Origin of the sequence: Pseudomonas marvdashtae (assembly GCF_014268655.2) — a bacterium.
In the GTDB taxonomy this organism is placed as follows: Bacteria; Pseudomonadota; Gammaproteobacteria; order Pseudomonadales; family Pseudomonadaceae; genus Aquipseudomonas; species Aquipseudomonas marvdashtae.
The window spans coordinates 3,789,585-3,847,255 of record NZ_JABWQX020000001.1; the positions used below are offsets into that span (position 1 = coordinate 3,789,585).

The window sequence follows — 57,671 nt, forward strand, 5'->3', positions numbered from 1 at the left end:
TGGCCTGGGCACCGTCGTCGTGATGGTGGCTTTTATCGGCCTGGCCCTGTGGGTGTTCAGCCCCAAGCGCAAGTCGGAGTTTGAAGACGCGACCTTGCTGCCGTTCGCGGATGATCCCGAAGCCATCAAGCACGTCGAGCAAGCTTCTAGGAGTAACAAAGAATGACAACATTCTGGAGTCTGTACGTCACAGTCCTCAGCCTGGGAACGATCTTCGCCCTGACCTGGCTGTTGCTGTCGACCCGCAAGGGCCAGCGCAGCGAAGCCACCGAGGAGACGGTCGGCCACTCCTTCGACGGGATCGAGGAGTACGACAACCCACTGCCAAAGTGGTGGTTCATGCTGTTCGTGGGCACCATCATTTTCGCCCTCGGTTACCTGGTGCTCTACCCTGGCCTGGGCAACTGGAAAGGCCTGCTGCCAGGCTACAACTACCTGGACAATGAAAAGCAGACCGCTTTCGCCAACGGCCAGACTGGCTGGACTGGGGTGCACGAATGGGAAAAGGAAATGGCCCGCTCGGACGCCAAGTTCGGTCCGATCTTCGCCAAGTTCGCTTCCATGCCGATCGAAGAAGTCGCCAAGGACCCGCAAGCCCTGAAGATGGGTGGCCGCCTGTTCGCCTCCAACTGCTCGGTCTGCCATGGTTCCGACGCCAAGGGCGCCTACGGTTTCCCTAACCTGACCGACGCCGACTGGCGCTGGGGCGGCGAGCCGGAAACCATCAAGACCACCATCATGGGCGGTCGTCATGCCGTCATGCCGGGATGGGCTGCCGTGGTTGGCGAGCAAGGTGTTGCCGACGTAGCCGCTTACCTGGTGACCGGCTTGCATAGCCGCAAACTGCCGGAAGGCGCCAAGGCCGACCCGGCCAACGGCCAGAAACTGTTCGCAGCCAACTGCGTAGCCTGCCATGGCCCTGCCGGCAAGGGCACGCCCGCCATGGGCGCTCCTGACCTGACGCACCCGGCCGGCTTCATCTACGGTTCGAGCTTCGCTCAGTTGCAGCAGACCATCCGTTACGGTCGCCAGGGCCAGATGCCGGCCCAGGCCGATCTGCAAGGCAACGACAAGGTTCACCTGTTGGCCGCTTACGTCTACAGCCTGTCGCACGGCGAAAAGGCTCCGGCCGCTGACGCCCAATAAGGCAAACGCTTGAGACATCAAAGGCCCCGCCAATCAGATTGGCGGGGCCTTTTGTTTACCGGCTCGAAACAGGGGTAAAACTGTTCCACTTGCCGGCTCTTGATCCTGGTAGTAACGTGCCTACATTCAAGCGTTAAAGAGGGGCACTTCCATGTCCATCACCACCATCTCCAGCCGCGAATTCAACCACGACACAAGTGGTGCCAAAAAAGCCACCCGCGAGGGGCCGGTTATCATCACCGACCGTGGCAAGCCGGCTCATGTGCTGCTAAGCATTGAGGAGTACCAGAAACTGTCCGGCATTGGCGCGAGCATTGTCGAGTTGCTGGTCATGTCCGATACGCCGGATATCGACTTCGATACCGAGCGTGCGGTCATCACGCCCCGCTCGGTGGACTTGTCCTGAATGTTTCTACTCGATACCAACGTCATATCGGAACTGCGCAAGCCCCAAGCAGACAGAAACGTCCAGGCCTGGGCCCGCAGCGTTCCGGCACCCAGCCTGTATGTCTCGGCCATTACCGTACTGGAACTGGAAACCGGTGTGCTGCGCTTCGAACGCAAGGACCCGACGCAAGGCAGTCGCCTGCGGGCGTGGCTGGATAATCATGTGCTGCCTGCCTTTGCCGGCAGGATCCTGGCTGTGGACCGCGCAGTCGCATTGCGCTGCGCTCGCCTGCACGTGCCCGACCGCAGCAATGAGTGCGACGCACTGATTGCCGCCACCGCCCTTGTCCATGGGCTGACTGTGGTCACGCGTAACGTGACTGATTTCCAGGCCAGCGGCGTGGCATTGCTCAATCCGTGGGCTGGCTGATGCCCATTCGACAGTCTTCAAGGCACCCCCTTCGTTTCGCCAACGCCATGCACTGTCTATAGTCAATTGATCTGGGTCATGACTTGTTACATCCGCTACACCATTCGGCCCTCACTCCCAACGCGACCAAAGGTCGCACCCTTGCACTAGAGCGACAGGCGTATCATTGCGCCACTGCAATGCCCTTTCTGACCGTGGTCGGCACGTACTGGCCTCGGCACTTTTCCACTGCCGTGGGATGCAATTGATGAGCAACCAGATTCCGGTACATGACGTTACCCCGCCTGCCAAGGACGCCAACAAAAGCGTCGACCTGTATGCCTCTCGGGAAAAAATCTACACCCGCGCCTTCACGGGCCTGTTCCGTAACCTGCGAATGGTTGGCGGGGCCTTATTGTTCCTGCTGTATTTCGGTACGGTCTGGTTGAGCTGGGGTGGCCACCAGGCCGTCTGGTGGAACCTGCCGGAACGCAAATTCTTTATTTTTGGCGCCACCTTCTGGCCCCAGGATTTCATCCTGCTGTCCGGGCTGCTGATCATCGCCGCCTTCGGCCTGTTTTTCATCACCGTGTATGCCGGACGAGTCTGGTGCGGCTATACCTGCCCGCAGAGCGTATGGACCTGGATCTTCATGTGGTGCGAAAAAGTCACCGAAGGCGACCGCAACCAGCGCATCAAGCTCGACAAGGCGCCCATGAGCGCCAACAAAATCGCACGCAAGTTCGCCAAGCACAGCCTGTGGCTGCTGATCGGTTTCGTCACCGGCATGACGTTCGTCGGTTACTTCACCCCCATCCGCGAACTGGTGTTCCAGTTCTTTACCGGCGAGGCCGATGGTTGGTCGTACTTCTGGGTCGGCTTCTTCACCCTCGCCACTTATGGCAATGCCGGCTGGCTGCGCGAACAAGTGTGCATCTACATGTGTCCCTACGCCCGCTTCCAAAGCGTGATGTTCGACAAGGACACCCTGATCGTTTCCTATGACCCGCGTCGCGGCGAAAGCCGCGGCCCGCGCAAAAAAGGCATCGACTACAAGGCGCTGGGCCTGGGGGATTGCATCGATTGCACCATGTGCGTCCAGGTCTGCCCCACCGGTATCGACATTCGCGACGGCCTGCAGGTCGAGTGCATCGGCTGCGCGGCCTGTATCGATGCCTGCGACAACATCATGGACAAGATGGATTATCCTCGCGGCCTGATCAGCTACACCACCGAACACAACCTTTCGGGCCAGAAAACCAATAAACTTCGCCCGCGCCTGATCGGTTATGCCTTGGTGCTGCTGGCCATGATCAGCCTGCTGGTGACGGCGTTCTTCATGCGCTCGCTGGTGGGTTTCGACGTCAGCAAGGACCGCGTGCTGTATCGCGAAAACGCCGAAGGCCGGATCGAGAACGTCTACAGCCTGAAAATCATGAACAAGGACCAACGCGACCATACGTACATTCTGGAAGCCGCCGGCCTGCCCGATCTCAAGCTGCAAGGGCGCCGGGAAATCAAGGTGGCCGCCGGCGAGATCCTCAGCCAGCCGGTTGAATTATCCAGCGCACCGGAACAGCTGCCATCGAGTACCAACGAGGTGACATTCATCCTCAAAGATGCCGATGACGACAGCGTCCATGTTGAAGCCAAGAGCCGGTTCATCGGCCCACAGACTCGTTGAGAGAAATGAACATGCCTGCAGCAACCGCCACCAGCCCTTGGTACAAGCACCTCTGGCCGTGGATCATCATTGCGATCCTGACCTGTTCAGTGACACTGAGCCTGACCATGGTGACCATCGCCGTGAAGAACCCGGACAACTTGGTCAACGACAACTATTACGAAGCCGGCAAGGGCATCAACCGCTCGCTGGAGCGAGAGTTACTGGCCCAGACACTGCAACTGCACGCCAACGTGCAACTGGACGATGTGACCGGCGAAGTGGACCTGCGCCTGAACGGCAACAGTCGCCCCCAGACCCTGGAACTGAGCCTGATCTCGCCAACCCAGCCGGAGAAGGATCGCAAGGTCGTCCTGACCCGCAACGACAGCGAGCCGGGGCGCTACGTCGGCCAGTTGACGGACAAGATCGAAGGCCGGCGTTTTGTCGAATTGCTAGGCGTGGAGAGCGACCAGACCTGGCGCCTGTTCGAAGAAGAACAGATCAGCCACGACCAGGCCATCCTGCTTGGCGATGAGCCATTGCAAGGCGCTGAAGACCTGAAGAAGTAAGCCGATCCATCTGATCGTTCCCACGCTCCGCGTGGGAACGCAGCCCGGGACGCTCTGCGTCCCTTCTAAGCGTGACGCGGAGCGTCACAGGATGCATTCCCACGCAAAGCGTGGGAACGATCATTGGACAACGTTCTGTGAACACGCAATGACCACTCCACAGCCCTGCTATCACTGCGCCCTGCCAGTTCCCCCTGGCAGTCGCTTCACCGCGACTGTCCTGGGCGAGACTCGCGAGCTGTGCTGCCCAGGCTGCCAGGCCGTGGCCGAGGCGATCGTCGCCGGCGGCCTGGAAGGTTATTACCAGCATCGCAGCGAAGCGTCGGCCAATCCCCAGACCCTGCCGGTGCAGCTGACTGAAGAACTGGCGCTGTACGATCGCGCGGACGTTCAGCAATCGTTCGTTCGCCATGACGGCGAGCTGGCCGAGACCACCCTGCTCATGGAAGGCATCAGCTGCGCCGCCTGCGGCTGGTTGATCGAAAAACAACTGCGCAGCCTGCCGGCCGTGGCCGAGGCGCGATTGAACCTGTCCAACCACCGCTTGCACGTCCGCTGGGCCGACGGGCAACTGCCGCTGAGCACGCTGCTCGCCGAGCTGCGCCAGATCGGCTACGCCGCCCATCCGTACCAGGCCGACCAAGCCTGCGAACAGCTCGCCGCGCAGAATCGCCTGGCCCTGCGCCAGTTGGGCGTGGCCGGATTGCTGTGGTTCCAAGCCATGATGGCGACCATGGCCACCTGGCCGGAATTCAACATCGACCTGAGCCCGGAGATGCACACCATCCTGCGCTGGGTTGCGCTGTTCCTCACCACCCCCATCGTCTTCTACAGCTGCGCGCCGTTTTTCAAAGGTGCCATGCGCGACCTGCGCACCCGGCACCTGACCATGGACGTTTCAGTGTCCCTGGCCATTGGCGGCGCCTATATAGCCGGCATCTGGACCGCCATCACCGGGACCGGCGAGCTGTATTTCGATGCCGTCGGCATGTTCGCCTTGTTCCTGCTCGCCGGCCGCTACCTGGAGCGCCGCGCCCGCGAACGCACCGCCGCCGCCACCGCACAGCTGGTCAATCTGCTGCCGGCTTCGTGCCTGCGTCTGGAGGACAGCGGCCAGAGTGAACGCATCCTGCTCAGCGAATTGCGCACCGGCGACCGGGTATTGGTGCATCCTGGCGCGGTGCTGCCGGCCGATGGCAGGATCCTCGACGGCCAGTCCAGCATCGACGAATCGCTGCTGACCGGCGAATACCTGCCTCAACCTCGCCGGGTGGGCGACACAGTCACCGCTGGCACGCTGAATGTCGAAGGTGCCTTGACGGTAGAGGTGCTGGCCCTTGGGCAGGACACCCGGTTATCGGCCATCGTGCGGTTGCTGGACCGGGCCCAGGCCGAGAAGCCACGACTGGCCCAAGTCGCCGACCGTGCCGCCCAGTGGTTCTTGCTGTTCTCTCTGGTCGCCGCTGCCGTCATCGGATTGGTGTGGTGGCAACTGGATGCCGCTCGCGCATTCTGGATTGTCCTCGCGATGCTGGTCGCGACCTGCCCTTGCGCGCTGTCCCTGGCGACGCCGACCGCCCTGACCGCCGCTACCGGCACCCTGCACAAACTCGGCCTGCTACTGACGCGCGGTCATGTGTTGGAAGGCCTGAACCAGATCGACACGGTGATTTTCGACAAGACCGGCACCCTCACCGAAGGTCGCCTGGCGTTGCGCGCGATCCGAACACTCGGGGCACTCGACAGCGACCAATGCCTGGCCCTGGCCGCCGCCTTGGAAAACCGCTCCGAACACCCTATCGCCAGGGCTTTCGGCCGTGCGCCATTGGCCGCCGAGCATGTTCAAAGCACTCCCGGGTTGGGACTCGAAGGCGTGGTGGGCGAACAATCCCTGCGTATCGGCCATCCCAGCTTTGTCTGCGAACTGAGCGGCGCCGCAGTGCCGGTGATGCCAGACGAACCTGGGCAATGGCTGTTGCTGGGCGATGAGTTCGGCCCGCTGGCCTGGTTTGTCCTCGATGATCGCTTGCGTGCGGACGCGCCGGCCCTGCTGGCGGCGTGCAAGGCCCGGGGCTGGCGAACCTTGCTGTTGTCGGGCGACAGCTCGCCAATGGTTGCCAGCGTCGCCGCCGAACTGGGCATCGATGAAGCCCGCGGCGGCCTACGCCCGGACGACAAGCTGGCGGTGCTCCAGCAATTGCACCAGCAAGGCCATAAAGTGCTGATGCTTGGCGACGGCGTGAACGACGTCCCGGTGCTGGCGGCCGCGGACATCAGCGTCGCGATGGGCTCGGCCACCGACCTGGCCAAGACCAGCGCTGACGCGGTCCTGTTGTCCAACCGCCTCGGCGCCCTGATTCACGCCTTCAGCCTGGCCCGGCGCACCCGTCGGGTGATCATCGAGAACCTGCTCTGGGCCGGGTTGTACAATGGCCTCATGTTGCCGTTCGCCGCCCTCGGTTGGATTACGCCGGTGTGGGCCGCGGTCGGCATGTCCATCAGCTCGTTGACGGTGGTGTTGAATGCGCTGAGGCTGACCCGCCAACCCAAGGCGCAGGTGTTCGACGCCACGCCCGATACCCGTCCGCTGCCGGCCTGAGCCGCGCGGGCATGGAGTTCCGACATGCCAGCTCTCTACGTGATGATCCCGGCCGCGCTGCTGATCGTAGCCATCGCCGTCTACATCTTCTTCTGGGCCGTGGACAGCGGCCAATACGATGACCTCGACGGTCCGGCCCATAGCATTCTGTTCGACGACCAGGACCCGAACCACAAGGCCGCCGTGGACGAGGCCAGCGGCGACGAGCGCAAACCGGACGACAAGGTCCCGCCCCATGCTTGATCTGGCGCCCTTGCTGGTTTCGGCTGTTATCCTTGGTCTTTTGGGTGGTGGACATTGCCTGGGCATGTGCGGCGGGCTGATGGGCGCCCTGACCCTGGCGATTCCCAAGGAACAGCGCAGCCGGCGCTTTCGATTGTTGCTGGCCTACAACCTCGGACGAATCCTCAGTTACGCCACGGCCGGCTTGCTGATCGGCCTGGCCGGCTGGGCCGTGGCAAACAGCCCGGCGGCAATGGCCATGCGGGTGCTGGCCGGTCTGTTGCTGATCGCCATGGGCCTGTATCTGGCAGGTTGGTGGAGTGGCCTGACACGGATCGAAAGCGTTGGACGTGGCCTGTGGCGGCATATCCAACCCGTCGCCAATCGCCTGCTGCCGGTGTCGAGCCTGCCCCGGGCCCTGCTGCTCGGCGCGCTGTGGGGTTGGTTGCCGTGCGGGTTGGTCTACAGCACCCTGCTGTGGTCCGCCAGCCAAGGCAATGCGCTGGACAGCGCGTTACTGATGCTCGCCTTTGGCCTGGGCACTTGGCCGGTGCTGCTCGCCACCGGCCTCGCCGCCGAACGCGTCACGGCATTGCTACGCAAACGCAGCGTGCGCATGGCTGGCGGCTTGTTGGTGATTGTCTTCGGAATCTGGACGTTGCCAGGGCCGCATCAGCATTGGCTCATGGGGCATTGATCCGGTTACACATCGATACGTTGGAAGCGCGCTTGCCCTGTTGACGCAAATCAACACGCTCCGTCCGCCGCCCCCATAAACTTTCAAGCATGCCAGCCTACCCGGGGAACGCCCGCATGCTCGACGCCATTCGTTGGGACTCAGACCTGATCCGCCGCTATGACCTGGCGGGCCCGCGCTACACCTCGTACCCGACCGCGGCGCAGTTTGCCGGCCAAGTGGGCAGTTTCGATTTGCTCCACGCCCTGCGCGATAGCCGCAAAACGCTCAAGCCGCTGTCGCTGTACGTGCACGTGCCGTTCTGCGCCAATATTTGCTACTACTGCGCCTGCAACAAAGTCATCACCAAGGATCGCGGCCGGGCCCATGTCTATCTGCAACGCCTGGAGCAGGAAATCCAACTGATCGGTTGCCACCTGGACCCGGCCCAGCGCGTCGAACAGCTGCACTTGGGCGGCGGCACGCCAACCTTTCTCAGCCATGCCGAGTTGCGTCAGCTAATGGCCAAGCTGCGCAAACACCTGAACCTGATGGACGACGATTCCGGCGACTACGGCATTGAAATAGACCCTCGGGAAGCCGACTGGTCGACCATGGGACTGCTGCGAGAGCTGGGCTTCAACCGGGTCAGCATCGGCTTGCAGGACCTTGACCCAACCGTGCAGCGCGCCGTCAATCGCCTGCAAAGCCTGGAAGAAACCCGCGCCGTGGTCGAAGCCGCCCGGACCCTGCAGTTTCGTTCGATCAACATCGATTTGATTTACGGCTTGCCCAAGCAGACCCCGGACAACTTTGCTCGCACCGTCGAGGAAGTCATCAGCCTGCAACCCGACCGCCTGTCGGTGTTCAACTACGCCCACCTGCCGGAACGCTTCATGCCCCAGCGGCGCATCAACAGCCAGGACCTGCCGAACCCGCCCCAGAAACTGGCGATGCTGCAAGGCACCATCGAACAGCTGACCGCCGCCGGTTACCGTTACATCGGCATGGACCACTTCGCCCTGCCCGACGACGAGCTTGCAATTGCCCAGGAAGAAGCCACCTTGCAGCGCAACTTCCAGGGCTATACCACCCACGGTCATTGCGACCTGATCGGTCTCGGCGTGTCAGCCATCAGCCAGATCGGCGACCTCTACTGCCAGAACAGCAGCGATTTGAACCATTACCAGAATACCCTGGCCGACGGGCAACTGGCGACCAGCCGCGGGCTGGTGTGCAACGCTGACGACCGGCTGCGACGGGCGGTGATCCAACAGCTGATCTGCCATTTCACGCTGGCGTTCGCCGAAATCGAGCATGCCTTCGACATCGATTTTTGCGAGTATTTCGCCTCGATATGGCCGCAACTAGGAGCAATGGCCGACGACGGGCTGATCGAATTGACGGATACGCACATCAAGGTATTACCCGCCGGGCGCTTGCTGGTGCGCTCGGTCTGCATGGTATTCGACGTGTACCTGGAGCATCAGAATCGACAGCGTTTTTCCCGCGTCATCTGAGCGCGACAATTTGACGGTGATACCGCGCTGGCCGGAGTTTGTGTGCTGAGTTACCCTTACGGCTTATGTGTGTTTTCCCACAAGGATTTAAGAAATGTCCGAGCCAGTCAAATCGCGCGCTCATAACCAGGCACACTGCAAGGACTGCAGCCTGGCCCCCCTGTGCCTGCCACTTTCGTTGAACTTGGAGGACATGGACGCGCTGGACGACATCGTCAAACGCGGACGTCCATTGAAGAAAGGCGAGTTCCTGTTTCGCCAGGGTGATGTTTTCAGTTCGGTCTATGCCGTACGCTCGGGCGCCTTGAAGACCTTCAACCTGAGCGACGGTGGCGAAGAGCAGCTCACGGGTTTCCACTTGCCCAGCGAACTGGTGGGCCTGTCGGGCATGGACACCGAGACCCACCCGGTCTCGGCCCAGGCGCTGGAAACCACCTCGGTCTGCGAAATTCCTTTTGACCGTCTCGACGAATTGTCCGTGCAACTGCCGCAACTGCGCCGTCAACTGATGCGAGTGATGAGCAGGGAGATCCGCGACGACCAGCAGATGATGCTGTTGCTCTCGAAGAAAACCGCCGACGAGCGCATCGCCACGTTTCTGGTCAACCTCTCGGCCCGCTTTCGTGCCCGCGGGTTCTCAGCCAATCAATTTCGCCTGAGCATGTCGCGCAACGAAATCGGCAACTACCTGGGCCTGGCGGTGGAAACCGTGTCTCGGGTGTTCACCCGTTTCCAGCAGAATGAATTGATCGCCGCCGAAGGCAAGGAAATCCATATTCTCGATCCGATCCAGCTTTGCGCCCTGGCGGGCGGCTCGGTAGAAGGCTGATACACCTGGGCGGCTGAGGCTTTCGCCCCGCCGCGCTATACTGCGGCGTTTGCAGCCAGCCAGGACACTTCGACGATGGTCTTCGACTCCTTCGACATCAAATCCCTGATACGCCCCGTTATCGACTTCCCCAAGCCCGGCGTGATCTTTCGCGACATTACTCCGTTGTTCCAGTCGCCCACCGCGCTGCGGCTGGTGATGGACAGCTTCGCCCATCGCTATGTCGAGGCCGGGTTCACGCATATCGGCGCGATGGATGCACGAGGCTTCCTGATTGGCTCGATCCTGGCCTATCAGTTGAACAAGCCGCTGGTGCTGTTCCGCAAGCAAGGCAAGCTGCCGGCCGACGTATTGGCCGAGGGTTACCAGACCGAATACGGAGAGGCCTTCCTGGAAGTTCACGCCGACAGCCTGTGCGAGGGTGATTCGGTGGTGATGTTTGATGACCTGATCGCCACGGGCGGCACGCTGATCGCCGCCGCCAACCTGATCCACCGCATGGGCGCGAAGGTCCATGAAGCGGCGGCGATAATCGATTTGCCAGAACTGCTCGGTTCCCAGCGCCTGGAAGACATGGGGATACCGACGTTCTGCCTGACGCAGTTTTCGCTCAGCGAACGATAATCGACGCCCCACGGTAGAACGTGTGGAAGCGAGCCTGCTCGCTCCGCACGTTACAACGCGATCGGCTTGCGCCCGGCAAATGAATGCGCCAATGTCCCGCCATCCACCAACTCCAACTCACCGCCCAGGGGCACGCCGTGGGCGATGCGGGAGGCGACCAGGCCTTTGTTGCTCAGCAGTTGGGCGATGTAGTGGGCAGTGGCTTCGCCTTCGACCGTCGGGTTCGTGGCAAGGATGACTTCGGTAAACGTACCCGCCTCCTCGACCCGCGCCATCAGTTGCGGAATGCCAATGGCCTCCGGCCCTAGCCCATCGAGCGGCGATAAATGGCCCTTGAGCACGAAGTAGCGACCACGGAAACCGGTCTGCTCCACCGCGTACACGTCCATCGGCCCCTCCACCACGCAGAGCAGGCTGTCGTCCCGACGCGGGTCGGCGCATTGCGGACAAAGGTCGTCTTCCGTCAGGGTGCGGCACAAGCGGCAATGCCCTACCCCTTCCATCGCCTGGCTCAAGGCCTGGGCCAGACGTGAGCCGCCACTGCGATCACGCTCAAGCAACTGCAACGCCATACGCTGGGCGGTTTTCTGACCGACACCCGGCAAAGTTCGCAGGGCATCGATCAGTTGACGGATCAAAGGGCTGAAGCTCATGGAGGAAACGTCCGACATAACAACGAGACGCGGTTTATACCCGCGCCTCCGATTAGCGTCAAATACTCAATCGCGCGCGACCCGCACGACCAACTTGCCGAAGTTGCGCCCTTCCAGCAGACCGATAAATGCCTGTGGCGCATTCTCGAGACCGTCGACAAGGTCTTCGCGGAACTTGACCCTGCCGTCCCGCACCCAGGGCGCCATGGCGCTGATGAATTCCGGCTGGCGGTCACCGTAGTCATCAAACACGATGAAGCCTTGGATACGCACGCGCTTGGTCAGCAGCGTGCGCTGCAACTGCGGCAGACGATCCGGGCCACCCGGCGGCTGATGATCGTTGTAGGACGCGATCAATCCGCAGAGCGGGATGCGGGCCTTGGCGTTGAGCAGCGGCACCACCGCGTCGAAGACTTTGCCACCGACGTTTTCGTAATAGATGTCGATGCCCTGGTCGCAGGCCCGGGCCAATTCTTGCGCGAAATTCTCGCTTCGATGGTCGACGCAGGCGTCGAACCCCAGCTCGTCGACCACGTATTTGCACTTCTCGCTTCCGCCGGCCACGCCCACCACGCGCAGGCCTTTGATCTTCGCCACCTGGCCGACCACTGAACCTACCGCGCCCGACGCCGCGGCAACCACCAGGGTTTCCCCCGGCTTGGGTTGGCCGATGTCCATCAGCCCCATGTAGGCGGTCATGCCCGGCATCCCCAAAACCCCCAGGGCCATTGAAGGGCTAGGCAATCCCGAGGGGATGGGAATGACATTGCGGCCATCACTGATGCAGTGGCTTTGCCAACCCGTTGCACCCACCACCAGATCGCCCTCCTGGAACTTCGGATGCATCGAGCGCTCCACGCGACTGACGGCGCCACCGGTCATCACCTCGTCGATTTGCACCGGCGCGGCGTAGGAAGGTGCGTCGCTCATGCGTCCGCGCATGTAGGGATCCAGCGATAGGAACAGCGTCTTGAGCAGGATCTGTCCCTCCGCCAGGTCCGGCAGCGTGACGTGTTCAAGACGAAAGTTATCAGGGATGGGCGCACCTTCCGGGCGGGAAGCCAGGACGATGCGCTGGTTGGAAATCGACATGCAAGCGTCTCCTTGTTCGTTACGGGCACGTATAGGGAGCAGACCATTGTCGAAGGGGCGGCGTTCGATGTTTGTTCAGCCGAACGGGCCCAGTGATTTCGGCTGCATGGCGCAAACAAAAATGCCAGGCGCGATGCCTGGCATTGTGTGTAGCCCATCCCGATCGGGATGGCGAATCAGAACGGCAGTTTCATGCCCGGCGGCAGCTGCATGCCAGCGGTCATGCCGGACATCTTGTCCTGGCTGTTGGCTTCGATCTTGCGAACCGCGTCGTTGACGGCGGCGGCGAACAGGGCTTCGAGCATTTCCTTGTCATCTTCGCTCAGGCCTTCAACGACGCTTGGGTCGATGCTGACGCGCTTGATGTCGTGGCGCCCGGTCATGACCACGGTCACCATGTCGCCGCCGGACTTGCCGGTGACTTCAGCGTTGGCCAGCTCTTCCTGCATCTTGGCCATTTTTTCCTGCATCTGCTGCGCCTGCTTCATCAGGCCGGCCATGCCACCTTTCATCATGGGAATCACCTCGAAAGTACGTGAATAAACACAGCGCCCGGCGTTCGGCCCGGCGCTTTCAGTTATGAGCCCTGGGTGACCGGGGCCTCGACAGGTTCGATAGTATCGTGACGGACCACGGCGCCGAACTGTTGCATCATCTGCTGGATGAACGGATCGCCGTGGATCGACTCTTCCGCCTCGCGCTGACGGTCGGCACGGCGGCGGGACGCAGCCTGTGCCGGGGTTTCCTGCTCGGGCTTGATCAGCTCGATGGTCAGCGTCAACGGGCGCTGGTGGTATTGGTTCAGCGCATCGTTGAGACGACGCTGTTGGGTCGCGTTGAACAGCGCGCTGTGGGCCGGGTCCAGGTGCAACAGCCAGTGGTCGCCTTCGACGGCAATCAACGTGCAGTTGGCGGCGATGCTGCCGGTCATGCCGCTGATCGGCAGTTTCGGGAACAGCTCCAGCCATTGCAAGGCCAGCCCTGTGGCTGGCATCGCCGCGGGTTCCGGCTCGGGCTCAGGGGCTGGCTCGGCGGCGTGCTCGCTGGCCAGGTCGTCCAGGTAGCTGTAGGCCGAGTCCATGTCCGGCTCGATGTAATCCTCGTCCAACGGCGGCTCGTCATCCAGGTCGCTGCCCGGCGTGGCGACATCGACGTCGGCCACCGTCGGCTCGGGCACCGGCGCGGCGACCCACTCAGGCGCGTCGGGCACCACACTGTCCGGCGTCGGCATGGGCATGGGCGGCAATTCGGGCTGCTCGGCGACCGTTTCCAGCACCGGCTCGACAGCAGGCTGCAGGACAACCTCCGGCTCGACCGGGTCGTTCCAGGGCAGATCGATGACTTCTTCGGCGACAGGCTCGGGCAACGCCTCAACGACCGGCTCCGGTTCGGGCTGCGGTTCAGGCGTGGTAACGACAGGCATCGGGGCCGGCTGGGCGGCAGGCGCCACGGCGGCCGGAGCAGAAGCCGCTGCCGACGCGACATTGGGCGTGGCAGCCACTGGCTTGGCGGAATCAGCTGTGGCCGGGCTGATCCCCACTGGCTTTAGCACCTGTCTCGGCGCATCCGGCGTATCGGCGGGCCGGAACGCGAGCATGCGCAGCAGCACCATTTCGAAGCCGCCTCGCGGGTCCGGCGCCAAAGGCAGGTCGCGGCGGCCGATCAAACCCATCTGGTAATAGAACTGCACGTCTTCGGCCGGCAACACCTGGGCCAGGGCCAATACGCGATCGCGGTCGCCATGACCGTTGTCGACGCCGTCCGGCAACGCCTGGGCGATGGCGACACGGTGCAACACATTGAGGATTTCCGAGAGCACGCCATTCCAGTCCGGCCCCTGCTCGGCCAGGTGACGCACCGCTTCGAGGAGCGCCTTCGCGTCGCCTTCGATCAGCGCATGCAACACATCGTAGACCTGGCCGTGATCGAGAGTACCGAGCATGGCGCGCACATCGGCGGACATGACCTTGCCTTCACCGAAGGCGATGGCCTGGTCGGTCAAGCTCATGGCGTCGCGCATCGAACCGTCGGCGGCGCGCCCCAGCAGCCACAGCGCATCGTCTTCGAACGGCACGTTCTCGACGCCCAGGACGTGGGTCAAATGCTCGACCACCCGTTCCGGCGTCATGTTCTTCAGCGAGAACTGCAGGCACCGCGACAGAATCGTTGCAGGAAGTTTCTGCGGGTCGGTGGTCGCCAGGATGAACTTGACGTAGGGCGGTGGTTCTTCGAGGGTCTTGAGCAGCGCATTGAAGGAATGGCTGGAGAGCATGTGCACTTCGTCGATCAGGTAGACCTTGAAGCGCCCACGGCTCGGCGCGTACTGGACGTTGTCGAGCAACTCACGGGTGTCTTCGACCTTGGTGCGGCTGGCGGCGTCGATCTCGATCAGGTCGACGAAACGACCTTCGTCGATTTCCCGGCAGACCGAGCATTCGCCGCAGGGCGTCGAAGTGATACCGGTTTCACAGTTCAGGCACTTGGCGATGATCCGCGCAATGGTGGTCTTGCCCACGCCCCGGGTGCCGGTGAACAGGTAGGCATGGTGCAGCCGCTGGCTGTCCAAGGCATTGATCAGAGCCTTGAGCACATGGGTCTGGCCGACCATTTCGCGGAACGAGCGCGGGCGCCATTTACGTGCAAGAACCTGATAACTCATCGAAAACCGTCGCAACGAAGGAACATAAGCGGCTAATGCTAGCGGAGCAGGGGCGAAATTGCATCCGGTGTGCTCGTCTAATGTGGCTAAGCTTGGACCTGAAAGCTCGGTTGTCGACACGGTTGGGCACTGTCAGGAGAGTTTATGCGTTCGGCCATGGGGGCTTTGCTGCTGTTGACTACGGGATGTTTCGCCGACGAGGTCCCCTTGCGTTTCGCCATTACCGACGGCTGGGCCATGCCCATGGTGCAGATCGAGCGAGGCCGCCCGACCCAAGGCATCCTGCCGGACATCATGACCAGCCTGGCAACCCGGGTGGGCATGCCCGCGCAATTTCATGTCCTGGCTCGCGCACGACTGGACAGCGCCATGGAACATGGCGAAATAGATATGCGCTGTTACGTCTCGCCTGATTGGGTGAAGAACAAAGGCCCCGATCACCTTTGGAGCGTTCCGCTGTTTTTTCAGCGCGACGTGCTCGTCAGCGCGACCGGCACCGGCGTAAAAATCGCCCCGGCGGCGCTGGCGCAACAATCGATCGGCACCGTGCTCAGCTACCGCTACCCGACCTTGCAACCTTTGTTCGACAGCGGCCATCTGCGGCGCGACGATGCGCGCAGCCAGGACCAGGTGCTGGCGAAACTGTTGGCCGGGCGCTACCGTTATGCGGTCAGCAATCAATGGGCACTTGATTGGTTCAACCAACGGCATGGCGCCGACCGACAGCTGCATGAGGTTGCGGTCCTCCAGGAACAGCAACTGAGCTGCTATGTGCGCAATGACCCGGAAATTCCAGCGCAACGCATTCTGCGCACCTTGCAGAAAATGAAAATGTCCGGGGAAATCGACGCGATCATCCAGCTCTACACCGGTCGCAGCGAGGGGTCTCAGAGCGGCGCCGTATCGCCCTGACCACCCGGCCGACTCTGCCACTGCGGCGGCGGGACGAAGCTTCTTACCCAGCCCGGCACCCGTTTGGCGGGCATGGGCCGGGCGATAAAGTAACCTTGCGCCACTTCGCATCCCAAGCGCAGCAGGAGCTGTCCGTGCTCAAGACTGTCGAGGCCCTCCGCGACCACCTGCCGGCCAAACGCCCGAGCCAGACCGATCACGGCTTTGGTCAGCGCCAGATCGTCCCGGTCATCCAGCATATCGCGCACGAAGGTCTTGTCGATCTTGATGGTTTGCGTATGTAGGTGCTTGAGGTCATTGAGCGAACAATAGCCCGTACCGAAACCGCCCAATGAAAACCCCACGCCCAAGGCCTGGCACGCCTGTAGACAGGCGCTGACGTGCGCGAGGTTTTCCACGGCGACCGACTCCACGATCTGCAGGTCGAGCATGCGCGGCAACACCGCCGGATGCAGCTCCAGCATCCGCCGCAGCCGCTCGACGAAATCCGCCCGCTGGAAGTGCCGCGCCGATATGTTGATACTCACCGGCCACCCCTGCCCCGCCTGTTGCCATTGCTGCAGCTGGGTCAGCACTTGTCCCATGACCCATTCGCCGATCTCGACAATCAGGTCCGTCTCTTCTACCAGCGGCAGGAATTCGCGCGGCGGCACCAGGCCACGCTGCGGATGCTTCCAGCGCAACAAAGCTTCCAGACCGACCACGGTGCCATCGCGCATGTTGACCTTGGGCTGGAAATGCAATCGCAATTCATTGCTGGCCAAGGCCTGTCGGACCCGCTCGACGGTCTGGTAAGTTGCACGCACCTCTTTATCCCGGGACACGTCGAACAGGTGAAAACGATTGCGGCCGCTCTGCTTGGCCACGTACATCGCCTGGTCGGCGTGGCGCAGCAACGTGTCGGCGTCTTCGTTATCCCAGGGAGACAGCGTCACACCGATGCTGGCAAAAACCTTGATGCTCTTGCCATCAATGGCGTAGGGCATGGACACGGCGATCAACACCCGATTCAACGCGGCATGCAATTCGTCCATGCCACACACATGTCGCAGCACCAGCACGAACTCATCCCCAGCCAGGCGCGCCACGACGTCGTCGCCGCGCACAATGCTGCGCAACCGCCTGGCGACCTCCACGAGCAAGCGATCACCGCTGGCGTGGCCATAGCCGTCGTTGACTGCCTTGAAGCCATCCAGATCGAGCATGCAAACCGCCAGGGGTAGATTCTCTCCCCGGGAAAATTCCAAGGCCTGGTCCAGCAGTTCGGACAAGTAGGTACGATTGGGCAGTCCAGTCAGCACATCGTGCCCGACCCGCCATTGCAGGGAATGCAGCAGCCGGCGCTTTTCGCTGACATCGAAGCGGATCGCCAGGTATCGCTCGACGAGCCCTGTCGCTTCGTCAGTTACCGGTACCAGGGTGGTGTCGACCCAGTGCAGCGTACCGTCCTTGGATCGATTGCAGATTTCGCCCTTCCATATCTCCCCCAACGCGATAGTGCGCCACATCGCGCTGAAGAATTCGCTGGGGTGCTGGCCGGAGTTGAGCAACCTGTGGTTCGCCCCCAGCAGCTCATCGCGCCGGAAGCCAAACAGATCGCAGAACTGATCGTTGACGTAAGTGATGCGCCCGCTCAAATCGGTTTCGGAAAAGATCGCGGCGGCGTCAACGGCCCTGCGGTACTTCTTATCCATCGAAGCAGTCATCCATGAGTCAGGCTCGTTTGGCGCGCGCGGTTGCACCGCCCCCGGACGGGCGAAAATCAACTAGGCTCAAATACCTTGATAAAGCTGGAGCACGGACGCTGGCGGTGCGACCTGAATGCTCCAGGCCCCGCCTTGTGTCGCTGCAAAGAAGCGCGAGCCCCGGTCTTTTTATTCGCCCGGCTTCAGAAGCAGATCACCAAATCCCCCATGCCAAAGGCCGATTCTACGAAACGCATCACATTTTGCAAAGCAAGGTGATGGAACAAGCGGTTGCCTAATGCGAAAATCTATCGTTAAGTTCTTGATTCTGAATGGGAATTAAGCGATGCAAATTTCAAGTCTGGGTTCAGCCATCAGACGCTACCGCAAAGTAGCGGGGCTTACTCAGGCTGAACTTGGCGAAAAAACCGGTTTTGACCCGAAAACCATCAGCCGCTTCGAAACCGGCACCTACACCCCCAGCGTCGAAGCGTTGCTCCTGCTTGCCAACGTATTGGACGTCCAGCCTAAAGCGTTTTTTGCCGACATGGCCGATGAAGACGAGCAGCGGGCCTACTTGTTCAACGTCATTCACAAAGCTACTTCGAAGGACCTTGGGAAGTTGATTGCGGCGGTTGACCAGGCACTGGGCGAGTCTTGATGCATAAAAAAGAGGAGCCGGGCCTGTCGCTTGCGACAGACCCGGCTCCTCTTTTGACGTTTCGATAGCACCACCGTCCAGATGGTGGCACATTGACAACCCGACGCAAGCTATCGGACCAGCATCTTGACGATGCCCTCTCGCCTCATCAATGCGAATCGAAAATCAAAGGGAACACAGTGCATAAACTTTCGATCATTCTTATTTCGCTACTTGCGACAGGCTGTACAGCTAAATATGCACAACAGGATGTATCCACCAGCGAGGCAAAACTTGATCGGCAACTGCCCATCACAATTGCCACGCCCGCCGACGGACGCTACGAAACGACGTCTTACTCCGCGTCCGGTGACATGACCGCTGCTGCCGTCAAGAAAGCCTTCTCTCTTTATTCCAACCGCGTGACAGTTGTGAACTCATGTCGTGAACTGGAGTGTCTGAGACAAGGCAACCCGTTGGGTTACTACGTCGTCCCGCAAATCCTGCACTGGGAAGAACGCGCGACGGAATGGTCAGGTATCCCCGACAGAATTGAAGTGAAGCTGGCCATTTACGGACCGACAGGAGAGCAACCGCTGGAATCAACCGTCCTGTCTGGTAAAAGCAAATGGGCGACCTTTGGCGGGGATCATCCGCAGGATTTGCTGGATGAGCCGATTTCCGGGTATGTGAAAGCGCAATACTGATCGACGAAAACAAGGGTCGGCCCTATTCGGCCCTGTTCCTTTGGCTGCGGAGCTTGAATTCATGTCGACCGCTGTCATCCGGCATAAAGTGCAGACACGACAATTTTGAAATCGTTGATGACGGCGCAGATGTCGAGGGTAGGAGGGTCGAAACTGGACAAACCTTGCGAACGAAGGCCTGGGCGTTATGGAGGCAACCCCACCAGCCACACCCCGGCACACAATGTTCCCGCTGTGGCTGCTTCCTTCCGGATCTGACCAGGTTCACGGGTAATCGTTGCGGGGGGACCGATGGGGTCACCATAACGACGCCCGCCTGACGGCGAGCCGCGCCATTGTACCTATCTGGCGGGAAGTTACAACCGTTGGCACGGGATTAAAAACTCATGGCCTTCAAGCACTTGTAGGTGCGCACTGCTACAACAGCACCGCATCCGCCCGACCACCCTCCTCTTGGATCACCAGATGGATGAAATGCAGCTTGGTGATGACTGCCGCCGGTACGACGAACGGGTAGAAATCCGGCTGGCCCATGCTGCGCGAGAGCTCGTTGAGCATCCCAGCCAACTCGATCCAGGCGTTGACGAATGACAGGAACGCCGCGCCGCCCGCGTGTTCCGGGTCGAACAGGGTTTCGGGTGGGAATGGTTGGTAGTCGAAATCCATTTCCCGGGCGCTCATGCCGAAGCCCAGCGCCGTGTCGACCGCGTCCATCATGTGCAGGTAATGAGCCCAGGTTTCTGCCCAGTCTTCCCAAGGGTGCATGGTAGCGTAGGCGCTGACGTACCGGGTTTGCCAATCCAGCGGCGCGCCTTGCTGGTAGTGGCGCTCCAGGGCTTCGGAATAGCTGGCGCGCTCATCGCCGAACAATGCGCGAAATGGCTCCAGCCAATGACTGTCGGCGACCAATCGATCCCAATAATAGTGCCCCACCTCATGGCGAAAATGTCCAAGCAAGGTGCGATACGGCTCGCGCATTTGCTGGCGCACGTGCTCGCGATGGGCATCGTCGGCCTCTTTGATATCAAGGGTGATCAACCCGCTGGCGTGCCCAGTGGTCGGCGGCTTGCCGTCGAGGTCGACACCGATGAAGTCGAAGGCCAGGCCGATGTTTTCATCGGCAGTCTTGGGAATCACCGGCAAGCCGAGGGTAATCAGCTGGGCCACCAGGCGCCGCTTGGCGGTTTCAACCTTGCGCCAGCGCTCAGGATTTTCCGCAACCGACAGGTCTGGAATGGTGCGATTCAAGCTGCAGGCGACGCATAAGGTGTCATGCCCGTTCGCCGGCAACAGCCAGTTGCAGGCCGCTGGTGTATCAAGATTGGCGCAACGCCTGAACAGCCCGGCCCGTGGATCGACATCCAGGGTCCAGGTGCCCGGTTGCTCGCCGGGTTGCAGAGACGACAGGCGGCTCTGCTCCGGCTGATAGCCCAGCGCCGCCAGGCACGCCAGGCATTGGCTGTTGCGAAAGAACAAGGACTGGCCGCAGCGACACGGCCAGATCTTGCTGTTACGTGAGCGATCGCCCAGGAACGGCGCGGCAATGCGTGAGCTCAGTTGTTCGAAGAAGCGGTACATGGCGATCTCTCCCTTGAGCCTGCAAGACTAGATTACCCTTCGTCCATGATCGTTCCCACGTTCTGCACCATGGACCACAACCCGTGGCGAGGGAGCTTGCTCCCGCTCGGCGGAGCAGCCGTCGTAAACCGGCTGATGTGGTCCATCTGGAGGGTTGCGTCGTTCCGGTTGGGGCGGCTGCGCCACCCAGCGGGAGCAAGCTCCCTCGCCACAAGAGCGACTGCCTCTCAGACCGTGATGCCGTGCCCCTTCAGGAAATCGACAAACGCTTGTTCATCGAGCACCTTGAGCCCCAGCTCATTGGCCTTGGTCAACTTCGAGCCCGCCCCAGGCCCTGCCACGACGCAGTGGGTTTTCGCCGAGACGGAACCGGCCACCTTGGCCCCCAGGCTTTCCAATTTGTCCTTGGCAATGTCGCGACTCATCAACTCCAGCGAACCGGTCAGTACCCAGGTATGGCCCGCCTCGGGCAGACCTTCGACGACCTTTTTCTCACTCTGCCAGTGCATGCCGAAGTCGCGCAGCTGCTGCTCAGCGGCCATGGCCTGCTCGCGGTTGGCGGCGATGGAGAAGAATTCGCGCACGGCGTTGGCCTGCTTTTCCGGCAGCGCCTGGCGCATGTCCAGCCAGTCGGCATCCATGACAGCTTCGAGTGAGCCGAACTTGTCCGCGAGTTTTTGTGCTCCGCCCGGCCCTACCGAAGGAATGTGCAACTTGTCCAGGAAGCCGCCAAGGGTGGTGCTGGCGGAAAACTCGGCGCCCAGCTCGCCCTGGTCCTGGATCTCAAGGCCATGGCGCAGCAGATCCTTGATGACCTGGCGATTGTGTGGGTCTTCAAAGAAGCTGTGAATCTCGTGGGCGACTTCCAGGCCAACGTCCGGCAAGTACGTGAGCACTTGGGGCAACGCGGCTTGCACGCGCTCCAGCGAACCGAGGGAGCGGGCCAGGACCTTGGCGGTTTCCTCGCCCACGTCCGGTATACCTAGCGCATAGATGAATCGCGCCAGGCTCGGCTTCTTGCTGTCGACGATGGCCGCCAGCAGGTTCTTGCTCGACAGCTCGGCAAAACCTTCCAGGTCGACCACTTGCTCGAACGTCAGCGCGTACAGGTCGGCGGGTGAGCCCACCAAGCCTTCATCCACCAATTGTTCGACACTCTTTTCGCCCAGGCCCTCGATGTCCATGGCCCGGCGCGAGACAAAGTGGATGATCGCCTGCTTGAGCTGCGCGCCACACGCCAGGCGACCGACGCAGCGATACACCGCGCCTTCGCTGACGGTCTCGCGGCCCTTGCTGCGCTTGATCAGTTGCGTGCGCTCGACGTGAGAGCCGCAGACCGGACATTGCCGGGGCACCTCCACCGCACGGGCGTTGTCCGGACGGCGCTCGGTGACGACTTGCACCACTTGCGGGATCACGTCGCCGGCGCGGCGGATGATCACCGTGTCACCGATCATCAGGCCCAGGCGCGCCACTTCGTCCATGTTATGCAGCGTGGCATTGGCCACGGTCACGCCGGCGACCTTGACCGGCTTGAGCCGGGCCACAGGCGTGACGGCGCCAGTGCGACCGACTTGGAATTCCACGTCCAGCAACTCGGTGAGTTCTTCGCTGGCGGGGAATTTATGGGCGATGGCCCAGCGCGGCTCCCGGGCGCGGAAGCCCAGTTCGCGCTGCGAGGCGATGCTGTTGACCTTGAACACGACGCCGTCGATTTCGTAGGGCAGCGCATTACGCCGCGCGCCGATATCATGGTAGTAGTCCAGGCATTCGTCGATGCCGTGGGCCAACTTCAATTCGCGACTGATGGGCATGCCCCAGGCTTTCAGTTGCTTGAGATTGCCAATGTGGGTGTCGGCGATGTCCGAGGACACCTGGCCGATGCCATAGCAACAGAACTCCAGCGGACGGTTGGCGGTGATCTTGGAATCCAACTGGCGCAAGCTGCCCGCCGCCGCGTTGCGCGGATTGGCGAAGGTCTTGCCGCCCACCTCCAGTTGCGTGGCATTGAGCCGCTCGAAACCGGCCTTGGACATGTAGACCTCGCCACGCACTTCCAACACCGGCGGCCAGCCAGTGCCCTGCAGCTTGAGTGGAATATTTCGTACGGTACGGACGTTGACGCTGATGTCCTCGCCCGTGGTCCCGTCACCACGCGTCGCCCCGCGTACCAGCATGCCGTCCTGATACAACAGGCTGACCGCCAGGCCATCGAGTTTCGGCTCGCAGCTATATTCCACCGCCGCGCCACCGCCCAGCAGATCGCCCATGGGCAGGTCGAGGCCTTCGGTTACCCGGCGGTCGAATTCGCGCATGGTGGTTTCGTCGAAGGCGTTGCCCAGGCTGAGCATCGGGATTTCATGGCGCACCTGACTGAACGCCGACAGCGCCACACTGCCGACCCGCTGGGTTGGAGAGTCGCTGGTCACAAGCTCCGGGTGCTGCTCTTCAAGGGCCTTGAGCTCGTGGAACAGGCGGTCGTACTCGGCGTCCGGGATGCTTGGTTCATCGAGGACGTGGTAGCGATAATTATGCTGGTCCAGCTCGGTACGCAGCTGTTGGATACGGGTTTCGACGGCGTTCATGGTGTTCTCTCATAAAGCAAAAGAGCAGCCGAGGCTGCTCATTTTTTCAAGACTTTTTTGGGAGGGCTTCGCCTGGAGCGCCAGCCCGGCCCAGCGGGAGCAAGCTCCCTCGCCACAAAAAGCCCTAGCCACAACGACTCTGGCGACTTCAGCGCTTTTGGGTCAGCGCCCGGCGCTCGAATTCAACGATGCGCTGGCGGTAATGCTCGATGGTCTGGGCGGTCAGCACGCTGCGCTGGTCATCCTTCAGTTCGCCGTTGAGCTCCTGGGACAGCTTGCGAGCCGCGGCCACCATTACGTCAAAAGCCTGCTTGGGATGGCGCGGACCTGGCAGCCCCAGGAAGAAGCTCACCGCAGGGGTGCTGAAATGGTCGATGTCGTCCAGGTCGAAGACGCCAGGCTTGACGGCGTTGGCCATGGAGAACAGCACCTCGCCATTGCCGGCCATGCTTTCGTGACGGTGGAAAATATCCATCTCGCCGAAACGCAGGCCACTTTCCAGAATGTTCTGCAGCAGTGCCGGGCCCTTGAAGCCGGCCGGATCGCGGCAGATCACGCTGATCACCAGCACTTCTTCGGCCTGGGCCTGTTCCTTGTCGCTGCTCGATGGCTTGCTCTCGTCCGGGAAGTCGCCGTCGCGGCTGCTGAAGCTCGGGCCGCCATCGAGGTCGAGATTGAGGTTCAAATCCCCCTGGGACGGCTCGCTGTTGCGCTTGCCACGCTTGGAACCCGACTCCTTCGGCTCACGCGCAGGCGCGCTCATCGACGGCAGGTCGTGCTCATCCAGCTGCGGCTCCTTGTGGGTGTCCAGCACCCGAGGCGGGCCCAGTAGTTCGGCGCTATCATCCTCATCGGGCAGGTTCGACAGGCTGCGGTCCAGGCGAAACTTGAGTTTCCCCTTGCCGCCGCGCATGCGACGCCAGCCGTCGAAAAGAATACCGGCAATGACTATGATGCCGATGACGATCAGCCACTCGCGCAGACCGATTTCCATGTAATCCCGTGCCTCTATAAAAATGCTGAAAAATAAGGGGCTTAGCTATTTGCAAACCGCTTTAAAACGTGGCGCCAACTCTATGTTCTGAATGGCGTTTTGCCCACGCATACGAAAAATTGACATTAAACTAGCACGACCAAAGATAACTTTACACCGTCTGTCGCGTAGGCTTGCGCCAATCTGTGAATTGAACGACACGCCTCCCAGTAAAAACACCTGGCTCCGCCGACAAATCTCTTGCAACCATGGTCATGCATCCACCATCGCCATGGCTTCTTCCACGTCCACCGCCACCAGCCGCGAACAACCCGGCTCGTGCATCGTCACGCCCATCAACTGGTCGGCCATTTCCATGGCGATTTTGTTGTGAGTGATGTAGATGAACTGCACGGTCTCGGACATTTCCTTCACCAGTCGTGCGTAACGGCCGACGTTGGCGTCGTCCAGCGGTGCATCGACCTCGTCGAGCATGCAGAACGGCGCCGGGTTCAATTTGAAGATGGCAAATACCAAGGCCAATGCCGTCAGGGCTTTTTCACCGCCAGAGAGCAAATGAATGGTGCTGTTCTTCTTGCCGGGGGGACGCGCCATGATTGTCACCCCAGTATCGAGTAGATCTTCGCCCGTCAGTTCCAAATAGGCGCTGCCGCCACCGAAAACTTTTGGGAAAAGCGCCTGTAGACCGCCATTGATCTGATCAAAGGTATCCTTGAAACGATTGCGGGTTTCCTTGTCGATCTTGCGGATGACGTTTTCCAGGGTTTCCAGCGCTTCCACCAAGTCGTCATTCTGGGCATCCAGGTAACGCTTGCGCTCGGACTGCTGCTGGTACTCGTCGATGGCGGCCAGGTTGATCGCGCCCAGGCGCTGGATGCGCTGGGCAATGCGCTCGAGCTCTTCCTCGGCGTCTTTCTCGTTGGCGCCCGCGACCAAGGTGGCGAGCACGCCGTTGAGGTCGTAGCCGTCCTCCAGCAACTGATCCTGCAAAGCCTTGCGGCGCACGGTCAGGGCTTGCCATTCCATGCGCTGCTGTTCCATCTGGCCGCGGATAAGCTGGGATTGCTGCTCGGCCTGGCTGCGGCGCTTCTCGGCATCGCGCAGTTCGCGGTCGGCATCCTCCAGGGCGATCTGCGCTGTCTTGAGCTCTTCGTCGACGCTCATGCGCTTGTCGAGCAGTTCTTCGAGCTTGAGGCGCAGTTCCTCCAGCGGCGCCTCGCCCTCCTCCAGATTGAGACTCAACTGCTCGCGTTTTTCCGTCAGGCGCTCGGACTGCATTTCCAGGCGTTCCAAGGCCTGGCGCGTGGAATCGTATTGCGCCCTCAGCGAGCCAAGACGGACCGCCAATTGATGGGCATGGTCCTTGTGCTGACGCGCTTCCTGGCGCACCCGATCAAGGCGCTCGCGCAGGCTGTCGCGCTGGGCCAACAGCAATTCGCGCTGCTCGGTGTCCAGCGCCATCGCATCGAGGGCATCTTGCAGTTGCAAGCGCGCTTCGCCGATCTGCTCGTGTTCCAACGCCCGTTGCTCGCCCAGCTCGGCGATTTCTTCGTCGAGGCGGGTGCGACGCAGGGCCAATTGCTCGACCTTGGCCTTGCCGGCGGACAACTGCGCCTTGAGCTCGCCTTGCTGGCGCGCTTCGTCCTGCAACAACCGACGCAAGTGTTCACGGCCATTCTCCTGCTGACGCTGTTGTGCGCGCAGGTTTTGCAATTCGGTTTCCAGGGCTTCGACGCTGGCTTCGCGCTCTTCACGCTCGGCGCCCAGTCGCTGGATTTCCTGGCCGCGGGCGAGCATGCCGCTCTCGGCTTCGCCGGCCCGGCGCACCCGGAGGAAATGCCGGCCCACCCAATATCCGTCACGGCTGATCAGGCTTTCGCCGGGAGCCAGTTGCCCGCGCAGGACCAGCGCCTGATCAAGGCTGTCCACCGGCTTGACCTGCCCCAGCCAGGGCGACAGGTCGACGTCGGCCTCGACCTTGTCCAGCAGACTGCCGGGCATCCGCACGCCGTCGCCGGCCGGGCTGAGCAGGCGCAGATCGCCCTGGGTGAAGCCCGACAGATCAAAGCCGCCAAAGTCTTCCACCAGCACCGCTTGCAGGTCGGCGCCCAACACGGTTTCCACCGCCAGCTCCCAGCCAGCGTCGACTTTCAGTCCTTCGGCCAAGCGCGGGCGTTCGGCCAAGTGCTGGTCGCGCAGCCATTCCGCCGTCCCGGTGCCAGGATCGAGCGCGGCTTGCTGCAAGGCTTCAAGCGAGGCGAGGCGCCCGTTGAGCCGCTGCAATTCGCCCTGGGCTTGCTGCTGATTCTGCAAGGCCAGTTGCAAGGCCTGGCGCAGTTGCTCAAGGCGTTCGACCTGGGCGTCTTCGCTCGCTTGCAAATCTTCGAGAGTGGCTTCGCTGGTGGCCAGTTGTTCGCCCAGGTCCAGAATCGCTGCGTCTTCCGGGTCAGCAGCGAGCAATGTCCGCTCTTCAGTCAGGCGGCGCTGCCGTTCGGCCAGGCGCTCCATGCTGGTTTCCAACTGCTGGATGCGCGACTGCTGCACCTCGGCCTGGCGCCGTGGTTCGGCGGAGGTGAGGTTGAAAGTGTCCCACTGCTCTTGCCAGCCGTGCATGGTCAGCTCGGCTTCCTCCAGGGCAGCGGCGGCTTCTTCGGCGGCGGCGCTGGTGATTTCCTGCTCCGGGGTGAGCCGGTCCAGTTCCTCGCCGAGGGTCAGCAACAGGGTGCGGTCATGCCCGAGGTGGGATTCGGTTTCCAGGCGCGCGCGCTCGGCCTCCTTCAAATCGTCCTGCAACTGACGCAGGCGTTGCTGGCCATGCTGGATGCTCTGTTCGACCCGGGCGATGTCGCCACCCACCGAATAGAAGCGTCCTTGCACCAGATTGAAGCGCTCGGAGAGTTCGTGGTGCCCGTCGCGCAGGCGTTCGATGGCGGCGTCGGCGTTGCGCTGTTCGGCCACCAACGCTTCGAAGCTGACTTCCTGGTTGCCGATGGTCGCCTCGCGCTGGCCGACCTGTTCGTTCAACGCCTGCCAGCGCAGGGCTGACAGCTGGGCCTTGAGCTGGCGCTCTTCGCCCTTGTATTCCTGGTACTTCTTCGCGGCTTCGGCCTGACGGTGCAGCCGTTCCAGCTGGCGCTCGAGTTCTTCACGCAAATCGGTCAGGCGCGCCAGGTTTTCGTGGGTCCGTCGGATACGGTTTTCGGTCTCGCGACGGCGTTCCTTGTACTTGGAAATGCCGGCGGCTTCTTCGATGAAATTACGCAAATCTTCCGGCTTGGCCTCGATCAGCTTGGAGATCATGCCCTGCTCGATGATCGAATAGCTGCGTGGCCCGAGACCGGTGCCGAGGAAGATGTCGGTGATGTCGCGGCGACGGCATTTAGTGCCGTTGAGGAAATAACTGTTCTGGCTGTCGCGGGTCACTTTGCGGCGGATGGAGATCTCTGCGTAGGCAGCGTATTCGCCAATCAGGGTACCGTCCGAGTTATCGAACACCAGTTCGATACTGGCCTGGCTCACCGGTTTACGGCTGGTGGAGCCGTTGAAGATGACGTCGGTCATCGACTCGCCGCGCAAATTCTTGGCCGAGCTCTCGCCCATCACCCAGCGCACGGCGTCGATGATGTTCGATTTGCCGCAACCATTGGGTCCGACCACCGCCGCCATGTTGCTGGGGAAGTTCACCGTGGTCGGGTCGACGAAAGACTTGAACCCGGCCAGCTTGATGCACTTGAGCCGCACGTCAGGCCGCCGTCAGGGCAGAAACCACCAGATCGCAACTGCGCTGGGCGTAGGCCGTCAGCACGATGCGGATCTGCGGCAAATCACGGGCCAGCACGGCGGCGAGCAGGCGCTGGAACAGGTCGAGGAATTCACTCATCTCCGCCTTGCGCTGTTCAAGGGCGAGGAAATAGGCGCGGCTCATCGCCGGCTGCAGGTTTTCGACGGTTTCCTGCAAATACGGGTTGTTGGCGAACGGATAAGCGGCGCGCATCACGCTGAAGCTTTCGTCGACAAAGGTGCGAATGTCCTGGCGCTCGAAAGCCTCCTGGAGGCGCTGTTGGATCGCGACGAACGGCGCCATGTCGGCCTGTACCTTCCAGCCATGGGCCACGGCGTTGCCGAGCAGGATATACAGCTCGCTCATCAACGCACAAAGGCTGCGTACCTTGTGCTCGGTGAGTTCGGTCACGTGGGCGCCACGGCGCGGCAGGATGGCGATCAGATGACGCCTCTCCAGAATCAGCAAGGCCTCGCGGACCGAGCCGCGGCTGACATTGAGCGCCAGCGTGACCTTCTGTTCCTGGATGCGCTCCCCCGGCTTCATTTCGCCGCGAATGATCCGCTCGGCGAGGTGATGGGCGATTTGCTCGGCGAGGCTGTCCGGGGCCTTGAACGTCATGGTTGTCCTTCAAACTCTTCGATTTGCACAAGCGGCGCAGTGTAGCGCACTCGATACGTCATGGCGCAGGGCCTGCACCGGGTTTTTGGCACGATATAAGCAAAAAAGCAGAGGAGGAACCCAGGGTCAATACTGAACTCATCCGTTGCTTATCGACAAAACGGATTTTCTTGACCTTTAAGTCAGAAAATCATTGACCGAAAAGTCAGACCTGCTAAATTCGGCCCACGTCGATACAACAATAATGAATCTGCGAGGCCTTCCGTGATCCAGTTTTTACTCAACCAGGAACTCCGTAGCGAGCATGCCCTGGACCCGAACCTGACCGTGCTCAACTATCTGCGTGAGCACGTCGGCAAATCCGGCACCAAGGAAGGCTGCGCCAGCGGCGACTGCGGTGCCTGCACGGTGGTAGTGGGCGAATTGGACACGGACCAAAGCGGTCGCGAACGCATTCGCTACCGCAGCCTCAATTCATGCCTGACCTTTGTCTCGTCGCTGCACGGCAAGCAACTGATCAGCGTCGAGGATCTCAAGCACAAGGGCCAACTGCACAGCGTCCAACAGGCGATGGTCGATTGCCACGGATCGCAGTGCGGTTTCTGCACGCCGGGCTTCGTCATGTCGTTGTTCGCCCTGCAGAAAAACAGCGAGCAACCCGACGCCCACAAAGCCCATGAAGCCCTCGCCGGCAACCTGTGCCGCTGCACGGGCTATCGGCCGATCCTGGCCGCCGCCGACCAAGCCTGCTGCGCTAAACAGCCAGACCAGTTCGACGCCGGCGAGGCCGAGACCATTTCGCGCCTCAAAGCCATCGCGCCCACCGAAACCGGCGAGCTCAATAGTGGCGACAAGCGCTGCCTGGTGCCGCTGACCGTGGCCGACCTCGCCGATCTCTACGACGCCTATCCACAGGCACGCCTGCTGGCCGGCGGCACTGACCTGGCGCTGGAAGTCACCCAGTTCCACCGCACCCTGCCGGTGATGATCTATGTCGGCAACGTCGCCGAGCTCAAGCGCATCGAGCATTTCGATGATCGCCTGGAGATCGGCGCCGCGACCGCGCTCTCCGATTGCTACGAGGCGCTGAACGCCGAATACCCGGACTTCGGCGAATTGCTGCAACGCTTCGCCTCGTTGCAGATCCGCAACCAGGGCACCCTGGGTGGCAACATCGGCAACGCCTCGCCCATCGGCGACTCGCCGCCCCTGCTGATCGCCCTCGGTGCGCAGATCGTGCTGTGCAAGGGCCAGGTCCGCCGCACCCTGGCCCTGGAGGATTACTTCATCGATTACCGGGTCACTGCGCGCCAGGAAAGTGAATTCATCGAGAAGATCATCGTGCCGCGGGCCAGCGCCGAACAGGCATTTCGCGCCTACAAGGTTTCCAAGCGCCTGGACGATGATATTTCAGCCGTGTGCGCGGCATTCAACCTGCGCATCGACAACGGCGTGGTCCGTGACGCCCGCGTCGCCTTTGGTGGCATGGCCGCAACGCCCAAGCGCGCCAAGCATTGCGAAGCCGCCTTGGTTGGCGCGCCGTGGAACGATAGCACCGTCGAACGCGCCTGCGTCGCCCTGGCCGAAGATTTCACGCCGCTGTCGGATTTCCGTGCCAGCAAGGAATACCGCCTGCTCAGCGCGCAAAACCTGTTGCGCAAATACTTCATCGAACTGCAAACGCCGCACATCGAGACTCGGGTGACCGCTTATGTCTAACCATCACGCCGTAGAGAAGACCCAAGCCGAACTGGCCGAACTGTTCGCCCGTGACCTCACCACCGGCGTGGGTCGCAGCGTCAAGCATGACAGCGCCGCCAAGCACGTTTCCGGCGAAGCCCAGTACATCGATGATCGCCTGGAATTTCCCAACCAACTGCACGTGTATGCCCGGCTGTCGGACCGCGCCCACGCCCGGATCATCCGCATCGACACCGCGCCTTGCTACGCCTTCGAGGGCGTGCGCATCGCCATCACCCATGCAGACATTCCAGGCCTGAAGGACATCGGCCCGCTGCTGCCCGGTGACCCGCTGCTGGCGATCGATGATGTGCAGTTCGTCGGTCAACCGGTGCTGGCCGTGGCCGCCAAGGATCTTGAGACGGCACGCAAGGCCGCCATGGCCGCGATCATCGAATACGAAGACTTGGAGCCAGTGCTCGATGTCGTCGCAGCCCTGCGCAAACGGCATTTTGTACTCGACAGTCACACCCACCAGCGCGGCGATTCGGCCACCGCGCTGGCGAGCGCCGAGCACCGCATCCAGGGCTCGCTGCACATCGGCGGCCAGGAGCACTTTTACCTGGAAACCCAGATCTCCTCGGTAATGCCCACTGAAGACGGCGGGATGATCGTCTACTGCTCGACCCAGAACCCCACCGAAGTACAGAAACTGGTGGCCGAGGTGCTCGGTGTATCGATGAACAAAGTCGTGGTGGACATGCGTCGCATGGGCGGTGGCTTCGGCGGCAAGGAAACCCAGGCCGCCAGCCCGGCGTGCCTGTGCGCCGTCGTCGCGCACCTCACTGGCCAGCCGGCCAAGATGCGCCTGCCCCGGGTGGAAGACATGCTGATGACCGGCAAGCGTCACCCCTTCTATATCGAATATAACGTGGGTTTCGACAGCACCGGCCGCCTGCACGGCATCGCCTTGGAACTCGCCGGCAACTGCGGTTGCTCGCCGGACCTGTCGGCGTCGATTGTCGACCGGGCGATGTTCCACGCCGACAACGCCTACTACCTGGGCGATGCGACCATCAACGGCCATCGCTGCAAGACCAACACCGCGTCGAACACCGCCTACCGGGGTTTCGGCGGACCGCAAGGCATGGTCGCCATCGAAGAGGTAATGGATGCGATTGCGCGGCACCTGGGGCTCGATCCGCTGGACGTGCGCAAGGCCAACTACTACGGCAAGACCGAGCGCAACGTCACGCATTACTACCAGACCGTCGAGCACAACATGCTCGAGGAAATGACCGCCGAGCTTGAGCAGAGCAGCCAGTACGCCGAGCGCCGCGAAGCGATCCGCCGCTACAACGCAGGCAGCCCGATCCTGAAAAAAGGCCTGGCGCTGACCCCGGTGAAATTCGGCATATCCTTCACCGCCAGCTTCCTCAACCAGGCCGGCGCGTTGATCCACGTCTACACCGACGGCAGCATCCACCTGAACCATGGCGGCACGGAGATGGGCCAAGGCTTGAACACCAAGGTCGCCCAAGTGGTGGCCGAAGTGTTCCAGGTGGAAATGGACCGCGTGCAGATCACTGCGACCAATACCGACAAAGTGCCGAACACCTCGCCCACCGCCGCCTCCAGCGGGGCCGACCTGAACGGCAAGGCCGCGCAAAACGCTGCTGAAACCATCAAGCAACGCCTGGTGGAATTCGCCGCGCGGCAGTACAAGGTCAGCGAAGAAGATGTCGAATTCCACAACGGCCATGTGCGGGTTCGCGATCACATCCTGAGCTTCGAGGCGCTGGTGCAGCAGGCGTATTTCGCCCAGGTCTCGCTGTCGAGCACCGGTTTCTACAAGACCCCGAAAATCTACTACGACCGCAGCCAGGCCCGTGGCCGGCCGTTCTACTACTACGCCTATGGCGCGGCGTGTGCCGAGGTCATCGTCGACACGCTCACGGGTGAGTACAAGATGCTGCGCACCGACATCCTCCACGACGTCGGCGCCTCGCTGAACCCGGCCATCGACATCGGCCAGGTCGAAGGCGGCTTCATCCAAGGCATGGGCTGGCTGACCATGGAAGAGCTGGTGTGGAACGACAAGGGCAAGCTGATGACCAATGGCCCGGCCAGCTACAAGATCCCGGCAGTGGCCGACATGCCGCTGGACCTGCGGGTCAAGTTGGTGGAAAACCGCAAGAACCCTGAAGACACAGTGTTCCACTCCAAAGCCGTGGGCGAGCCGCCGTTCATGCTCGGCATCGCCGCGTGGTGCGCCATCAAGGACGCCGTGGCGAGCCTGGGCGACTACAGGCATCAGCCGAAAATCGACGCCCCGGCGACACCGGAGCGGGTGTTGTGGGGGTGTGAGCAGATGCGCGGGTTGAAGGTTGTCAGTGCTGAGAAAGTTGAAGTCGAAGTGGCTTCGCTTTGAAGAGCGGACGCAGAGCGTCCAAAGATGCATTCCCGCGCAGGGCGTGGGAACGAGCAGTCGAGGTGAACATGTACAACTGGATCAGCGCCCTCGCCGACCTGCAAGATCGCGGCGAACCCTGCGTGCTGGTGACGATCATCGAAGAGCTCGGCTCCACGCCGCGCAACGCTGGCTCGAAGATGGTCATCAGCGCCAACCAGGCATTCGACACCATTGGCGGTGGGCACTTGGAATACAAGGCCATGGAACTCGCCAGGCAGATGCTTGCCAGTGGGCAACAAAACACCCATCTGGAGCGCTTCAGCCTCGGTGCCAGCCTGGGCCAATGCTGCGGCGGCGTCACCGTGCTGCTGTTTGAACCAATGGGCCAGGTACAGGCGCAGATCGCCGTGTTCGGCGCCGGCCACGTCGGTCGTGCGCTGGTACCGTTGCTGGCGAGCCTGCCATGCCGAGTGCGCTGGATCGACTCACGGGAAGCGGAGTTCCCCGAGCACCTGCCCCACGGCGTGCGCAAGATCGTCACCGACGAGCCGCTGGATGAAGTCGACGAGTTGCCCGCCGGCAGCTACTGCATCGTCATGACCCACAATCATCAGCTCGACCTGGAACTGAGCGCCGCGATCCTCAAGCGCAACGACTTCGCCTACTTCGGACTGATCGGTTCGAAGACCAAGCGGGTCAAGTTCGAGCATCGCCTGCGCGACCGCGGCTTCGACAGCAGCACCCTGCAACGCATGCGTTGCCCGATGGGGATCGGCGAAGTCAAAGGCAAGTTGCCTGTGGAAATTGCCATCTCCATCGCCGGCGAAATCATCGCCACCTATAACGCGGATTTCGGTCAGCACACTTCGCGCGCCGAACCCATTGCCAAGTTGCTGCCGGTTTCACGCCGCAGCCAGCGTTGATTCATTATCGAGAAACTTCCATGCCCCTGACACGCAAAGCCTACCGTGCCGCCCTGCTCCACAGCCTCGCCGACCCGGCCGAAGTGGGAATCGAGGCGTCTTATGAATATTTCGAAGACGGTCTGTTGGTGGTAGAAAACGGCCAGATCAGCGCCATCGGTCACGCCCGCGACCTGCTGCCGACCCTGGCGGCGGATATCGAGATCACGCATTACCAAGACGCACTGATTACACCCGGTTTCATCGACACCCATATCCATCTTCCGCAGACCGGCATGGTGGGCGCCTATGGCGAGCAACTGCTGGACTGGCTCAACACCTACACCTTCCCGTGTGAAAGCCAGTTCGCCGACCAGGCCCACGCCGACGCCGTGGCGGATATTTTCGTCAAGGAACTGCTGCGCAACGGCACCACCACCGCCCTGGTATTCGGCAGTGTGCACCCGCAATCGGTGAACGCGTTTTTCGAGGTCGCCGAGAAGCTCGACCTGCGGATGATCGCCGGCAAGGTCATGATGGACCGCAACGCCCCGGACTATCTCGTCGATACCGCCGAGTCCAGCTACAACGAGAGCAAGGCGCTGATCGAACGCTGGCACGGCAAGGGCCGCCTGCATTACGCCGTGACCCCGCGTTTCGCGCCGACCAGCACGCCCGAGCAGTTGACCCTCGCCGGCCAATTGCTCGGCGAGTACCCCGATTTGTATATGCAGACTCACATCAGTGAAAACCTGCAGGAAGTGCAATGGGTCAAGGAGCTGTTTCCCGAGCGCAAGGGCTACCTGGACGTCTACGACCACTACCAATTGCTCGGCGAGCGTTCGGTGTTCGCCCACGGCGTGCACCTGTGCGATGACGAATGCGCGCGACTGGCGCAGACCGGTTCGGCCATCGCGTTCTGCCCGACCTCGAACCTGTTCCTGGGCAGCGGCCTGTTCAACCTGCCAATGGCCGAGAAGCACAAGGTGAATGTCGGCTTGGGCACAGACGTGGGCGGCGGCACCAGTTTTTCACTGCTGCAAACCCTGAACGAAGCCTACAAAGTGATGCAGCTGCAAGGCGCGCGACTGAGCCCATTCAAGTCGTTGTACCTGGCCACGCTCGGCGGCGCCCGGGCCTTGCGCCTGGAAAACAATATCGGCACCTTGCAACCGGGCACCGATGCGGATTTCCTGGTGTTGGACTACAACGCCACGCCATTGTCGAGCTATCGCCTGAAGCAGGCCAAGGACATTGCCGAGCGGTTGTTTGTCTTGATGACGCTGGGGGATGACCGGACGGTGGCGCAGACTTATGCGGCCGGCAAATTGGTGCATCAGCGCTAGTTTTGACGATCGTTCCCATGCTCTGCGTGGGAACGCAGCCCGGGACGCTCCGCGTCCCAAGAGCCGAACGCGGAGCGTCCGTTGAGGCGTTCCCACGCAGAGCGTGGGAACGATCCGAGTCGGGGTTACAGCTTGGCCGTCGAACGCCCGGGCTTCTTGCTCTGCAACAGGTGCGAGAACACCGCATGCAAGTCATCCGAAGCGCTTTCTTCGTCGAGGTTGAGCTTGCTGTCGATGTGGTCCATGTGATGCATCATCAAGTTCACCGCCAAGGCGGCGTCGCGGGCTTCGATGGCGTCTATCAACTGGGTATGTTCGTCATAGGAACAGTGGGAACGGTTGCCGCTCTCGTACTGGGCAATGATCAATGAAGTCTGGGAAACCAGGCTGCGCTGGAAGCTGATCAACGGCGCATTTTTTGCCGCCTCGGCCAGCTTGAGGTGGAATTCGCCCGACAAGCGGATGCCGGCGCCGCGGTCACCGCGGGAAAAGCTGTCGCGCTCGTCGCTGACCATCTGCCGCAGCTCGGCAAGCTGCTCGGCAGTGGCGTGCTGCACCGCCAGTTCAGTGATCGCCTTCTCCACCATGCGCCGGGCAAAGAACACCTGGCGCGCCTCTTCGACACTCGGGCTGGCCACCACCGCGCCGCGGTTGGGTCGCAACAACACCACGCCTTCGTGGGCCAGGCGTGACAGTGCACGGCGAATGATGGTGCGGCTGACTCCGAAAATTTCCCCCAGCGCCTCTTCGCTCAATTTTGTACCGGGCGCCAGGCGCTGTTCGAGGATGGCCTCGAAAATATGCGCATAGACAATATCGTCCTGGGTTCCGCTGCGGCCGGCTTTGCCTGCTCGCGGTTGTTTCTTGAGGGGCTGCAACTGTTCGTTCATGGGCACTCGAGTCGGGAGAACTGCGGCGATTTAACCGTGACTGTAATACGGCACAGCGGGTCGCTGGCAAGTATTGCGTAAAAAACACGGCGATTGTACACAACCTCTGATGGCAACACGACTGTACGGCTGTTTGCGGGCATGGCTGTATCGCAATCGGCAACTGTCTTGAGTTTAGGCTTAAACCCGAAACCCGGGGCCCTCAAGGCCAGTCAATCTACAACAAGGACCACCGCCCACCATGACCGAAGTCACGACCACGCCACTTCGTCCATTGGCCGATACGTCGCCCTCGGCCATCGTTGCCGGGTTCATCGCCATGATGACCGGCTATACCAGTTCCCTGGTGCTGATGTTCCAGGCCGGCCAGGCGGCAGGGCTGACCAACGGGCAGATTTCCTCGTGGATCTGGGCAATTTCCATCGGCATGGCGGTGTGCTCCATTGGACTGTCGCTGCGCTATCGCACGCCGATTACCATCGCCTGGTCGACGCCGGGCGCGGCACTGCTGATTACCAGTCTGGGCGGGGTGAGTTATGGCGAGGCCATCGGTGCCTATATCACCTGCGCGATCCTGGTGACGATCTGTGGCCTGACCGGCAGCTTCGAGCGCCTGGTCAAGCGCATTCCGGCCTCGCTGGCGGCGGCGTTACTGGCCGGCATCCTGTTCAAGATCGGCAGCGAAATCTTCGTCGCCGCCCAGCATCGCACCGGCCTGGTGCTGGGCATGTTTTTCACCTACCTGATCGTCAAGCGCCTGTCTCCACGCTATGCGGTGCTCGCGGCGTTGCTGGTCGGCACTGCGCTGTCGGGTTTCCTGGGACTGTTGGATTTCAGCAGCTTCGCCCTTGAAGTCGCCACGCCTGTCTGGACCACGCCGCAGTTTTCCCTGGCAGCGACCATCAGCATCGGCATTCCGCTGTTTGTGGTGGCGATGACCTCGCAGAACATGCCCGGCATCGCCGTGCTGCGCGCCGACGGCTACAACGTGCCAGCATCGCCATTGATCACCAGCACCGGCATCGCCTCGCTGCTGCTGGCACCGTTCGGTTCCCACGGGATTAACCTGGCGGCCATCAGCGCAGCGATCTGCACCGGGCCACACGCCCACGAAGATCGCGACAAGCGCTACACGGCGGCGGTCTGGTGCGGGATTTTCTACGGGATCGCCGGGGTGTTCGGCGCGACACTGGCGGCGCTGTTCGCCGCGCTGCCCAAGGAACTGGTGCTTTCGATCGCGGCCTTGGCACTGTTCGGATCGATCATCAATGGCCTGAGCATCGCCATGAGCGAAGCGAAAGAGCGGGAGGCAGCGTTAATTACCTTCATGGTCACGGCGTCGGGGCTGACGCTGTTTTCCATCGGTTCGGCGTTCTGGGGGATTGTGGCGGGGGTGTTGACCTTGCTGATCCTGAACTGGCGTAGCGCCTAAAAAAGATGGGTATGCAGCCGTGACGCTCCGCGTCACTGGACGCGGAGCGTCCCTAGAGGCATTCCCACGCGGAGCGTGGGAACGATCACCCCAACAGACAGGCACAAAAAAACCGGCGCCCAGACGGGCTGCCGGTTTCGGAACATCATCGGAAAATCAAGCGACCGGATTGATCGGCTTTTCCGGGTACCAGACGTCCAGCAACGCGCTGACTTCAACGCTGGTCAGCTCAGGACGTGCCTTGAGCCAGGCTTCAACAGCAGCGCGCTGCTCTTCGGTCACCGAGCCACGCTTCTGCAAGCAAACCAGACCGTAGTCGTCGCCGCCGACGTAGCCCAGGCCGTTGGCTTCCATGGCCTCTTTCAGGAAAGCGTCGAGGAAAGCGTCAATAGCCTCATCGGCCAGATCTTCTTTGAAATCCAGGTTCAGTTCGAAACCCAGCTCTTGAAATTCATCCACGCACAGTTTTTTGCGCAGACGCTGGGAACGGTTAGTCGCCATTGGAACAATCCTCATAAGTAATAACGGCCGGCACTTTACCAGTTTGATGCGTCGTTTGCCCGACTCATCGGGCATGTCCGTCTACCGTCGGTAAAAAAATACCGCTTCGATGGGCTTGGGCACGGCACAAGCCGTTGCGCCTTGGGGCATAATGCCGACACTTTCATGACCGTTGAGGGCGTTCATTTCCATGTCCTCGTCTTTTTCCCCTCGCCTGTAGGGTTTTATTTCAAATGATCAAATCTTTGCGCCCACTGCTTCTGGCCAGTCTTCTTTTTCCTTTGGCCCTTCCCGTCAATATCCACGCTGCCACCATCAACACCGCCCTTTCGCCCAATGTGCAAAAGGCCCTCAAGAACAGCAAACTGCAAGACAACGCCCTGTCACTGGTGCTGGTGCCGCTCAACGGCCCGGGCACCCCGACGTTGTACAACGCCGATGTCTCGGTGAATCCGGCGTCCACCATGAAACTGGTGACGACTTACGCAGCCCTGGAGATGCTCGGCCCCAATCATCAATGGAAGACCGAGTTCTATACCGACGGCACCCTCAGCGGCGGGATCCTCAACGGCAACCTGTACCTCAAGGGCGGCGGCGATCCCAAGCTGAACATGGAAAAGCTCTGGCTGCTGATGCGCGACCTGCGGGCCAACGGCGTGCAGCAAATTACCGGCGACCTGGTGCTGGACCGCAGCTTTTTCATCCAACCGCAGTTGCCCGAGTTCAACGACGACGGCAATGACGAAAACAAACCCTTCCTGGTCAAGCCCGATTCGCTGCTGGTCAACCTCAAGGCGCTGCGCTTCGTCGCCCGCAACGACGGTGGCCGGGTGCTGGTCTCGGTCGAGCCGCCAATCGCCAGTATTCGTATCGAAAACGTGGTCAAGGCCGCCAATTCCAAACAATGCACCGGCGGCGTGCGCTACAACCCGGTGCCCCAGGCGGACGGCAGCATGACGGTGACCGTCAGCGGTCAACTCGGCGAGGGCTGCAGCTCCCAGACCTACCTCTCGTTGCTCGACCATGCCACCTACACCGCTGGCGCCGTGCGGGCGATCTGGAAAGAGTTGGGCGGCAGCATCCAAGGCAAGGACCGCCTGGCCGCGACCCCGAATAGCGCCAAGCTGCTGGCCCGGGCATTTTCGCCGGACCTGGCGGAGATCATCCGCGACATCAACAAATACAGTAACAACACCATGGCCCAGCAACTGTTCCTGAGCCTGGGCGCGCAGTATCGCAACGAGGCCGACGGTGACGACGCCAAGGCCGCGCAACGGGTGGTGCGCCAGTGGCTGGCGAAGAAAGGCATCACCGCGCCGCACCTGGTGATGGAAAACGGCTCGGGCCTGTCCCGTGCCGAACGGGTCAGCGCCCGGGAAATGGCGGCGATGCTGCAAGCCGCCTGGCGCAGTCCGTATTCGGCGGAGTTCATCAGTTCGATGCCGATTGCCGGCACCGACGGCACCATGCGCAAACGCCTGAAGACCACCGCCATGGCCGGCGAAGCCCACGTCAAGACCGGCACGCTGAACACCGTCCGCGCCATCGCCGGCTACAGCCGCGACATCAACGGCAATACCTGGGCAGTGGTTGCGATCCTCAACGATCCGAAACCCTGGGGCGCTTCATCGGTTTTGGACCAGGTGCTGCTGGACCTGTACCGCCAGCCGAAACTGCCGCAGACGGCTTCGGTGCTCTGATCGCATAAAATCAAGCCGGGAGTGGGCTTGCTCACTCCCACCGTAATCGACTTTATCCAGGCTAATGGCTACCCCAGCTGCGCCTCGACTCGATCCCGTCCAGCCTGCTTCGCCGCGTACACTCCGGAGTCGGCCCGCAACAGCAGCGCATCGGCGCCTTCGCCGGCGCGCCAGCTGGCAATGCCGAAACTGGCGGTGATCACCCCCACGCCGTCGATCGGCGCCCCGCGAAGGCCGTCCCATAATCCCAGCGCCAGGGTGTAGGCGTCTTCGGCGTCCGTGTCGGGGCACAGCACCACGAACTCTTCCCCACCCAAGCGACAGAACACATCGGTGCGGCGCAGTCGCTGGATGATTCGCTGGCAGACCGCTTGCAGCACCCGATCGCCCACCGCATGGCCATACTGATCATTGACGCGCTTGAAGTGATCGATGTCGAGCATGATGACCGTGAGTTCTCCGGAACCGCGTTCAACCCGGACCATCTCCGAGGTCAGGCGCTCCTGGAAATAACGCCGGTTGCGAATACCGGTCAAGGCATCGGTCACGGACAGCGCCCGCAGCTCCTCCTCCACGCGCTTGAGGTCGGAAATATCCGAAACATAGCCGTGCCACAACACCCCGCCGCCGGGCAACTGTTCGGGTGTTGCCTCGCCGCGCACCCAGCGCAAGCCGCGCTGTGGCAGTTGCACCCGGTACTCTTCACGCCAAGGGCTCAGGGTGTCAGCCGAGATGCGGATGGAAGCGCGCACCCGTGCGCTGTCCAACGAATGGATTCGCGAGAAAATCGCTTCGGCGTTTCGCACCAGCACGTCAGGTTCCAGTTCATAGATGTCGCGAATGCCATCGCTGGCGTAGATCACGCTGAATCCGCCGTTGAAATCCATTTTGAATTGGTAGATGCCGCCGGGAACGTGGGCGCTGAGCTTCTTCAGCAAGATATCCCGCGCGGCCAATGCCTCATGGACACGCTTGCGTTCGGTGACGTCGATGCAGATCGCCAGGTGCCCGACCCAAAGCCCTTGGTCGTCGAGCACTGGCGTGGCCAGCATGTTGACCGTCAAGTGGCTGCCGTCGCGGCGCACCAGAGTCCATTCCCGCGCCTGTTGGCCGCCCTGCTCGCCGCCCTCGAGCAGCATCGCATGGCACGTGGGGATCGGTTTGCCGAAGCGGGCCGCCAACTGTGCGGACCGCTCCTGCAATTCGCGGGGAACGTGGAGGCTTTCCAGGGTCATGCTTTGCAAAACGTCGCAGCCCTGGTAACCGAGCATCTGCTCGGCGCCGGCGTTGAACGTGGTGATGATGCCCCGCAGGTCGGTGGCGATGATCGCGACTTGGGTCGCGGCATCGAGCACGCCCTTCAATTGGCCGTGAGTGCCACGTAATTCCGATTCCCGGGCATGCAGTTCCCGGGTGCGTTGGTCCACCAACGCCAGGGCCCGCTGCCGCTGGCTGACCAACGTGTAGAGCAAGGCGCTGAGCATCAGGCTGAGCAGTCCGCCCAGCACCGTCAGGCTCACCACGCTGGAGTGATTGCTTGACAGGAACAGACGACTGGGCCGCAGCTCTACGCGAAAGTCATGGTCGCCGAGGCGCAACGGCCGTGCTGCCGACAAATCGCTTTTGCCCGGACGGTTCGAGGTTTCGAACAGGACTTCTGGAAGTTCGCCGTGGGCGGCGTCAAGCACACGCATCGACAGGTTGTCATCGCCAGCCTCCGGCAGGCCATCGGCGACCAACTGGCGCATGCTGATGGCCGCCACCACATAACCGAACGGTTCGCTGGCCGATGGGCCGAGGACGGGCGCTGCCAGCATGACACCCCGGGAAAAGGCCGGATCGACGCCTATCAGGTCGATAGGCTCGGAAACCACCAAGGCGTTACGCTGGCGGGCCCGCTCGAGCGTGACACGGCGCAGTGGATGCGACAGCAAATCCAAGCCCAGCGGCGCGCCATAGGATGGCTGGCTCTGGACGTACAGCACCGGCACGTATTCGTCCCGTTCGGCGGACTCGCGCAGGATCCCGGCCTCGTCCCGCTCACGAACGGTAAAGGTGCTCGACACTTCGGCCCGCGCTCGTTGTTCAAACGCTTGGCGCTCCTCCCGCGCCACCCGAGGCGCCCAGGCGAAGGCCCGGGTGCGCCGCAGCAACGCTTCGGTGTAGCCGTGGAACTCCGTGCTGGAAACCCCGGCGGAGTTGGCGAAGAAGCGCCTCAGACTGTCGAGGCGTTGTTCCTGATCCTGGAAACGTTCTTCGAGGCGGCTATAGCGCTCCTCGACCAACAGTTCAAAGCGCTGGCGCAACTGGCGATTGAACTGGCTCAGCGTGCCCCAGGCCAGCAGTCCGGTCAGCAGCGAGCCCACCATCAGGACCACTGCAGCCACGAGCCATGCTGAAACATCTTCGCTGATAAAGCCCAGGATCCTGGGACGCACCTGATGTAATGCCATACACATAACTCAGAAAGGACCGGCCTTGTGTACAGCCCCGGTCACGCTCTCAGTTATAGCTATTTGCCACCACTTTAGCCAGCCCCAGACGATCCAAGAGCCTTGAGTTTCAAGGCCTGCCTGGATCCAATCAGCCGAACATCAGCGCGCCATGATCTTCCATGCGCGGTGAATCTTGCTGTTGCGGGCAAAATCCGGATCGATGGTCTTGGCGGTGATTTCCTCAACCGCGTAACGCTCACCCAGGTTGTCCTCGAGCTGGAACTTACGGAAGTTGTTGGAGAAATACAGCACGCCGCCCGGCGCCAGGCGCGCCATGGCGAGGTCAAGCAGCTGGACGTGGTCGCGCTGCACGTCGAACACGCCTTCCATGCGCTTGGAGTTGGAGAAGGTCGGCGGGTCGATGAAGATCAGGTCGTACTCGTCGCGACTGGCTTCCAGCCACGCCATGACATCACCCTGTTCCAGGCGGTTCTTGTCGGAAAAACCATTGAGCGACAGGTTGCGTCGAGCCCAGTCCAGGTAGGTTTTCGACAGGTCGACACTGGTGGTGCTCCGGGCACCGCCCTTGGCGGCGTGGACGCTGGCGGTCGCGGTGTAGCAGAACAAGTTCAGGAAGCGCTTGCCGGCCGCCTCTTTCTGGATCCGCAGGCGCATCGGCCGATGGTCGAGAAACAGCCCGGTGTCCAGGTAGTCGGTGAGGTTGACCAACAGCTTTACGCCGCCTTCGTTGACCTCGGTGAATTTGCCCTGGGCACTCTGGCGCTCGTACTGCTTGGTGCCGCTCTGACGCTCGCGGCGCTTGATGACGACACGGCTCTTGTCGACGTTCAAGGCTTGGGGAATGGCCGCCAGGGCATCGAACAATCGGGCCGAGGCCTTTTCCGGATCGATGGACTTCGGCGCGACGTACTCCTGGACGTGCACCCAATCGTGGTACAGGTCGATCGCCATGGAGTATTCCGGCATATCCGCATCGTAGACCCGGTAGCAGTCGACGCCTTCACGCTTGGCCCACTTGCTCAGCAGCTTGAGATTTTTCTGCAGGCGATTGGCGAACATCTGCCCGCCTTCGCTCAACCGCGCCAACTCGACCACAGGGGCCGGCGCCGGAGCGGGTTTGATCGGGTTGCCGTTCTTGTTGTACTGGCGCTCTTGCGGTACTTCCGGGGTTTGATCGTAGGCGGCCTGCTCACGCTCGGCCTGACGCTGTTCCGGCGTGCGCCGCTCGCCGGTGACGAACTGGTCCGGCAGGACCTTGATCAGCAGCAGTTTGCACGGCAAGGCGCCGTTCCAGAACGAATACTGCTTGTGGCTGCGAATGCCCATGCGCTTGCCCAGGTCGGGGGCGCCGGTGAACACCGCCGCCTCCCAGTTCAGACAGGCTTGGCGCAGGCGCTCGCCAAGGTTCTGGTAGAGGTAAAGCAGGCTGGCTTCGTCGCCCAGGCGCTCGCCGTAGGGTGGGTTGCAGATCACCAGGCCTTTCTGGTTCTGGTCCGGACGCGGCTCGAAGGTGGCGACTTCGCCCTGATAGATCTTGATCCACTCGCTCAGGCCTGCACGCTCGACGTTGTTGCGGCCCGGCTGGATCAGCCGTGGGTCGGCTTCGTAGCCGCGAATCCACAGCGGTGGCTTGGCCAGCCCGGCGGCAGCGCGTTCGGTGGCCTCTTCATGAAGCTTCTTCCACAGCGCCGGCACGTGGCCGAGCCAGGCGGTAAAGCCCCACTGCTGGCGACGCAGGTTCGGCGCCATGTCGGCGGCGATCATGCCAGCTTCCACCAGGAAGGTGCCGACACCGCACATCGGGTCGGCCAGCGCCCCGCCTTCGGCGGCAATGCGCGGCCAACCGGAGCGAATCAGAATCGCGGCGGCGAGGTTTTCCTTCAGCGGCGCGGCACCTTGCTGCAAGCGATAACCACGCTGGTGCAGGCTGTGGCCGGAAAGGTCGAGGGAGAGGATCGCTTCGCCACGGTCCAGGCGCAGGTGGATGCGCAGGTCCGGGTTGAGCTTGTCGATGGACGGCCGCTCGCCCGATGGCGTACGCAGCTTGTCGACGATGGCGTCCTTGACCTTCAAGGCGCCGAAATGGGTGTTGTCGATGCCCGAGCCGTGTCCGCTGAACTCTACCGCCAGGGTGCCATCGGCCAGCATATGATCTTGCCAATCGACGTCCAGCACGCCGTGGTACAGGTCTTCGGCGTCCTTCATCGGGAAGCGCTTGAGGACCAGCAACACGCGGTTGGCCAGGCGCGACCACAGGCACAGGCGATAGGCCGCTTCCATGTCGGCCATGCCGCGCACGGCCGAGGTGTGCTCGCGCGCCTCTTCAAGGCCAAGCCCGACGGCTTCCTCGATCAGCAGGCCTTCGAGGCCCTTGGGGCAGGTGAGGAAGAGTTCGAAACGATCGGACATGGGGATTTCCAGAGCCTTTGGCTAAGTGGACCGGGCAACGCATTGCCGGGCCGGGTTCAATCAGGTGCTTTTCTCAAGAGCACCCGCGTGGCACGAACGTGTGCCGTTCCGCCCCCGCCGCTCAGGTTTAAAAAGCTTAGATGCGAAGGCAGATAAAAAATTCTGTGCAACAAATTGTGAAAACGCGTCCCTTTCGTCGAATAGTACCTGAGTGCAACAGGGGGACATTCTCATTCGAACGCGGGGACCGCCCTTCGGCGCAGGGCTGATCATACAGGGGTCTTGCGCAAAAGCGGGTGCTGAACATCATGTTACTTATCGCACTAGCATCTTTATTGTTACGTGCTTATGACAAAACGATCATTCCATCCGTGTGACGCTTTGGTTAGAACTCACCACAGGTTGGCGTCGCAACGGCGCCGACACCTTGGCTCGTCACGCCGGCAACGAGCCACCAACGGCAGAATGATTCTGCCCCGACCTCGATTGAGGTCGACGCTAAGCAACAGTCAACAAGTGAGGGCAACACCCTATGAGAAGACTTAAGCGTGATCCGTTGGAAAGAGCATTTTTACGCGGTTACCAATATGGCGTTGGTGGTAAATCCCGTGAGCTTTGCCCCTTTACTCTACCGTCAGTACGTCAAGCCTGGATCAATGGCTGGCGAGAAGGACGCGGCGACAACTGGGACGGTATGACCGGCACTGCGGGTATCCACAGACTCAACGAACTTCACGCCGTCGGCTGACACAGGGCTCAATACTCAAGAACTCGACAATTTGAAACCCATATCGATTTAACCACGCACGTCCCATCCGGGCGGCGGGCTACGGCCCAAGGGGCTCCTTCGAGGAGCCCTTTTTAATGCCTTGGGGTTGGTGAACTCGGGCTGTAAACACTGATGTGGCGAGGGGATTTAGCGAAACGTCGCACCGCCCCGCTGGGCTGCGAAGCAGCCCCAAGACGGCTCTACCCAATAAACCTGACACACCGAGACGCTGGTAATAAGGGCCGCTTCGCGCCCCAGCGGGGCGGTGCGACGTTTCGCTAAATCCCCTCGCCACAAATGGCCCTCACCAACCTAAGGAATCACCTCAACGCCGCAATCGCATCCACCGATTCACGAATCAACGCCGGCCCTTTGTAGATAAAGCCCGAATAGATCTGCACCAGCCTCGCTCCGGCGGTGATCTTCTCGGCGGCATGCTTGCCTTCGGTAATCCCCCCCGCCGCGATGATTGGCAAGCGCCCCGCCAATTCAGCCGCCAGCACCTTCACGGTGTGGGTGCTCTTGTCACGCACGGGCGCGCCAGATAAGCCGCCCGCCTCGTCACCGTGGTCCAGCCCTTCGACGCCTTCGCGTCCCAGGGTCGTGTTGGTGGCGATCACCGCGTCCATGCCCGTCTCGATCAGGGCCTGGGCCACCTGGGTGGTCTCCTCGTCGGTCATGTCCGGGGCGATCTTGATCGCCAGTGGCACATGCCGGCCGTGGGTCAAGGCCAGTTCCGCACGACGCCGGGCCAAGTCGGCCAGCAGCTGCTTGAGGGAATCACCGAATTGCAGGCTGCGCAGCCCCGGTGTGTTGGGCGAACTGACGTTGACGGTCACGTAGCTGGCGTGGGCGTAGACCTTGTCCAGGCAGATCAGGTAGTCGTCGACGGCGCGCTCCACCGGCGTGTCGAAGTTCTTGCCGATGTTGATGCCCAGCACGCCGTTGTATTTGGCCGCGGCCACACGGGCCAGCAGATGATCGACGCCCAGGTTGTTGAAGCCCATGCGGTTGATGATCGCCTCGGCTTGCGGCAGACGGAAGATCCGTGGCTTGGGGTTGCCCGGCTGTGGTCGCGGCGTGACGGTGCCGATTTCCACAAAACCGAACCCCAACTGGGCGAAGCCGTCGATGGCCGCGCCGTTCTTGTCCAGGCCCGCCGCCAATCCGACCGGGTTGGGGAATTCCAGGCCCATGACCGTCACCGGCAATTTTGCCGGGGCTTTGCACAGCAGCCCATTGAGGCCCAGGCGTCCGCCCGCGCCGATCAAGTCCAGGGACAGGTCGTGGGAAGTTTCCGGGGAGAGTTTGAACAGCAGTTCACGGGCCAGGGTGTACATGGGCGGCTTTGACTCGGGCGACGAAATGAGGCGGCGATTATAGCCGGGCAACGGCGGCGCAAGCGAGGCGTGCGCACAATCCGACGGCACTGGCATATGCCTTGCACCCTTTTGGTCATCAGCGCCCCATGCCAACGACGGAATGAGTGTCGCACTGTTTCAAAGGACAGCAGCGTCGTCGTTCGGCCTTCTTGGCCAGGACACGGCGCTTTTTTGATGTGGAAGGTGATACCGATGAATGAAATTCCAGCCACGCCCCTGGCTTGGGTCAACGGCAGCGATGCCCCGGAAAAGAGCGCGGTCAATCTCGGGTTCATGGCCTTGAGCGACTGTGCCCCGCTGGTCGTCGCCGCGACCCAGGGTTTCGCCCAGCCCTACGGCCTGACCCTGAACCTCAAGCGCCAGGCGTCCTGGGCCAACCTGCGGGACAAGCTGGTCAGTGGCGAAATCGATGCCGCCCACAGCCTTTACGGCCTGATCTACGCCGTGCACCTGGGCATCGGCGGCGTCGCACCAACGGACATGGCCGTGCTGATGGGACTCAACCAGAATGGCCAGAGCATCAACCTCTCCCATGGCCTCCAGGCCCAAGGCGTGACCAGTCCTGAGGCACTGGAACAGCACGTGCACCAAACTCGCCCGAAACTGACCTTCGCCCAGACCTTTCCCACCGGCACCCATGCCATGTGGCTCTACTATTGGCTCGCCGCCCAGGGCATTCATCCACTGTCGGATGTCGACAGCGTGGTCGTACCGCCTCCGCAGATGATCGCGCACCTGCAAGCCGGGCGTATCGACGGATTTTGTGTCGGCGAGCCCTGGTGCGCCAGCGCGGTGAAGCAGAACCTCGGGTTTACCCTGGCGACCACCCAGACCATCTGGCCCGACCATCCGGAAAAAGTCCTCGGCTGCACCCGTGCGTTCGTCGAGCAATACCCCAATACCGCCCGGGCGCTGGTGATGGCGATCCTCGAAGCCAGCCGTTTCATCGAACAAAGCACTGAAAACCGCCGCAGCACCGCGCAATTGTTGAGCGCCCCCGAATACCTCGACGCGCCACTGGACTGCATCGAGCCGCGCCTGCTGGGCATCTACGCCGACGGCCTGGGCAATAGTTGGCAAGATCCTCACGCCATGCGTTTTCATGGCGGCGGCGAGGTCAACCTGCCGTACCTGTCCGATGGCATGTGGTTCATTACCCAGTTCCGCCGCTGGGGCCTGTTGCGCGAAGACCCGGACTACCTGGCCGTGGCCCGGCAAGTCCAGCAGCTCGGGTTGTATCGGGAGGCCGCCGAGGCGCTGGGCGTTTCATCGCCGCGCCAGGACATGCGCAGCAGTCAACTGATCGACGGCACCACCTGGGACGGTTCCGACCCGGCCGGGTATGCCCGCGGCTTCAAACTGCACGCCCTGAGCGATGCGGCTCCCCTTCTCGCCAGCCGCTGACAGGAGCCACGACCATGCTGCGTATCCTGCTGATCAACGACACTGCGAAAAAAGTCGGCCGCCTAAAGGCTGCCTTGATTGAAGCCGGGTTCGAAGTGATCGACGAATCCGGATTGACCATCGACCTGCCCGCGCGCGTCGAAACAGTGCGTCCGGACGTCATCCTGATCGATACCGAGTCACCCGGCCGCGATGTGATGGAACAAGTGGTGCTGGTCAGTCGCGACCAGCCACGACCGATCGTCATGTTTACCGACGAGCACGACCCGGATGTGATGCGTCAGGCGATCAAGTCGGGTGTTAGCGCCTACATTGTCGAAGGCATCCATGCCGCGCGGCTGCAACCGATCCTCGACGTCGCCATGGCCCGCTTCGAAAGCGACCAGGCCCTGCGCGCCCAGCTCCTGGCCCGGGACCAGCAACTGGCCGAACGCAAACGCATCGAACTGGCCAAGGGCATGCTGATGAAGATGAAGGACTGCAACGAGGAACAGGCCTACACCCTGATGCGCCGCCAAGCCATGAGCCGCCAGCAGAAGCTGATCCAGGTGGCGGAGCAGATCATCGCAATGAATGAGTTGCTGGGCTGAAAGCCCCCTTCCATGGATGATCGTCCCCACGCTCCGTGGCAACGATCATGACTAGGTTGGCACAGATCTCGCTTAAGCAACTCCACAGGTAACCAACGGCGGTTGCCCCACCTACGACAAAGACGTCGCACATCCTCTTCGCCTCCGGGTGCTCAGGGTTGCGGCGTTTTTTTGTTTTGGTCCTCCGGGACCGGTGGTGCGACCACAGGCGGCGCACTGCTCAAAGCACTGACTCATTTCTCGAGACTTTTACAGCTGAGGTGCGCGATGAATTCAAGCTTCTGGAAATCCGGCCACACCCCGACATTGTTCGCGGCCTTCCTCTATTTCGACCTGAGCTTCATGGTCTGGTACCTGCTCGGTCCACTGGCGGTACAGATCTCCGCCGACCTGCACTTGACCACCCAACAGCGCGGCCTGATGGTGGCGACACCGATCCTGGCCGGCGCCGTGCTGCGACTGTTCATGGGCCTGCTGGCCGACCGGATTTCACCCAAGACCGCCGGCATGGTCGGCCAGGTGATTGTGATCGGTGCGCTGTTCTGCGCCTGGAAACTGGGCATCCACAGCTACGAACAAGCACTGCTGCTGGGCCTGTTCCTGGGTGTCGCCGGCGCTTCGTTCGCCGTCGCCCTGCCGTTGGCGTCCCAGTGGTATCCGCCGCAGCATCAGGGCAAGGCCATGGGCATCGCCGGTGCGGGTAACTCAGGCACCGTGCTCGCCGCGTTGATCGCACCGGTCATGGCCGTGGCCTTCGGCTGGACCAACGTGTTCGGCTTCGCGGTGATCCCACTGGTGATCACCCTGGTGCTCTTTGCCTGGCTGGCCAAGAACGCTCCGGAGCGGCCGAAAGCCAAATCCATGGCCGACTACCTCAAGGCCTTGGGCGACCGTGACAGCTGGTGGTTCATGTTCTTCTACAGTGTGACCTTTGGCGGGTTCATCGGCCTGGCCAGCGCCCTGCCCGGCTACTTCAACGACCAATATGGCCTGAGCCCGGTCACCGCCGGCTACTACACCGCGGCCTGCGTGTTCGGTGGCAGCCTGATGCGTCCATTGGGCGGCGCGCTGGCGGACCGTTTCGGCGGCATCCGCACCTTGCTGGGCATGTACACCGTGGCGGCTGTCTGCATCGCCGCGGTCGGCTTCAACCTGCCGAGCTCCTATGCGGCGCTGGCCCTGTTCGTCTGCACCATGCTCGGCTTGGGTGCGGGCAACGGCGCAGTGTTCCAACTGGTGCCACAACGCTTCCGCCGCGAGATCGGCGTGATGACCGGCTTGATCGGCATGGCCGGCGGCATCGGCGGCTTCGCCCTCGCGGCGGGCATGGGCGCGATCAAGCAGAGCACCGGCAGCTATCAACTGGCGCTGTGGTTGTTCGCCAGCCTCGGTGTGCTGGCCTGGTTCGGCCTGTATGGCGTGAAACGTCGCTGGAGAACCACCTGGGGTTCGGCAGCGGTCACCGCGGCTCGGGTATAACCGGTCACCATGAGCCTGCAACTGAGTTTCGCCGAAGCCAGCGCTATCGGCCCACGGGAGGAAAACCAGGACGCCCTGCGCCTGGTCACCCCGGCCCCGGCGCTGGCCGCCAGCAAAGGTTACCTGTTCGCCATCGCCGACGGCGTGAGCCAATGCGCCGACGGCGGATTGGCCGCCCGTTCGACCTTGCAGGCCCTGGCCCTGGATTACTATTCCACCCCGCAGACCTGGGGCGTGGCCCAAGCGCTCGACCGGCTGCTGCTGGCTCAAAATCGCTGGTTGCAGGCCAACGGTGGCGGGCAACCGCTGCTCACCACCGTCAGCGCGCTGGTCCTGCGGGGTCGACGCTTCACCCTCGCCCATGTCGGCGATTGCCGGGTCTATCGCTGGCACGCCGATCATCTGCAACGGGTCAGCGAAGACCATGTCTGGGAACAACAGGGCATGCAACATGTGCTCAAGCGTGCCCTGGGCTTGGATCAGCATCTGATCCTGGACTTCCTCGACGGTGAATTGCGCACCGATGAAACCTTCGTGCTGCTCAGCGACGGCGTCTGGGCGGTTTTGGGGGATACGGCCATTGCCGGCATCCTTCGTGACCAGCCGGACCTGAATCTCGCGGCGCAGACCTTGGTCAACGCCGCGCATCTGGCCGGGAGCCAGGACAACGCCAGTGCCCTGCTGGTGCGCGTCGATGCCTTGGGCGAAGCCAGCATCGGCGATGCGCTGATCCAATTGCAGCAATGGCCCCTGCCGCCTGCGTTGAAACCGGGCCAAGTGTTCGAGGGCTGGCAGATCGAGAGCCTGCTCGGCCAGAGCCAGCAGTCGTTGCTCTACCGGGTCCACGACGGTCAGGGCCAACCCTGGCTGCTGAAAACCTTGCCCGTGCACCTGCGAGACGATAGCCGGGCCGGGCAAGCGTTATTGTCGGAAGAATGGTTTCTCAAGCGCGTCGCGGGCAGGCAGTTTCCGGAAGTGCACGGCGTGCCCCAGCGCCAGCATTTGTACTACGTGATGCGCGAATACCAGGGCGAGACCCTGGCCGAGCTGTTCAGCCAGGGCGGGCCGTTGCCCCTGGCCCAGTGGCTGGACCTGGCGCAACGGCTGGTACGGGCGGTCGGCCTACTGCATCGCCGGCAGATTTATCACCGCGACATCAAGCCGGAAAACCTGCACCTGGGCGACGACGGGGAATTGCGCTTGCTGGATTTCGGCTTGGCGTACTGCCCGGGCCTGTCCGAAGACCAGGCCAACGTCTTGCCCGGCACGCCCAGCTACATCGCTCCGGAGGCGTTCGGCGGCACATTGCCTACGGCGCAGCAGGATTTGTACGCCGTCGGCGTGACGCTGTATTACCTGCTGACCGGGCATTATCCCTACGGCGAAATCGAAGCCTTCCAACGTCCGCGCTTTGGCGTGTCGGTGAGTGCTCATCGTTATCGGCCCGACCTGCCTGAATGGCTTGGACTAAGCCTGGATCGCGCGGTGGCGGCGGACCCAGCTCAGCGCTTTGAAACCGCCGAAGAATGGTTATTGCTACTGGAACAAGGCGAGCGCCGCAGCTTGAGCGTAAGGCCTCGGCCGCTGCTGGAACGAGAGCCGCTGAAGGTCTGGCGGACGTTGGCGCTGGGGTCGTTGGTGGTGAATGTTGTGCTGTTGTTTCTGGTTTTTCATTCATGACACCAACCCCACCGCGCTCCATTACCGGGCAACACGCTTTGATTCGGTGCAATAACTCCCCCTCCAACGCGCCCGCCCCTCGCTTGCCCCAATAAATCCGGGTCCCCGAGCCACTTGGCACAACCACTGCATAACCTCTCTCACCATACATAAAGCAACGCCTCCAACGATGAAGGCGGTGCTTCCCGAGAGAACGGGACCAGGACAAAGGCGTCCTCGCTAGGCCACTAGCGAGACGCCTTTTTTTGTTTTCGTAAAAATGTCGAGCCAGTCCGATCGCCGTGATGAAACCGGACCTGAGCTTGCGGAGAACCCTGATGAAAAAACTCAAACTGGTAATGATCGGCAACGGCATGGCCGGGGTTCGCACCCTCGAGGAACTGCTCAAGCTGAGCAACGAGCTCTACGACATCACGGTATTCGGCGCCGAGCCTCACACCAATTACAACCGCATCCTGCTGTCGCCGGTGCTGGCCGGGGAGCAAACGTTCGAAGACATCGTGCTCAACGACCTGAGCTGGTACTTGGAAAACAACATCAAGTTGCTGCTCAACCGCAAAGTCGTGGAGATCGATCGCATCAAGCGCCGGGTCATCGCCGAAGACGGTAGCGAAGCCGAATACGACCGCCTGCTGATCGCCACCGGCTCTACGCCGTTCATCTTGCCGATCCCCGGCAACACCCTGGACGGCGTGATTGGCTACCGCGACATCGCCGACACCCAAGCGATGATCGACACCGCCAAGACTCACAAGCACGCCGTGGTGATCGGCGGCGGCTTGCTGGGCCTGGAAGCGGCCAACGGCCTGAAGTTGCGCGGCATGGACGTGACCGTCGTGCACATCGGTGAATGGCTGTTGGAACGGCAACTGGACAAGACCAGCGGCCAACTGCTGCAAACCGCCCTGGAAAATCGTGGCCTCAAGTTCCGCCTGTGTGAACAGACCCAGGCCCTGCACGACGCCGGCAATGGCCGGGTCGGCTCGGTACAGTTCAAGAACGGCGACATCATCCCCGCCGACCTGGTGGTGATGGCCGCCGGCATCCGCCCCAACACCGAACTTGCGGAAAAATCCGGCATCCCGTGCAACCGCGGGATCCTGGTCAACGACACGATGCAAACCTACGATCCGCGCGTCTATGCCATCGGCGAGTGCGCCAGCCACCGTGGCACGGCTTATGGCTTGGTGGCCCCGTTGTTCGAACAAGCCAAGGTCTGCGCCAATCACCTCGCGCAACTGGGCTTCGCCACTTACAAGGGCTCGGTCACGTCGACCAAGTTGAAAGTCACCGGCATCGACCTGTTCTCCGCCGGGGATTTCATGGGTGGCGAAGGCACCGAGACCATCACCCTTTCCGACCCGATCGGTGGCGTCTACAAAAAACTGGTGATCAAGGATGACGTGCTGGTCGGCGCCTGCCTGTACGGCGACACAGCGGATGGCGGCTGGTATTTCCGCCAGATCCGTGAGAACCACGCCATCAGCGAGATCCGCGATCACCTGATGTTTGGGGAAAACGCTTTAGGCGACGTAGGCCACCAAGGCCAGGACAAAGCCATGAGCATGGCCGACACGGCCGAAGTCTGCGGCTGCAACGGCGTGTGCAAGGGCACCATCGTCAAGGCCATCCAGGAACACGGGCTATTCAGCGTCGATGACGTGAAAAAACACACCAAGGCCGCCAGTTCCTGCGGCTCCTGCGCCGGCCTGGTGGAACAGATCCTGATCAACACCGTGGGCGGTGCGGCGGACGTCAAGCCGAAAAGCGAAAAAGCCATCTGCGGCTGCAGCGACCTCAACCACGGCCAGATCCGCCAGGCGATCCGCGACCAGCACCTGCTGACCATCGCCGGGACCATGAGCTATTTGAACTGGCGCACTCCCAACGGCTGCGCGACGTGCCGCCCGGCCCTGAACTATTACCTGATCTCCACCTGGCCAGGCGAAGCCCAGGACGACCCGCAGTCGCGCCTGATCAACGAGCGGGCCCACGCCAACATCCAGAAAGACGGCACCTATTCGGTGGTTCCGCGGATGTGGGGCGGCGTGACCAACCCTTCCGAACTGCGGCGCATCGCCGACGTGGCCGACAAGTACAACGTGCCGATGGTCAAGGTCACCGGCGGGCAGCGCATCGATCTGCTGGGCATCAAGAAGCAGGATTTGCCCGGCGTGTGGAAAGACCTCGACATGCCGTCCGGCCACGCCTACGGCAAGTCCATCCGCACCGTGAAGACCTGCGTTGGCAGCGAGTTCTGCCGCTTCGGCACGCAGAACTCCACCCAGCTTGGCATCGAGCTCGAGCACGATCTGTTCAATATGTGGTCGCCGCACAAGGTGAAGCTGGCCGTCTCCGGTTGCCCACGCAACTGCTCGGAAGCCGGCATCAAGGACGTGGGAATTATCGGCGTCGATTCGGGCTGGGAGATGTACATCGGCGGCAACGGCGGGATCAAGACCGAGGTCGCCGAGTTCTTCGTCAAGCTCAAGACCGCCGAAGAAGTCCGCGAATACAACGGTGCTTTCCTGCAGCTGTACCGCGAGGAAGCCTTTTACCTGGAACGCACCGTGCACTACATGCAACGGGTCGGCATGGAACACATCAAGAAAGCCGTGTTGGAAGACCCGGAGCGGCGCAAGGCCCTTCATGAACGCCTGAAGTTTTCCTTGTCGCTGGAACAAGACCCGTGGAAGCAACGCCTGGAACAGCCTCAGCTGAAAAAAGAATTCGAAGTCATCCCTGTGAAGACCTTGGAGGTGCCGGCATGAACTGGCTGGATATCTGCGCGCTGGAAGAGATCAATATCCTCGGTTCGCGCATCATCAATGGCCCGAAAGGCGACATCGCGATTTTCCGCACCAGCGACGACGAGGTGTTCGCCCTCGATGACCGTTGCCCGCACAAGGGTGGCCCGCTGTCCCAAGGGTTGGTCTACGGCAAGCGCGTCGCCTGCCCGTTGCACAACTGGCAGATCGACCTGGAGAGCGGCCAGGCCCAGGCCCCCGACGTGGGCTGCGCCCATCATCATTCGGCGCGGGTCGAGAACGGCCGGGTCATGCTCGCCCTGCGGGACGCAAGCTGATGAACCGCCAGATCACTGCCTCGACCTGCTGTTATTGCGGGGTCGGTTGCGGCGTCCTGATCGAGCATGACGGCGAGCGCATCCTTGGCGTCAGCGGCGATCCCGCCCATCCGGCCAACTTCGGCAAACTGTGCAGCAAGGGCTCGACCCTGCACCTGACCGGCGACCTCGCCGCGCGCGCCCTGTATCCCGAGCTACGCCTGGGTAAAAGCCTGGCCAGGGGCCGCACCGACTGGGACAGCGCCCTGGATCACGCCGCCAGCGTCTTCGCCGACACGATCGCCGAGCACGGCCCCGACAGCGTGGCGTTCTACATCTCCGGCCAATTGCTGACCGAGGATTACTACGCCTTCAACAAACTTGCCCGGGCATTGGTGGGCACCAACAACATCGACAGTAATTCGCGGCTGTGCATGTCCTCCGCCGTGGTGGGCTACAAGCGCAGCCTCGGTGCCGACGCCCCACCCTGCAGCTACGAAGACCTGGAGCTGAGCGACTGCGTGATGATTGTCGGCAGCAACATGGCCTACGCCCACCCGATCCTGTTTCGCCGCCTGGAAGAGGCCAAATCCCGCCGGCCGCAGATGAAAATCATCGTCATCGATCCCCGGCGCACCGACACCTGCGACCTGGCCGACCTGCACCTGGCGATTCTGCCGGGCACCGACGTGGCCTTGTTTCATGGGATTTTGCACTTGCTGCTGTGGGAAGACTGGGTCGACCGCAGCTTCATCAAGGCCCATACCGAAGGCCTGGCGGACCTGAAGAATCTGGTGCGCGACTACACGCCGACCATGGTCGCTCAACTGTGCGGCATCAGCGTCGAGCAACTGCACCAGTGCGCCGAATGGGTCGGCACCTCCCCGAGTTTCCTGTCGTTGTGGTGCATGGGCTTGAACCAGTCCACCGCCGGCAGCGCAAAAAACAGCGCGCTGATCAATTTGCACCTGGCCACCGGCCAAATTGGCCGGCCGGGTGCGGGACCGTTCTCGTTGACTGGCCAGCCTAACGCAATGGGCGGCAGGGAAACCGGCAGTCTGTCCAACCTGCTGCCGGGCCATCGCGAAGCGGGCAATCCTGAGCATCGCGCCGAAGTCGCCAGCTATTGGGGCGTGGAACAACTGCCCAGCACTCCGGGGCTGAGCGCCATTGAGCTCTTCGAACAGGTGCGCAGCGGCAAGATCAAGGCCCTGTGGATCGCCTGCACCAACCCGGCCCAATCGATGCCGGACCAGACCGCCGTGCGCGAAGCCCTGCAAACCTGCCCGTTCGTGGTGTTGCAGGAAGCCTTCCGAACTACCGAGACCGCCGCGTTTGCCGACCTGTTGCTGCCGGCGGCCAGTTGGGGCGAAAAGGAAGGCTCGGTGACCAATTCCGAACGGCGTATTTCCCACGTTCGCCGGGCAATAAATGCACCGGGCGAAGCACGTCCGGACTGGGCCATCACCGTGGATTTCGCACAGCGCCTGGAAAAACGCCTGCGCCCGAACCTACCCAGCCTGTTCGCCTTCGACGCCCCGGCCCAACTGTTCGATGAATACAAACAACTGACCCGCGGCCGCGACCTGGACCTGTCCGGCATCAGCCATGCGTTGATCGATCAACTTGGCCCACAACAATGGCCTTTCCCGGAAGGCGCCACGGTTGGAACGGCGCGTTTGTATGTGGACGGGATTTTTCCTACCGACAGTGGCCGTGCCCGGTTTATGGCCGAACCCTATCGCGCCGCCAAGGAGCTACGTGACGCACGCTACCCGCTGACCCTGAACACCGGTCGTCTGCGGGACCAATGGCACGGCATGAGCCGCACCGGCACCGCTGCGCAATTGTTTGGGCATGTGAACGAAGCCGTGCTCAGCCTGCATCCGGACGAACTGAATCGCCATCGTCTGCGAGCCGGCGATCTGGTCAGCCTGAAAAGCCGTCGCGGCAGCGTGATCGTGGCAGTGGACAGTGACGAGAGCGTTCGCCCTGGCCAAGCCTTCCTGCCCATGCATTGGGGCGACCGGTTTCTCAAGGGCGGCGTAAATACCCTGACTCAACCGGCTTTCGACCCGTTGTCGAAACAGCCGGAACTCAAGCACAGCGGCGTGCGCCTGGAACCGGTGAACCTGCCTTGGCAACTTTTCGCCTTGGTCGAGGGCGATGTTCAGCAGCATCTGGAGACGCTGCGTCCGCTGTGTGAGGCGTTTGCCTACGTCAGCCTGAGCCTGACTGGACGCGAACGCCCCGCGCTGCTGATCCGCGCTGCCAGCGCCGTTGCGCCAGAACCGCAACTGCTACAGGCGATCGACGAACAACTGGGGCTGATCGACGGGCCGGTGCTGGCCTATGACGATCCGCGTCGCTCCATCGGTAAACGGGTACGGATCGAAAATGGTCGTATCACTGCCATTCGCCTGGCCGGCGAAACCCTGGCCCGGCACTGGCTGCAGAACCTGTGGCTGGAAGGCCGTGCCGATGAGCAACTGCGCCGTTGGTTACTGGCACCGCTGAGCGCGCCGCCGGGCAACGTCGGCGCTACCGTGGGCGGTGGCAAGACGCTCTGCAATTGCATGAACGTCAGCCAACGCGCCATCTGCGCCGGCATCGAGCGTGGCTTGGACTTGCAGGGATTGAAAAAAGAACTGGGTTGCGGCACGCAATGCGGTTCCTGCGTACCTGAAATCAAGCGCCTGCTGGTTGCCACCGCGCAACCGGTGGCCGCGATCTCGTGAGGAAAACACTATGAACGCAAAAGTCTGGCTGGTGGGTGCAGGTCCTGGCGACCCTGAATTGCTGACCCTCAAAGCCGTGCGCGCCTTGGGCGAGGCGGATGTGGTGTTGATCGACGATCTGGTCAACGTCGCGGTGCTGGAGCATTGCCCCGCTGCACGCGTCATCGCCGTGGGCAAGCGCGGCGGCTGCCGGTCCACGCCACAGGCATTCATTCACCGGCTGATGTTGCGTTATGCCCGCCAAGGCAAATGCGTGGTGCGCCTCAAGGGCGGCGATCCGTG

45 protein-coding genes and 1 other RNA gene (2 of these 46 cut by a window edge) are annotated in these 57,671 nt (G+C 61.9%); 30 read left to right on the forward strand and 16 right to left on the reverse strand.

Going from position 1 to position 57,671, the window contains the following annotated elements; all coding sequences use genetic code 11:
* The 12 genes from HU742_RS17055 to HU742_RS17110 all read left to right on the forward strand — a co-directional run.
* A protein-coding gene (locus HU742_RS17055; RefSeq protein WP_003175465.1) for a CcoQ/FixQ family Cbb3-type cytochrome c oxidase assembly chaperone crosses the window boundary here: on the forward strand, window positions 1–166 show its 3' portion. 20 nt of this gene lie to the left of the window's left edge; 166 of the gene's 186 nt are visible here — the last part of the coding sequence; its start codon lies off the left edge, out of view; its stop codon occupies window positions 164–166.
* Window positions 163–1,146, forward strand: a complete 984-nt coding sequence (gene ccoP, locus HU742_RS17060) for a cytochrome-c oxidase, cbb3-type subunit III (protein ID WP_186609845.1) — start codon at window positions 163–165, stop codon at window positions 1,144–1,146. The genes HU742_RS17055 and ccoP overlap by 4 nt, the downstream gene beginning before the upstream one ends.
* 151 nt (window positions 1,147–1,297) lie before the next feature.
* The gene (locus HU742_RS17065) at window positions 1,298–1,552 is read left to right on the forward strand and encodes a type II toxin-antitoxin system Phd/YefM family antitoxin (protein WP_186643155.1); all 255 of its coding nucleotides are present in this window, start codon (window positions 1,298–1,300) and stop codon (window positions 1,550–1,552) included.
* Window positions 1,553–1,963: a type II toxin-antitoxin system VapC family toxin gene (locus HU742_RS17070; RefSeq protein WP_186643154.1), complete on the forward strand. Its 411-nt coding sequence runs from the start codon at window positions 1,553–1,555 to the stop codon at window positions 1,961–1,963.
* Window positions 1,964–2,210: 247 nt separating this feature from the next.
* Window positions 2,211–3,626, forward strand: coding sequence for a cytochrome c oxidase accessory protein CcoG (gene ccoG / locus HU742_RS17075; RefSeq protein WP_186636615.1), 1,416 nt, complete (start codon window positions 2,211–2,213; stop codon window positions 3,624–3,626).
* An 11-nt stretch (window positions 3,627–3,637) separates the two neighbouring features.
* Window positions 3,638–4,177 carry a FixH family protein gene (locus tag HU742_RS17080; protein ID WP_186636618.1) on the forward strand — a complete coding sequence of 180 codons (540 nt, stop codon included), beginning with the start codon at window positions 3,638–3,640 and terminating at the stop codon, window positions 4,175–4,177.
* A 148-nt stretch (window positions 4,178–4,325) separates the two neighbouring features.
* Entirely contained in the window at window positions 4,326–6,776 is a 2,451-nt protein-coding gene (locus tag HU742_RS17085; RefSeq protein WP_186643153.1) for a heavy metal translocating P-type ATPase, read from the forward strand.
* A 24-nt stretch (window positions 6,777–6,800) separates the two neighbouring features.
* Window positions 6,801–7,019 (forward strand): cbb3-type cytochrome oxidase assembly protein CcoS, encoded by a 219-nt coding sequence (ccoS, locus tag HU742_RS17090; protein ID WP_186609851.1) that lies wholly within the window; start codon window positions 6,801–6,803, stop codon window positions 7,017–7,019.
* Window positions 7,012–7,695 carry a sulfite exporter TauE/SafE family protein gene (locus HU742_RS17095; RefSeq protein ID WP_186636622.1) on the forward strand — a complete coding sequence of 228 codons (684 nt, stop codon included), beginning with the start codon at window positions 7,012–7,014 and terminating at the stop codon, window positions 7,693–7,695. Before ccoS ends, HU742_RS17095 begins: the two co-directional genes overlap by 8 nt.
* A 116-nt stretch (window positions 7,696–7,811) precedes the next feature.
* On the forward strand, window positions 7,812–9,194 hold the full coding sequence (hemN, locus tag HU742_RS17100) for an oxygen-independent coproporphyrinogen III oxidase (RefSeq protein WP_186643152.1): 1,383 nt from the start codon (window positions 7,812–7,814) through the stop codon (window positions 9,192–9,194).
* A gap of 94 nt (window positions 9,195–9,288) precedes the next feature.
* Window positions 9,289–10,023, forward strand: a complete 735-nt coding sequence (gene fnr / locus HU742_RS17105) for a fumarate/nitrate reduction transcriptional regulator Fnr (protein ID WP_186636625.1) — start codon at window positions 9,289–9,291, stop codon at window positions 10,021–10,023.
* A gap of 75 nt (window positions 10,024–10,098) precedes the next feature.
* On the forward strand, window positions 10,099–10,647 hold the full coding sequence (locus HU742_RS17110) for an adenine phosphoribosyltransferase (RefSeq protein ID WP_186636626.1): 549 nt from the start codon (window positions 10,099–10,101) through the stop codon (window positions 10,645–10,647).
* A 50-nt stretch (window positions 10,648–10,697) separates the two neighbouring features.
* Here the strand turns inward: HU742_RS17110 and recR are convergent, their stop codons facing one another.
* The 4 genes from recR to dnaX form a co-directional block, all read right to left on the reverse strand.
* A complete protein-coding gene (gene recR / locus HU742_RS17115) occupies window positions 10,698–11,300 on the reverse strand; it encodes a recombination mediator RecR (protein WP_186636627.1) in 603 nt (200 codons plus the stop codon).
* A gap of 66 nt (window positions 11,301–11,366) precedes the next feature.
* The gene (curA, locus tag HU742_RS17120; protein WP_186643151.1) at window positions 11,367–12,392 is read right to left on the reverse strand and encodes an NADPH-dependent curcumin/dihydrocurcumin reductase; all 1,026 of its coding nucleotides are present in this window, start codon (window positions 12,390–12,392) and stop codon (window positions 11,367–11,369) included.
* Between the two features lie 176 nt (window positions 12,393–12,568).
* Window positions 12,569–12,907, reverse strand: coding sequence for a YbaB/EbfC family nucleoid-associated protein (locus HU742_RS17125; protein WP_003183512.1), 339 nt, complete (start codon window positions 12,905–12,907; stop codon window positions 12,569–12,571).
* Between the two features lie 62 nt (window positions 12,908–12,969).
* Window positions 12,970–15,051 carry a DNA polymerase III subunit gamma/tau gene (gene dnaX, locus HU742_RS17130; RefSeq protein ID WP_186636630.1) on the reverse strand — a complete coding sequence of 694 codons (2,082 nt, stop codon included), beginning with the start codon at window positions 15,049–15,051 and terminating at the stop codon, window positions 12,970–12,972.
* 144 nt (window positions 15,052–15,195) lie between these two features.
* On the opposite strand from dnaX, the gene HU742_RS17135 reads away from it, so the two are divergent.
* Window positions 15,196–15,963, forward strand: a complete 768-nt coding sequence (locus HU742_RS17135; RefSeq protein ID WP_186643150.1) for a substrate-binding periplasmic protein — start codon at window positions 15,196–15,198, stop codon at window positions 15,961–15,963.
* Here HU742_RS17135 and HU742_RS17140 read toward each other — a convergent pair.
* Window positions 15,939–17,657 carry a putative bifunctional diguanylate cyclase/phosphodiesterase gene (locus tag HU742_RS17140; RefSeq protein ID WP_186643149.1) on the reverse strand — a complete coding sequence of 573 codons (1,719 nt, stop codon included), beginning with the start codon at window positions 17,655–17,657 and terminating at the stop codon, window positions 15,939–15,941. The two genes, HU742_RS17135 and HU742_RS17140, sit on opposite strands and share 25 nt — an antisense overlap.
* Before the next feature lie 337 nt (window positions 17,658–17,994).
* Between HU742_RS17140 and HU742_RS17145 the strand changes: the two genes are divergently transcribed.
* Window positions 17,995–18,309 carry a helix-turn-helix domain-containing protein gene (locus HU742_RS17145; protein ID WP_186643148.1) on the forward strand — a complete coding sequence of 105 codons (315 nt, stop codon included), beginning with the start codon at window positions 17,995–17,997 and terminating at the stop codon, window positions 18,307–18,309.
* A gap of 179 nt (window positions 18,310–18,488) precedes the next feature.
* Window positions 18,489–18,995, forward strand: coding sequence for a DUF4823 domain-containing protein (locus HU742_RS17150; RefSeq protein WP_186643147.1), 507 nt, complete (start codon window positions 18,489–18,491; stop codon window positions 18,993–18,995).
* 197 nt (window positions 18,996–19,192) lie between these two features.
* Here HU742_RS17150 and ffs read toward each other — a convergent pair.
* The 6 genes from ffs to HU742_RS17180 form a co-directional block, all read right to left on the reverse strand.
* Window positions 19,193–19,289, reverse strand: an RNA gene (ffs, locus tag HU742_RS17155) — signal recognition particle sRNA small type.
* Between the two features lie 123 nt (window positions 19,290–19,412).
* Window positions 19,413–20,573, reverse strand: coding sequence for a zinc-binding metallopeptidase family protein (locus HU742_RS17160; RefSeq protein WP_186643146.1), 1,161 nt, complete (start codon window positions 20,571–20,573; stop codon window positions 19,413–19,415).
* Window positions 20,574–20,800: 227 nt separating this feature from the next.
* The gene (ligA, locus tag HU742_RS17165; protein ID WP_186643145.1) at window positions 20,801–23,158 is read right to left on the reverse strand and encodes an NAD-dependent DNA ligase LigA; all 2,358 of its coding nucleotides are present in this window, start codon (window positions 23,156–23,158) and stop codon (window positions 20,801–20,803) included.
* 148 nt (window positions 23,159–23,306) lie between these two features.
* Window positions 23,307–24,152: a cell division protein ZipA gene (gene zipA / locus HU742_RS17170; RefSeq protein WP_186609866.1), complete on the reverse strand. Its 846-nt coding sequence runs from the start codon at window positions 24,150–24,152 to the stop codon at window positions 23,307–23,309.
* Between the two features lie 252 nt (window positions 24,153–24,404).
* A complete protein-coding gene (gene smc, locus HU742_RS17175) occupies window positions 24,405–27,893 on the reverse strand; it encodes a chromosome segregation protein SMC (RefSeq protein WP_186636655.1) in 3,489 nt (1,162 codons plus the stop codon).
* A 1-nt stretch (window position 27,894) separates the two neighbouring features.
* Window positions 27,895–28,554, reverse strand: coding sequence for a GntR family transcriptional regulator (locus HU742_RS17180; protein ID WP_186636656.1), 660 nt, complete (start codon window positions 28,552–28,554; stop codon window positions 27,895–27,897).
* A 264-nt stretch (window positions 28,555–28,818) separates the two neighbouring features.
* Between HU742_RS17180 and xdhA the strand changes: the two genes are divergently transcribed.
* The 4 genes from xdhA to guaD all read left to right on the forward strand — a co-directional run bounded on the left by xdhA (window position 28,819) and on the right by guaD (window position 34,895).
* Window positions 28,819–30,273, forward strand: coding sequence for a xanthine dehydrogenase small subunit (gene xdhA, locus HU742_RS17185; RefSeq protein WP_186643144.1), 1,455 nt, complete (start codon window positions 28,819–28,821; stop codon window positions 30,271–30,273).
* The gene (xdhB, locus tag HU742_RS17190) at window positions 30,266–32,665 is read left to right on the forward strand and encodes a xanthine dehydrogenase molybdopterin binding subunit (RefSeq protein WP_186643143.1); all 2,400 of its coding nucleotides are present in this window, start codon (window positions 30,266–30,268) and stop codon (window positions 32,663–32,665) included. The genes xdhA and xdhB overlap by 8 nt, the downstream gene beginning before the upstream one ends.
* Window positions 32,666–32,733: 68 nt before the next feature.
* The gene (xdhC, locus tag HU742_RS17195; protein ID WP_186636660.1) at window positions 32,734–33,570 is read left to right on the forward strand and encodes a xanthine dehydrogenase accessory protein XdhC; all 837 of its coding nucleotides are present in this window, start codon (window positions 32,734–32,736) and stop codon (window positions 33,568–33,570) included.
* 20 nt (window positions 33,571–33,590) lie between these two features.
* Window positions 33,591–34,895 carry a guanine deaminase gene (guaD, locus tag HU742_RS17200; protein ID WP_186643142.1) on the forward strand — a complete coding sequence of 435 codons (1,305 nt, stop codon included), beginning with the start codon at window positions 33,591–33,593 and terminating at the stop codon, window positions 34,893–34,895.
* 125 nt (window positions 34,896–35,020) lie between these two features.
* Here guaD and HU742_RS17205 read toward each other — a convergent pair whose 3' ends face one another.
* Entirely contained in the window at window positions 35,021–35,785 is a 765-nt protein-coding gene (locus HU742_RS17205) for a GntR family transcriptional regulator (RefSeq protein ID WP_186636663.1), read from the reverse strand.
* Between the two features lie 241 nt (window positions 35,786–36,026).
* On the opposite strand from HU742_RS17205, the gene HU742_RS17210 reads away from it, so the two are divergent.
* The gene (locus tag HU742_RS17210; protein ID WP_186636665.1) at window positions 36,027–37,217 is read left to right on the forward strand and encodes a benzoate/H(+) symporter BenE family transporter; all 1,191 of its coding nucleotides are present in this window, start codon (window positions 36,027–36,029) and stop codon (window positions 37,215–37,217) included.
* A 156-nt stretch (window positions 37,218–37,373) separates the two neighbouring features.
* Here HU742_RS17210 and HU742_RS17215 read toward each other — a convergent pair whose 3' ends face one another.
* Complete coding sequence (locus HU742_RS17215) at window positions 37,374–37,718, reverse strand: YggL family protein (protein WP_186643141.1); 345 nt, start codon at window positions 37,716–37,718, stop codon at window positions 37,374–37,376.
* A gap of 233 nt (window positions 37,719–37,951) precedes the next feature.
* On the opposite strand from HU742_RS17215, the gene dacB reads away from it, so the two are divergent.
* The gene (gene dacB / locus HU742_RS17220) at window positions 37,952–39,418 is read left to right on the forward strand and encodes a D-alanyl-D-alanine carboxypeptidase/D-alanyl-D-alanine endopeptidase (protein WP_186643140.1); all 1,467 of its coding nucleotides are present in this window, start codon (window positions 37,952–37,954) and stop codon (window positions 39,416–39,418) included.
* 68 nt (window positions 39,419–39,486) lie between these two features.
* Here the strand turns inward: dacB and HU742_RS17225 are convergent, their stop codons facing one another.
* Window positions 39,487–41,871: a sensor domain-containing diguanylate cyclase gene (locus tag HU742_RS17225; protein WP_186643139.1), complete on the reverse strand. Its 2,385-nt coding sequence runs from the start codon at window positions 41,869–41,871 to the stop codon at window positions 39,487–39,489.
* A 141-nt stretch (window positions 41,872–42,012) separates the two neighbouring features.
* On the reverse strand, window positions 42,013–44,283 hold the full coding sequence (gene rlmKL, locus HU742_RS17230) for a bifunctional 23S rRNA (guanine(2069)-N(7))-methyltransferase RlmK/23S rRNA (guanine(2445)-N(2))-methyltransferase RlmL (protein WP_186643138.1): 2,271 nt from the start codon (window positions 44,281–44,283) through the stop codon (window positions 42,013–42,015).
* A 532-nt stretch (window positions 44,284–44,815) separates the two neighbouring features.
* Between rlmKL and rmf the strand changes: the two genes are divergently transcribed.
* Window positions 44,816–45,031, forward strand: a complete 216-nt coding sequence (rmf, locus tag HU742_RS17235) for a ribosome modulation factor (protein ID WP_003223300.1) — start codon at window positions 44,816–44,818, stop codon at window positions 45,029–45,031.
* Between the two features lie 341 nt (window positions 45,032–45,372).
* Here rmf and HU742_RS17240 read toward each other — a convergent pair whose 3' ends face one another.
* Window positions 45,373–46,392 (reverse strand): quinone-dependent dihydroorotate dehydrogenase, encoded by a 1,020-nt coding sequence (locus tag HU742_RS17240; RefSeq protein WP_186643137.1) that lies wholly within the window; start codon window positions 46,390–46,392, stop codon window positions 45,373–45,375.
* 234 nt (window positions 46,393–46,626) lie between these two features.
* On the opposite strand from HU742_RS17240, the gene HU742_RS17245 reads away from it, so the two are divergent.
* The 8 genes from HU742_RS17245 to cobA all read left to right on the forward strand — a co-directional run.
* Window positions 46,627–47,838, forward strand: coding sequence for a CmpA/NrtA family ABC transporter substrate-binding protein (locus HU742_RS17245; RefSeq protein WP_186636695.1), 1,212 nt, complete (start codon window positions 46,627–46,629; stop codon window positions 47,836–47,838).
* 14 nt (window positions 47,839–47,852) lie between these two features.
* On the forward strand, window positions 47,853–48,428 hold the full coding sequence (locus tag HU742_RS17250; RefSeq protein WP_047737436.1) for an ANTAR domain-containing response regulator: 576 nt from the start codon (window positions 47,853–47,855) through the stop codon (window positions 48,426–48,428).
* A gap of 267 nt (window positions 48,429–48,695) precedes the next feature.
* Entirely contained in the window at window positions 48,696–49,907 is a 1,212-nt protein-coding gene (locus HU742_RS17255; protein ID WP_186609882.1) for a nitrate/nitrite transporter, read from the forward strand.
* A 9-nt stretch (window positions 49,908–49,916) separates the two neighbouring features.
* On the forward strand, window positions 49,917–51,587 hold the full coding sequence (locus HU742_RS17260) for a bifunctional protein-serine/threonine kinase/phosphatase (protein WP_186636698.1): 1,671 nt from the start codon (window positions 49,917–49,919) through the stop codon (window positions 51,585–51,587).
* A gap of 317 nt (window positions 51,588–51,904) precedes the next feature.
* Window positions 51,905–54,358: a nitrite reductase large subunit NirB gene (gene nirB, locus HU742_RS17265; RefSeq protein ID WP_186636701.1), complete on the forward strand. Its 2,454-nt coding sequence runs from the start codon at window positions 51,905–51,907 to the stop codon at window positions 54,356–54,358.
* Window positions 54,355–54,672: a nitrite reductase small subunit NirD gene (gene nirD / locus HU742_RS17270; RefSeq protein WP_025212685.1), complete on the forward strand. Its 318-nt coding sequence runs from the start codon at window positions 54,355–54,357 to the stop codon at window positions 54,670–54,672. Before nirB ends, nirD begins: the two co-directional genes overlap by 4 nt.
* On the forward strand, window positions 54,672–57,389 hold the full coding sequence (locus tag HU742_RS17275) for a nitrate reductase (protein WP_186636704.1): 2,718 nt from the start codon (window positions 54,672–54,674) through the stop codon (window positions 57,387–57,389). The genes nirD and HU742_RS17275 overlap by 1 nt, the downstream gene beginning before the upstream one ends.
* A gap of 10 nt (window positions 57,390–57,399) precedes the next feature.
* Window positions 57,400–57,671, forward strand: partial view of a uroporphyrinogen-III C-methyltransferase gene (gene cobA / locus HU742_RS17280; protein ID WP_186636707.1) — the start only. It continues 484 nt past the right edge of the window; the window shows 272 of its 756 coding nt (coding positions 1–272); the start codon lies at window positions 57,400–57,402; its stop codon lies beyond the right edge, outside the window.

Excerpts from the sequence above, each read along its gene's own strand:
- ccoP (WP_186609845.1), top strand. The coding sequence starts at position 163 with ATGACAACATTCTGGAGTCTGTACGTCACAGTCCTCAGCCTGGGAACG.
- HU742_RS17065 (WP_186643155.1), top strand. The coding sequence starts at position 1,298 with ATGTCCATCACCACCATCTCCAGCCGCGAATTCAACCACGACACAAGT.
- HU742_RS17070 (WP_186643154.1), top strand. The coding sequence starts at position 1,553 with ATGTTTCTACTCGATACCAACGTCATATCGGAACTGCGCAAGCCCCAA.
- ccoG (WP_186636615.1), top strand. The coding sequence starts at position 2,211 with ATGAGCAACCAGATTCCGGTACATGACGTTACCCCGCCTGCCAAGGAC.
- HU742_RS17080 (WP_186636618.1), top strand. The coding sequence starts at position 3,638 with ATGCCTGCAGCAACCGCCACCAGCCCTTGGTACAAGCACCTCTGGCCG.
- HU742_RS17085 (WP_186643153.1), top strand. The coding sequence starts at position 4,326 with ATGACCACTCCACAGCCCTGCTATCACTGCGCCCTGCCAGTTCCCCCT.
- ccoS (WP_186609851.1), top strand. The coding sequence starts at position 6,801 with ATGCCAGCTCTCTACGTGATGATCCCGGCCGCGCTGCTGATCGTAGCC.
- HU742_RS17095 (WP_186636622.1), top strand. The coding sequence starts at position 7,012 with ATGCTTGATCTGGCGCCCTTGCTGGTTTCGGCTGTTATCCTTGGTCTT.
- hemN (WP_186643152.1), top strand. The coding sequence starts at position 7,812 with ATGCTCGACGCCATTCGTTGGGACTCAGACCTGATCCGCCGCTATGAC.
- fnr (WP_186636625.1), top strand. The coding sequence starts at position 9,289 with ATGTCCGAGCCAGTCAAATCGCGCGCTCATAACCAGGCACACTGCAAG.
- HU742_RS17110 (WP_186636626.1), top strand. The coding sequence starts at position 10,099 with ATGGTCTTCGACTCCTTCGACATCAAATCCCTGATACGCCCCGTTATC.
- recR (WP_186636627.1), bottom strand. The coding sequence starts at position 11,300 with ATGAGCTTCAGCCCTTTGATCCGTCAACTGATCGATGCCCTGCGAACT.
- curA (WP_186643151.1), bottom strand. The coding sequence starts at position 12,392 with ATGTCGATTTCCAACCAGCGCATCGTCCTGGCTTCCCGCCCGGAAGGT.
- HU742_RS17125 (WP_003183512.1), bottom strand. The coding sequence starts at position 12,907 with ATGATGAAAGGTGGCATGGCCGGCCTGATGAAGCAGGCGCAGCAGATG.
- dnaX (WP_186636630.1), bottom strand. The coding sequence starts at position 15,051 with ATGAGTTATCAGGTTCTTGCACGTAAATGGCGCCCGCGCTCGTTCCGC.
- HU742_RS17135 (WP_186643150.1), top strand. The coding sequence starts at position 15,196 with ATGCGTTCGGCCATGGGGGCTTTGCTGCTGTTGACTACGGGATGTTTC.
- HU742_RS17140 (WP_186643149.1), bottom strand. The coding sequence starts at position 17,657 with ATGGATAAGAAGTACCGCAGGGCCGTTGACGCCGCCGCGATCTTTTCC.
- HU742_RS17145 (WP_186643148.1), top strand. The coding sequence starts at position 17,995 with ATGCAAATTTCAAGTCTGGGTTCAGCCATCAGACGCTACCGCAAAGTA.
- HU742_RS17160 (WP_186643146.1), bottom strand. The coding sequence starts at position 20,573 with ATGTACCGCTTCTTCGAACAACTGAGCTCACGCATTGCCGCGCCGTTC.
- ligA (WP_186643145.1), bottom strand. The coding sequence starts at position 23,158 with ATGAACGCCGTCGAAACCCGTATCCAACAGCTGCGTACCGAGCTGGAC.
- zipA (WP_186609866.1), bottom strand. The coding sequence starts at position 24,152 with ATGGAAATCGGTCTGCGCGAGTGGCTGATCGTCATCGGCATCATAGTC.
- HU742_RS17180 (WP_186636656.1), bottom strand. The coding sequence starts at position 28,554 with ATGACGTTCAAGGCCCCGGACAGCCTCGCCGAGCAAATCGCCCATCAC.
- xdhB (WP_186643143.1), top strand. The coding sequence starts at position 30,266 with ATGTCTAACCATCACGCCGTAGAGAAGACCCAAGCCGAACTGGCCGAA.
- xdhC (WP_186636660.1), top strand. The coding sequence starts at position 32,734 with ATGTACAACTGGATCAGCGCCCTCGCCGACCTGCAAGATCGCGGCGAA.
- guaD (WP_186643142.1), top strand. The coding sequence starts at position 33,591 with ATGCCCCTGACACGCAAAGCCTACCGTGCCGCCCTGCTCCACAGCCTC.
- HU742_RS17205 (WP_186636663.1), bottom strand. The coding sequence starts at position 35,785 with ATGAACGAACAGTTGCAGCCCCTCAAGAAACAACCGCGAGCAGGCAAA.
- HU742_RS17210 (WP_186636665.1), top strand. The coding sequence starts at position 36,027 with ATGACCGAAGTCACGACCACGCCACTTCGTCCATTGGCCGATACGTCG.
- HU742_RS17215 (WP_186643141.1), bottom strand. The coding sequence starts at position 37,718 with ATGGCGACTAACCGTTCCCAGCGTCTGCGCAAAAAACTGTGCGTGGAT.
- dacB (WP_186643140.1), top strand. The coding sequence starts at position 37,952 with ATGATCAAATCTTTGCGCCCACTGCTTCTGGCCAGTCTTCTTTTTCCT.
- HU742_RS17225 (WP_186643139.1), bottom strand. The coding sequence starts at position 41,871 with ATGGCATTACATCAGGTGCGTCCCAGGATCCTGGGCTTTATCAGCGAA.
- rlmKL (WP_186643138.1), bottom strand. The coding sequence starts at position 44,283 with ATGTCCGATCGTTTCGAACTCTTCCTCACCTGCCCCAAGGGCCTCGAA.
- rmf (WP_003223300.1), top strand. The coding sequence starts at position 44,816 with ATGAGAAGACTTAAGCGTGATCCGTTGGAAAGAGCATTTTTACGCGGT.
- HU742_RS17240 (WP_186643137.1), bottom strand. The coding sequence starts at position 46,392 with ATGTACACCCTGGCCCGTGAACTGCTGTTCAAACTCTCCCCGGAAACT.
- HU742_RS17245 (WP_186636695.1), top strand. The coding sequence starts at position 46,627 with ATGAATGAAATTCCAGCCACGCCCCTGGCTTGGGTCAACGGCAGCGAT.
- HU742_RS17250 (WP_047737436.1), top strand. The coding sequence starts at position 47,853 with ATGCTGCGTATCCTGCTGATCAACGACACTGCGAAAAAAGTCGGCCGC.
- HU742_RS17255 (WP_186609882.1), top strand. The coding sequence starts at position 48,696 with ATGAATTCAAGCTTCTGGAAATCCGGCCACACCCCGACATTGTTCGCG.
- HU742_RS17260 (WP_186636698.1), top strand. The coding sequence starts at position 49,917 with ATGAGCCTGCAACTGAGTTTCGCCGAAGCCAGCGCTATCGGCCCACGG.
- nirB (WP_186636701.1), top strand. The coding sequence starts at position 51,905 with ATGAAAAAACTCAAACTGGTAATGATCGGCAACGGCATGGCCGGGGTT.
- nirD (WP_025212685.1), top strand. The coding sequence starts at position 54,355 with ATGAACTGGCTGGATATCTGCGCGCTGGAAGAGATCAATATCCTCGGT.
- HU742_RS17275 (WP_186636704.1), top strand. The coding sequence starts at position 54,672 with ATGAACCGCCAGATCACTGCCTCGACCTGCTGTTATTGCGGGGTCGGT.